The following is a 54,983-nucleotide window of genomic DNA, read 5'->3' on the forward strand; positions in this document are numbered from 1 at the left end:
AGGCCTCGGTGATCGGTGGTGAGGGAGGTCCTCAGGCCTCGGTGAGGGGGATCGCCGCACACACGCGTTTGCCGACCGGCACGCGTTCGACGACGACCGACTCCGCCAGGGCGTGGACGATCTCCAGCCCGTGCCGGCCGACCCGTTCGGGGTCGCGCGGGTAACGCTCGGGCACCGCGCCGCTGCTGTCGTAGACGGTCACCGTCACGGTGGCGTCCGTGCCCTCGAGCTCCAGGACGTACGGCCCCTTGCTGTGGCGGTCCGCGTTGGTGATCAGCTCGCTCACCACCAGCAGGACCGCGCCGTCGGCGCGGGGCCCGATCTCGGCGCACCACTCGGTCCTCAGCTGCTCGAGGAAGTCCGAGGCGAAGGAACGTGCCTGCGCGATGCATCCCGGCTCGCCGGAGTAGTGTGCCGCCCGCCTCAGCGGGTCAACGGGTACGTCGAAACCGATCGGTATCACTGCCCCGTCCAGGTAGTCGGTCATGCGTTTCTCTCTCGGAAGCCGGACTGGCCGGACGCTGCTGCACCCGTCCTCGTACCCCGAGCCCGGCCTGGCAGTCCCCGTGGCATCGCAATGCGGGCATCGTCACAGTGCCGCGGGGAACCCGGAGGTGCGGGAAGGGTGTGCGATGAACGAACTGATGACCGCACGAAGCCTCACCACCCGGCCGGTGGTCACCCTCGGCGGCGACGCCGTCGCCCATGTGAAGGACACCGTATGCGACGCCGCCGCGAGCCGGATCACCGGTTTCACCTTGACCGGGCGCGGCCTGCTGTCCGGCCCTCTCAAAGAGGGTCTGCCCTGGTCCGCCGTGTACGCGCTGGGCCACGACGCGGTGATGGTCCGCGACCGGCGGGCGCTGGTGGGCGCCGCCGCCGTACTGGCGCACCGGCAGACCCTGCGGGCCCGTGTGGTGGGGGCGCCGGTGACGACGGAGACGGGCGCCGAGGTCGGCACCGTGCTCGACGTCGTGGTGGAGGGCGGTACCGGCGGGCGGGTCGTGGGTTTCCGGGTGGCGGCGAGCAGGGGGTTCGCGCCGGGCCCGACACGGCACCGGCGCCGGCTGTACGTGCCGCGCGGGGAGACGCTCGCGGTGACCGGCCGGTCCCTCGTCCTGCCCGAGGACGCGGTCCGGCACGTCGCCGACGATCTGCCGGGCCTCACCGCCGTGGTCGGCGGCGCACCCGGCCGGCGGACGGGCTCGCTGCCGTGATGCTGTTCACCGAGGTGCGGGGGTTGCCTGTGCTGCCGCAGGCCGCGGCCGGACCGCTCGGTACCGTGGCGTCCCTGACCGTGGACGTCGCGACCGGCAGGGTGAGCCATGTCCGGCTCCGCCGCCGCTTCCGCTTCCGCTTCCGCTTCCGCAAGGAGACCGTGCTGTCGTGGGAAGCGGTGCAGGCCGTGGGGCCGGGTGCCGTGCGGCTCCGTTCCGCCGGCGCTTTGGATCAGGTCCCGCCGGGGCACGACATGCTGGGACGCCAGGTCCTGACCGACGCGGGCGCCGGGCACGGGACGGTGCTCGACGTCGCGTTCGTTCCGGAGACGGGCCGGATTCTCGCGGTCTTCACCACCCGGGGCGAGGTGGTGGCCGGCCGCCTGCTGGGGCTGGGCGACCACGCCCTCGTCGTCCGGGCGGACTGAACCGGCCGGGGCCGGGCCGGAGGCGCGGGGCACGACGGGACGGGGCACGGCGGACGGAGCGGGCCAGCGGGCCGGGGCGGCGGGCAACCGGTCGTCCGGTCGTCGTGCGGGCCGGCTCCGCCACGGGCCGGCCGCCCGTACGCCCGCGCCCGCCTGTCCGTCCCGTCCGGGCCGGCCGTACACGCCCCGGCTCCGTTCCGGGCGCCGGTCCGGCGCGCGGACGGCCCCGTCGGCGGGCGGGACCGGCGGTCGCTGCATAGCGTGGCGGGGTGAGTGCGCGAACCCCCTCCGGCCCCTCCGGTACGGCAGTCGCCCGGCACGGCTGGCTCCAGGCTCTGGGAACGGTGCTGGCCGGGCTGTTCGCCATGGGAGCCGTGGCCGCGCTCGGGCTGTGGGCGGCCGGTGCCGCGGACCTGCCCGACAACGCCTTCCCCCGCGTCGTCGCGGCGGCCGTCGTCACCTCCGTGGGCGGGGCGCTGGAGCTGTCCGGCGACGCCGGAGGGTTCGCGGCCACCGACGCCGGACTGACCGTGCTGCCCCTGTCCGTCACGCTGACCGGCGCACTGGTCGTCGCCCAGGGCTTTCTGCGGCCACTGCGCCACCGGGCCGTGGCCGGCGCCGCCGAACTGTCCGGCTGGGCCGGCCGGATCGCCGTCCTGTGGCTGCTCGCCCTGCTCGGGCTGGCCTTCGCCGCGCGGCAGACCTTCGAGGTGTCCTTCGGTGAAGGCCTGCTGGACGACCTCGGCGACCTGTTCGGGGTCACTCCGGGGGTGGGCTTCACGACGGACGTGCCGCTGACCGTCCTCTTCGGGCTGCTGTGGCTGGCGGGTGTGCTCCTGCTGGCCCTGTTGGTCTCGCACGGGGCGCCGCTGCCCGGACGACTGCTGCGCCGGCAGGCGTCGGTGCGGCCGGCGGCGTACGCGATGGCCGTGCTGCTGCTGGCGTGCGTCGGCGTCGGTGCCGTGGTCGGCCTGGTCGTCGCGGCGACGCGGGACCACCCGGCCGACACCTTCGCCGCACTGCTGCTCGGCCTGCCGAACCTGGCGTGGCTCGCGCTCACGGTCGGCATGGGCGCCACCTGGGACGGGCGGGTGGAGGGGCCGTTCGGGCTGCCGATGCCGCACGTGCTCGACGAGGTGCTGCGCACGCCGCAGGCGTCGGCCCTGAACCTGGGCACGCTCACCGAGCGCGACGGGCGGTGGTGGTGGCTCCTGGTCGCCGCGGCGGCCCTGCTCCTGACGGCCGGGGTCGTGCTCGCGTCCCGTTCGCCGGCCCGGATGCCGGCCTGGCTGCACGCCGTGCACATGGCCGTGGCGCTGGCGCTCACGGTCCTCGTGATCGGCCTCCTCGGCCGGATCTCCGCGCACTACGGCCTGTCGGTGCTCGGCATCGGCGACCTGGCCGACGGGCTGTCGGGGGAGCTGTTCCTGCGGCCTCGGCTGTGGAGCGCGGTCGGTCTCGCCCTGCTGTGGGGGCTGGTCACCGGCTTCCTCGGCGCGTTGCTCGTACGGTGGGCGGGCCAGCGGGGCGGCCGGGGCGGGGCGAGGTCCTAGGGTGCCGCCGAAGACGGCTCCGGCCCGGCTCAGGCCACGGGGACGACCAGGGGCGGAGAGGCCCGCTGCATGCGCAGCGCGTCCACGGACTCGGCCATGAGCTCGTACTCGGTGGTGTCGTCGCTGGTGGCGATGCGCACCAGGTGCCCTGCTGCCAACTCGTCGGCGACCAGCTCCTGCTGGTCGTCGTCGGCGCACCATGTGCGCAGTACGCGCGAAACGTCGGGTGCGTCGTCGGCGACCGGAGTCAGGGCGCCGCGCGGTAAGTGGGGGGTGTCGGGCTGCGGATCCAGCCGCTCGGCGATCCAGGAGGCACGGTCCCGCAGCCACCACAGGGCGAGGGCGAGGGTGGGGGCACGGTAGGTCCCCAGGGGGACGCCGATGCGCCGGCCGCCACAGACGCCGTAGGCGGTGACATGGCACAGGAACTCGTCGTGCACTGCTCCCCTCCCCCGTCGCCCGGCCCGCCGGCCGGGCCGGCGGCCGCGTGACTCGTGTGCGGTGTGTGAGGACGCTGTCGCATGGTGTGAGACGCCCTAGAGGTGAGTATGTTCACTGCTGAACCACTGTCACCATGAATTTCCGGCCAGTCTCCTGGCATATTCACGGCCGTTGATGGCCGAAACGCTGCGGCGAGTGTCCCCGGCTCCTCGTGCCCGGCGGCCACGGCCCTCATCGCCCCGGGGGAGCCCGGCGCGACCTGTGGGGTGATCGACGGCGGCGACGGACCGGGGCGGGGTGGTCCCCTCGGGTCGCCGAGACCGGCATCCGGGCCCTGACCAGGGCGCACCGTCCCGAGGGAGGTCGATCGCCCGGTCCGCGTCCACCCGCCGCCACGAAAACGCCGGCCTCCGCTGCTCCGAGGCCCGGGACGCCGGGCCGGCACCCCGGCCAAGGCGGTCGCCGCGGCCTGGACCAACGACAGCGACTGCGCCGGTCCCCTGCCCGACGTGCGCGGGCACGAGCAGATCGCGGCCCGCCGTGATCACGGCGGCGCACGAGCGATTCCCCGGGGTCGCCCTGCGGCTGCCGGGCGCCGTGGACGGGCACCACGACACGGCACGCTTCTCCTGGGAGCCGGCGAGCGGGGCCGACGGCTCGGCGCCCGTGGCCGGGTCCGAGGCGGTCGCACCGGACGGCGACGGGCGCATCCGCACCGTGTGCGGCTCCCCCGACCGGGCGCCCGCGGGGGGCGGGACCGGCCCCGCGAAAGGGAGCGCCACGGTCACGGTCCGGCCGCCGGAGCGGCTCGGAGCGTGAGCGTGGCGGAACGGGCGCTACCGCGTGACGACCCGGTCGATCCGGGCCAGCTCCTCGGCGTCGAAGGCGAGGTTGCCGATGGCCGACACGCTGTCCTCCAGCTGCCGCGGGCTGCTCGCGCCGACCAGGGCCGAGGTCACCCGGCCTTCGCGCAGGACCCAGGCCAGGGCCATCTGGGCGAGCGACTGGCCCCGGGACTTCGCGATCCCGTCCAGCTCGCGCAGCTTGCCGACCAGCTCCTCGGTGAGCGCGTCGGAGTTCAGGAAGGGGCTGTCGCTCGCCGCGCGCGAGTCCTCCGGGATGCCGTCGAGGTAGCGGCCGGTCAGCATGCCCTGCTCCAGCGGGGAGTAGGCGATGGAGCCGACCCGCAGCTCGTCGAGGGCGTCGAGGAGACCGCTCGTCTCGGGGCGCCGGTCGAGCATGGAGTAGCGCGGCTGGTGGATGAGCAGCGGGGTGCCCAGCTCGGCGAGAATGCGGGCGGCCTCGCGGGTCTGCTCCGGCGAGTAGTTGGAGACGCCGACGTACAGGGCCTTGCCCTGCTGCACCGCCGTGTGCAGGGCGCCCATCGTCTCCTCCAGGGGAGTCTCCGGGTCGGGGCGGTGCGAGTAGAAGATGTCGACGTAGTCCACGCCCATCCGGGTCAGGCTCTGGTCGAGGGAGGCCAGCAGGTTCTTGCGCGAGCCCCACTCGCCGTACGGGCCGGGCCACATCAGGTAGCCGGCCTTGGTGGAGAGGACCAGCTCGTCGCGGTACGCGGCGAAGTCGGCCTTCAGTGCCTCACCGAGGGCGGACTCGGCGGAGCCGGGCGGCGGACCGTAGTTGTTGGCGAGGTCGAAGTGGGTGACACCGAGGTCGAAGGCGCGGCGCAGGATGGCGCGCTGGGTCTCGACGGGGCGGTCCGGGCCGAAGTTGTGCCACAGGCCGAGCGAGAGCGCGGGGAGCTTCAGGCCGCTGCGTCCGGTGCGCCGGTAGGGCATCTCCGCGTAGCGGTCGGGGTGTGCGGTGTACAACGCGACTCCAGAGGGGTTGGGCCCCGGGGTGCGGGGCTGGGGGCGGAACCGTGCCCCACTCTGCCGTGACCTGCGGGCAGTGGTCCAACAGAAGAATCCGATGACTTTGTGCGGCTACGCTTCTCAATCATGGAACTGCGTCATCTCCAGCACTTCGTGGCGGTCGCCGAGGACCAGCACTTCACCCGGGCGGCGGAGCGGCTGCTGGTCTCCCAGTCCGGTCTCTCGGCGTCCATCCGGGCCCTGGAGCGCGAGCTGCGGGCGCCGCTGTTCGTGCGCACGACACGCAGGGTGACGCTGACGGAGGCCGGGCGGGCGCTGCTGGGCGAGGCGCGGCGCATCCTCGCCCAGGTCCGCTCGGCGCACGAGGCGGTCGCCGCGGTGCAGGGCGTGCTGCGCGGCACGCTGTCGCTGGGTGCCGAGCAGTGCATCGCCGGGGTGCCGGTGGCGGGCCTGCTGGCGGCGTTCCGCCACCGGCACCCGGACGTGGAGATCCGGCTGCGGCAGGCGGGCTCGGGCGAGCTGGCGGAGGACGTCGCGGCCGGACGGCTCGACCTGGCCTTCGCCTACCGGACGCAGGACGACACCGACCAGCTGCGGTCGGTGTCGCTGGCCGGCGAGCCGATGACCGTCCTGTGCCATCCCGGCCACCGTCTGGCGACGGCCGGAGCGGTGTTGTCCCCGCACGATCTCGCCGACGAGGTCTTCGTCGACTTCCACCCGGACTGGGGCCCGCGCCGGGTCACCGACACCGCCTTCGCCGAGGCGGGCGTACGGCGGACCGTCGCGCTGGAGGTGAACGACGTGCACGGACTGCTCGACCTGCTGGACGAGAACCTCGGCATCGCGGTCGTGCCGCGCCACTTCCGGCACAAGCGGGCCTCGCTGGCCTCGCTGCCCCTGAAGGACAGCGACGACACGGCGTACGAGACCATCGCGCTGCTTCCTCCCGCGCAGGCCACCAGCCCGGCGGCGCGGGCGCTGATGGCGCTGCTGGAAACGGGGAGCGTGTGAGGGCGGACTGCGCGATGGTGGACCCATGCATGCGAAAGACATCCTCATCGAGGCCTACGGCCGCGTCCGGGAAGAAGTCCACGCCGCCGTCGAGGGCCTGGACCCGGACGGCCTGAACGCCCGCCCGGCCGGCGGCGCCAACTCCGTCGCCTGGCTCGTCTGGCACCTCGCCCGTGTGCAGGACGACCACGTCGCGGACGCCTTCGGCCTCGACCAGGTATGGCCGGCCGGGGAGTGGGAGCAGCGCTTCGGCCTCGGTCTGCCGCCCCACGACACCGGGTACGGGCACGGCTCCGCCGAGGTCGCCAAGGTGCGGGTCGACTCGGCGGACCTGCTGACCGGCTACTACGACGCCGTGCACGAGCAGACGCTCGCGGCCCTGCGCTCCCTGGCCGCCCAGGACCTGGAGCGCGTGGTGGACGAGAACTGGGATCCGCCGGTCACGCTGGGCGCGCGACTGGTCAGCGTCCTGTCCGACGACCTCCAGCACGTCGGACAGGCCGCCTACGTGCGCGGGCTGGTGCGGAGCGCCGCTTCGTAGCCCGGCAGGACGACGTCCTCGATCAGGGCCCTGCGCTCGTCGAACGGGATGAAGGCGCTCTTCACCGCGTTCACCGTGACCGTGCGCAGGTCCTCGACGGTCCAGCCCGCCTGCTCGACCAGCAGGGACATCTCGCGGGTCATCGTCGTCCCGGAGACGAGGCGGTTGTCGGTGTTGAGCGTGACGCGGAAGCCGAGGTCCTTGAGCGCCGTGATGGGGTGCTCGGCGATCGACGTGGCGGCGCCGGTCTGCAGGTTGGAGGTCGGGCACATCTCCAGGGCGACCCGGCGGTCGCGCACCCAGCCCGCGAGGCGGCCCAGCTTGCCGGCCGCGAGGTCGGGGATGTCGTCGGTGATGCGCACGCCGTGGCCGATCCGCTGGGCGCCGCACACCTGGAGGGCCTGGTGGATGCTGGGCAGCCCGTGCGCCTCGCCGGCGTGGATGGTGAAGGGCACGCTCTCGCGGCGCAGGTGTTCGAAGGCGTCGAGATGGTCGGCGGGCGGGAAGCCGTCCTCGGCGCCCGCGATGTCGAAGCCGACGACGCCCGCGTCCCGGAAGGCGACCGCGAGGTCGGCCGTCTCGCGGGTGCGGTCGAACATCCGCATCCCGCACAACAGGGTGCCGACGCGGACCGGTGTACCGGCCGCCGCCGCCTTGGCCATGCCGCCGGCCAGGCCCTCCTGGACGGTCTCGACGACCTCGGCGAGGGCCAGACCGCCTCCGGTCATCAGCTCGGGGGCGTAGCGGACCTCGCCGTAGACGACGCCGTCGGCGGCGAGGTCGAGGACGTACTCCTCGGCCGTGCGCAGCAGCCCCTCGCGGTTCTGCATCACGGCGAGGGTGTGCTCGAAGGTGGCGATGTAGCGCACCAGGTCCCCGGAGTTGGCGGCCTCGTAGTACCAGGCGGCCAGCTCGTCGGGATCGGTGGTGGGCAGGGTGTGGCCGACGCCCTCCGCCAGCTCGACGACCGTCGAGGGGCGCAGGCCGCCGTCGAGGTGGTCGTGCAGCACCGCCTTGGGGAGGCGGCGGAGGGTCTCGGGGTCTATGCGCGTAGATGCCATGTGCGGTGGTTCCTCGGCGAGTCGGTGCAGGGGTTCGGGTCGGGTCAGGAGGCGGCCGGCTGGAGCAGGTCCCAGCGGTTGCCGTACAGGTCCCGGAAGACGGCGACCGAGCCGTAGGGCTCGTGCCGGGGCGCCTCCAGGAAGGTGACGCCCGCTGCGCTCATGCGGGCGTGGTCGCGGGCGAAGTCGTCGGTGTACAGGAAGAAGCCGACGCGTCCGCCCGTCTGGTCGCCGACCCTGGCGCGCTGGGTCACGCCCTTGGCCCGGGCCAGCAGCAGTGCGGTGCCGCCGCCCTCCGTCCCGGGCTCGACGACGACCCAGCGGGAGCCGTCGGGCCGGGGCGCGTCCTCGGCGAGACGGAAACCGAGGGCCTCGGTGTAGAAGCGGATCGCCTCGTCGTAGTCGTCGACGACGAGGGTGACCAGGGCGATGCGTCTCATCGGAGCCTTTCGGGACGGACGATTGACGGGAGAGGTTATACGTAAAACGCACTCCGGCGCCAGTCCAGGGCCCTGGCCAGGTCAGGACGCCACTATGATCATGGCCATGGCATCACCGGAACCAACCATCGTCGCCACGTCTGGTGGCCACCGAGTCGGAACGCGTACCAGGGTGATGTTCGATGCTTTGGTGCACCACGCTGTCGACCTTTCCGGAGTTCACGGTCGACGCCCACGCGTCATGTACGTGGGGACCGCGATAGGAGATGCGGAGCACTTCACCGCCCGTATGACAGAGGCTGCGCGGATGGCGGGGTTCGATCTGACACCTCTTCACCTGTTTCCGATGCCCAACGTGGAGGACATCGAGGAGACAGTGCTCGATCAGGATGCCGTCTGGGTCATGGGCGGTTCAGTGGCCAACCTGCTGGCGGTGTGGCGCGTCCATGGGCTGGACCGCGTCATGCGCCGCGCCTGGCAGGCCGGCGTGGTATTGAGCGGGGTGAGCGCGGGATCCATCTGCTGGTTCGAAGGGGGAGCCACCGACTCGTTCGGACCGGAGCTGCGCCCCCTTACGAACGCCCTAGGTTTCCTCCCTTATGGCAACGGCGTGCATTACGACGTGGATGAGGGGCGACGGCCGCTGATTCACCGCCTTGTCGCGGACGGAACCTTGCCGACGGCCCATTGCACCGACGACGGGGTCGGTCTGGTCTACCGCGGAACAAAGCTGGTGGAAGCAGTAACCGCGATCCCGGGCAAGGGGGCCTACCTCGTCAGACGCGAGGGAGGCAAAGCGGTGGAGGAGCGCATCGAGCCTCGTGGGCTGGCTGTCTCCTCAGGCTGACTTGATCTTCAACCTGTGCGGCGGCGGGATCTTGGGGTGGTCGACTTCTTCGTTCGCTGCTTCGACGCCGTGCTTTGCAGGGTGTGTGCACGTCGTGGCGAGGTGTGGGTCGGGTGTTCTTTCTGCCTGGAGGTCTTCCGGGGCCGGGTGGGTGGGTGTCGGCGCTTGAGCCGGGCAGCCGGCCTTGGGGCGAATATGCCGAAAGTCGCGACGGACTCGGGCGGGGCTGAGTCTGTCCGGTGGGGTTGATCTTTCCCAGGGCCGTCGCAGGTCGGCCGCCAGCGGCCGGGCGAGCCGCAGTTGAGAGTAGGAATAGCCGGCGGTGGTGGGGCCGTCCTCGGTTTGGACATGGCCGATCCTCACCGCCTACACCTACACCTACGACGGCGCCGGCAACGAAACCTCCGCCCAGAGCCCGACCAACTCCGCACCGACGAGACTTGGACACCCTTCACCCAGCTCGCCGCCTACACCCAGACCGACCAGGCCTACGCCGGCGTCGACAACGCCCAGCACCTCACCCGGGACTCGGCGAGCCTCACCAACGCCGCGACCGGCGTCACCGGCCAGAACGTCTCCGGCACGGCCACCGGTTTCGTCCGCGAACCCTCGGGCACGCTCGCTGCCATGACCAGCGGCCAGGAGAACAACACCTACCTGTACGCCACGAGTGATCCGGTCGACCGAACCGACCCGACTGGACTCTTCAGCTGGTCCGACGCTCTCGAGATCGGCAGCGATGTACTCGGCGTCGCAACGGGATGCCTGTCCGGTACAGGGGCAGCCTCAACCTCCGGAGCGACTGAAAGCGCGAGCGTTTCCGGTCCCGTGGGCACCGCGACGGCGATTATCGGTAGCTATACAGTCGGCGGATTTGCTGACTACTAGGGGCGGGCATCATCACCTACTGCTAGAACACTGGCCGAATCACTTGGCGGGCCAGGACGACACTGGCCCGCCAAGACGCATTCATACAACCAAGGGAGATGAGCAGAGGAAATGCTGAGACTGAAAATCGCCATTGCGATGATGTATCTTGTCGGAGCCGCTGCGATCTTCCTGAATGTGACGGGCAACGGCGGCCACGGACCGATAATCCCACTTATTCTGGGAATTATAGCGGTGCTATGCGGCGTCGTCCTGACGGTTCTCATAATGCTCGGCCCTCAGCAGCCGCCACAACGGTGAGACCGGACGATACACGGAAGAGACCGACGCCGGCACCCAGTAGCCCCCCTTGCATCAGCGTCTGTCTCGACCCTCAGGGTGGCAAAAACGGACGCCTGCTACTGCGGCCCCGTCCCCGACCACCCAACCCGGCCCCTGCGGTCAGGAGCAGAAGCGTCTACCTCTACGCCGTCGATGACCCGATCAACGACAATGACGCTACTGGCCTGGCGAACAGTCAACCGAGGTATGTGAACTTCGCCCTCAGATCCGTTGGTGCGACTGCCGGCATCGTTGGCGTGGCGGCGCGGCCCGCATGGCCGCCGAGACCGCGGGCTTCGGCCGTACGGCGCGTGTGCGGGCCGCCGGGTGCCCGGGTGTCCGCGGCCTCCGCTGCGACCGTCCTCGACGGTCACCGCGGAGGCCCGCGCACGCCCGGGACGGTTCAGCAGTAGAGGTTGCCGCCCGGCGAGACGCCGAGGATCTGACTGAACTGCTGGTACTTGGTGACGCGGCTCTGGACCTGCGCGGGGTTCCTGCCGTCGCACTCCAGGGAGCCGTTGATGGAACGGATCGTCTGGCCGAAGCCGGCGCCGTTCACCATGGCGTTGTGCGGGGTCATGCTGCCGGGCCCGGACTGCGTGTTCCAGTACCACAGGGCCGTCTTCCAGGCGACGGCCGCGTCGTTCTGCACCAGCCACGGGTTGCCCAGCAGGTCGATGCCGAGCGCGTCACCCGCGGCCTTGTAGTTGAAGTTCCAGCTGAGCTGGATCGGGCCGCGCCCGTAGTAGGCGGCCTGTCCGGCCGGGCAGCCGTAGGGCTGGCTCCAGTCGCAGTAGTGGGGGTAGTTGGCGGTGTTCTGCTCGACGACGTGGACGAGACCGCCGGTCTCGTGACTGACGTTGGCGAGGAAGGCCGCCGCCTCCTGCTTCTTGGTGGTGTCGCTGCCGCTGTTGGCGAAGCCGGGGTAGGCGCTGAGCGCGGCGGTGAGGCCGCTGTAGGTGTAGAAGGAGTTCCGGCCCGGGAACATCTGGTTGAACTGGGCCTCGGTGACCACGAAGTTGCCGACCGGCGTCCCGGAACCGCCGTCGCAGGCGTACGGCTCCCAGTACCAGGTGCTGATGACGGGGTCGTAGCCCGGGTTGGCGTGCTCGGCGATGTAGGCCTTGCCGTCCGTGTAGCGGACGATGTCGCCCGCGTTGTACGACTTGCCGGCCGTCCAGCTCGGATAGCTCGAGCACGCGGCGGCCGACGCCTCGGTGGCGGGCAGGAGCACGGGCACGGCTGCGGCGAGGGTGAGGGCGGTCACCACTGCGGAAATACGGCGCCTCGACAAGGGTCTGCCTCCTTCGGCGGAGCACGGCCGCTCCCGTACCAGGGCAGGGAGAACCGGAGCCTTGCGCGCGCGTGCCGGCCGTACCGGCCACGGCGTGGGGGCCGGCCGTGGTGGGGGGTGTGGAGGCATACTCAACCGCTTTGGTCTGTACCAGTCAAGGGTGTAGACCAGTTCAATCCGGCCGGTGCCCGGCCGGATCGGCGCGGGCCGTCCGCCCGGTCAGCTCAGCGGCTTCTTCAGGACGGCCTTGCGGTGGCTGAACGTCTCGATGGACCAGGGGCCGTGGTAGTTGCCCGTGCCGCTCTCCCCCACTCCGCCGAACGGCAGGTCGGAGACGGTGAGATGGGCGAGCGGCAGCCCGTGGCCGAGGCCGCCGGACGAGGTCTCGGCGGCGAACCGCTCCCGGGTCCCGTCGGACTCGCTGAAGACGTACAGGGCCAGCGGCTTGTCGCGGTCGTTGACGAATTCGATCGCCTCGTCCAGGCCGGACACGGTGACGATCGGCAGGATCGGGCCGAAGATCTCCTCGCGCATCACCGGCGCGTCGGGAGCGACGTCGGCGAGGACGGTCGGCGCGATGTACTTCCGCGTCCGGTCGCTGCCGCCGCCGACGACGACCCGGCCGGAGTCCAGCAGACCGGTCAGCCGGTCGAAGTGGCGCTCGTTGACGATGCGCGCGTAGTCCGCCGACCGCGCCGGGTCGGTCCCGTACAGGGCCTCGACGGCGCGGACCAGGGCCGGCTCCAGCGCGGCGGCGGTTTCCGGGTCGGTCAGGACGTAGTCGGGGGCCACGCAGGTCTGGCCCGCGTTCAGGAACTTGCCGCCGGCCAGCCGGGCGGCGACGACGTCGAGGTCGGCGTCGCGGTCGACGAACGCCGGGGACTTGCCGCCCAGTTCGAGGGTGACCGGCGTCAGGTGCTCGGCGGCGGCGCGCATGACGACGCGGCCGACGGTGCCGTTGCCGGTGTAGAAGACGTGGTCGAAGCGCTCGGCGAGCAGGGCCGTGGTCTCGGGGACGCCGCCTTCGACGACGGCCATGGCCTCCGTGTCCAGGTACTCCGGCAGCAGACGGGCCAGCACGGCGGACGTCGCCGGGGCCAGCTCGCTGGGCTTGGCGACCACCGCGTTGCCCGCGGCCAGGGCGCCGACCACCGGGGCGAGCAGGAGCTGGGCCGGGTAGTTCCAGGGCGCGATGACGAGGACGACGCCCAGCGGGTCGTACTGCGTCCAGGCGGTGGCGTCGGCGCCGAGGTGCGCCGGGACGGGGACCGGTGCGGGGCGCAGCCAGCCGGTGAGGTGGTCGAGGGTGTGGTCGATCTCGCGCACGGTGAAGCCGATCTCCGTCCGCTGGGATTCGGCCGCGCTCTTGCCGAGGTCCGCGTGGAGCGCGGCCTCCAGGCCGGGGCCGTTCTCCGTGAGCAGCGCGCGCAGCCGGCGCAGCTGGGCGGTGCGCCACTCGACGGGCTTGGTGCGGCCGGTACGGAAGGTGGCGCGGAGCCGGGCCACGACGTCGGCGGGCTGCTCGGGGGCGGGGTGGTTCACGGTGTGCCTCGCTGGTGGGGAAGACGGTCGGCCGAATACTGGATGTAATAGCCAACCTTTCAGGCGCCGAAATACATTCCCGCCACGGCGCCCTGCTTCCGCACCCGCGTCACGGCCGGACCGCACTCACCCGCCCGCCCCCACCCGCGTCACGGCCGGAGCCGCACTCACCCGCCCGCCCCGCCGGACCCTTCGGCTCAGTCCTCGTCGCGGGCCGGAACGACCACGAGGAAGGCGTCCGACTTCAGGTCCATCACGACGGTCGCCGCCTCACCCTGCGCACGGCGACGTGCGGCGTACTCCTCCGCCGGCCACGAACCGCGCGGCGACCCCGCCGGGAAACGCTCCAACACCTTCGCACCCATCACCGCGGCCACCTCCGCCGTCCCTGCGTCCCAAGCACCCTGTCATCCCTGCGGATGCCCGCGATGCGCGTGGACATGTCCAACCCGCTCCGCATCGCACATCCGCCCACGACTACACATAAGAGTGAAATAAGAGCAGAATGGACATATGCGGCGCCGCCGTGCACCGCACCCCACACGATCGGCCCGGCAAGTCGAAGGAGACGACTCATGGCCAACGTCTCGCACACCCGAGGTGACATCACCAGCCATCCCGACGCCCCGGAGATGCAGGCGCGCTACGCGCGCATGCTCGGCGGCCGCGACGTGGCACTCGTGGACGGGCCGGTGTTCCTGCTCGGCCTGTACTGTGCCGTGTCCCCGTGGATCGTCCACTTCACCACGAGTCAGCCCGCACTCGTGGCCCACAACCTGATCATAGGTATCGCCATCGCTCTGCTGGCCCTGGGGTTCACGCGTGCTCCGGACCGCATGTACGGCCTCAGCGGGGCGATGTGCGCGATGGGCCTCTGGATGATCGTCTCGCCATGGATCGTCGGCACGAACCCGGACGCCGGCGTGATCTGGAACAACATCATCATCGGCGCCCTGACCCTGGCCCTGGGCACGGTGTGCGCCGCCACCGCGGCGAAGAGTCTGCGCAAGCCCTAGAGGTACGGGAAGGGAACACCACGGGCCGGTCCGCGCACCCGCGGGCCGGCCCGCGCACCCACGGGCCCGCCGGCGGACTGCGGCCGTCCCCAGGACAGGGCTCGGTTGCGGGGCCCCCACCTCGGGGGCCGCCCACGACATGGCGTCAACCGTGCGCGTCCGGCGCCCCGGGACGGCCCTCCCCCGTCGGTCAGGCGCCGGCCCCCTGCCGGAAGCGCCGGTGGAGGACGGCTCCGCCGAGCACGAGTGCGGCGCCGCCCGCGAGGGCCGGCAGGGTCTGGTCCGCACCGGTCCGGGCGAGGGACACCGACGTCCGCGGGGCGTCCGAATGCGGGGACGGCGCCGGCCGGACGCGCTCCTCCTCGGGCGCGGACGGCTCCGGCTCGGGCTCCGCGGCGGGCCGCTCGGGCTCGGGGCGCTCGGGCCGGGGCCGGTCCCCGGAGGTGTTCGTCGACTCGTTGCCGACGGCCGCATTGCCGATGCCGACCACGTTGACGCTGTTGCCGCTCACGTTCACCGGGAGGTGGACCGGGAGCTGCACGCCGTTGCCCGAGAGCACGCCCGGGGAGCCCTCCGCGCCACCCTCGGCTTCCGCGCCGCCGCCGGACGTACCGGTCCCGGACGTACTGGTCCCGGACGTACCGCCGCCGGCGGGGGCGCCCTTGCGCGCCGTACCGGGCCCTGCGACGTTGGCGCAGCTGTTGCCCGCGGCCGGGTTGAGGAGCCCGGCCACGTTCACGGTGTTCCCGCACACGTTGACCGGCACGTCCACCGGGAGCTGGACGGTGTTGCCCGAGATCAGCCCGGGTGAGCCGGCCGCGGAACCGTCCGCGGCGGCACCGTCGGAGGCGAACGCGGCGTACGCCGGCATCGTCACCGCCAGCGCGCCGGAGGCGGCGAGGGCCAGTACACCGTTTCGGGTAACCCTTCTCATGAGGTTCCCTGCCTTCCAGACATCATCGCGAGCACTCGCCCGCACCGGTTAAACGCGGACGCACCATCCGAGTTATGGCTTATAGGCCTTTCACCCCATCGAGTGGCCCTTTTGTCGAACGAGCGGTAAGGAGTCCGCGCGGGCGTCCCGGCCGCCCCCGCCCGCCGCGTCGGCGGCATCGCCCGGAGGCGAGGTGTCCGAGGCCCGCTTATGGTGATCGAGGGCGCCGGCCACCGGTCCGCCACGGGGCGCCCGGGAGGCATCGATGCTGGTCAAGCTGTCGACTCGGCCCTCGGCCCGGCGCTGTGCGGTCACCGGAGCGCTCGGGCTGGCCCTGCTGGGTGCGGGACTGCCCGCCGCCACCGGGGGCGACACGGAACCCGGGCTGGCCCGGTTCCACGATCAGAAGATCACATGGTCGGCGTGCGAGGGCATGGACGTACCGGAGGACCTGCAGTGCGGGAAGGTCACCGTTCCCCTCGACTACGACCGTCCCAAGGCGGGAACGCTCGACCTGGCCCTCGCCCGCTACCGGGCGACGACCGGTGACCCGCGCGGCTCGGTGTTGCTGAACTTCGGCGGGCCGGGCGGCTCCGGAGTCACCGAACTCTCGTCCGGCGGCGAGGAGTTCATGCACCTGACGAACGCGTACGACGTGGTGTCCTTCGATCCCCGCGGTGTCGGCCGGTCGTCACCGGTCACCTGCGGTCCGGCCACGGTGGACATCATGGAGGCGACGGACGGGGACGAAAGGTTCACCGACCCCGAGGACGTGCTCCGGCGCCTGCGCGACGCGGCCGCCGAGTGCGCGCGGCACTCCGGCCCCGTACTGCCCCACATAGGCACGGTCGACGCCGCACGCGACATGGAGGTGATCCGCCGGGCCCTCGGCGACGACCGGCTCAACTACCTCGGCTTCTCCTACGGCACCCGGCTGGGCGCCGTGTACGCCGCGCAGTTCCCGGACAAGGTCGGCCGGATGGTGCTGGACGGCGTGGACACGCTGACGGAGCCGTTGACCGAGCAGGGGCTGGCCGGTGCGCGGGGACAGCAGACCGCGCTGGAGAACTTCCTCGACTGGTGCGTGGAGGACATCGCCTGCCCGTTCGGGCAGGACGCCCGCCAAGCCCGGCGCCAGATCGAACAGGTCATCGCCTCGCTCGACGAGGACCCGGTCCCGACGGGCTTCGGCGAGCCGTTCACCGGTCAGGACATGGTCGGCGCCATCGGGCAGGCGTTGTACAGCGAGGAGCTGTGGCCCCTGCTGCAGCGGGCGCTCGCCCAGCTCATGGAGGACGGCGACACCCGCGGTCTGGAGAGGTTCGTGGCCGGCGGTGTGACCTTCCCGGTCCGGGCGCCCGGGCGCGCCGGTGGCGGTCTCACCGACGAGGAGGACGTCCCCATGGACAACCTGCCGGCCGCCCTGATGGCGATCAACTGCGCGGACGACCCCGACCGCCCCACCACCGGCCAGGTCGCCGGCTCGCTGGACCGGCTGCGCGCTCGGTACGAGGAGGCTTCGCCCGTCTTCGGCCGCTACCGCCTCACCCAGGTGCTGATGTGCCACGGCCGCCCCAAGGGCACCGACTACATCCGTGAGGACGTGAAGGACCTCGACACGGCCAGAATGCTGCTCGTGGGCACGCGGGGCGACCCGGCAACGCCGTACCGCTGGACCGTGGAGACGGCCGAGCGGCTCGGCGCCCCGGCCGTGGTCCTTGACAACAAGGGCGAGGGGCACACCGGCTACGCCTCCTCCGAGTGCGTGCACCGCAAGGTCGACGACTTCCTGCTGTACGGCTCCCTGCCGGCCGACGGCAGCTCCTGCGGCTCCGCGGCCCCCCGGAGCGAGGACGACTGAGCCGCGGACGGCCGGGCGGCGGCACAAGGCGCACGGCCCGGAGAAGACCGGGCGGCGGCGCGGAGCGTGCGGCCCGGAGACGGCGGCGCGGCGCCACAGGGCGCCGAGGCCGGACACGGCGGGGCGGCGACCGGGCGCACGGCTCGAAGACCGCGGGGCGGATCGCCCCCGAATGCCCGATACGTCCATCGGCCCTATCGTGCTGACATGGAGCACGATCTGAGTCCCGCCGCCCTCGCCGAGCTACGGCGCCCCCGCCCGTACCCGGCCGTGTCCGTACTGACGCCGACGCACCGCCGCGAGCCGGACAACGCCCAGGACGCCGTCCGGCTGCGCAACGTGATCGCCGAGGCCAAGAAGCAGCTGGAGGAGGATGCGGCGGTCACCCGCGAACGGCGCATGGAGGTGGCCCGGGAACTCGACCAGGCCCTCGCCGAGGTCGATCTGACGCACGCCGAGGACGGCCTGGCGATCTTCGCCGCCCCGGGCGAGCACCAGGTCTGGACGCTGGCCCGTTCCGTCCCGGAGCGCGTGGTCCTCTCGGACACCTTCCTGACCCGCAACCTCGTCGCCGCACAGGCGGCCGAACGGCCGTTCTGGGTGCTGTCGGTCGCCGCCGACCGCGTCACCCTGTGGAGCGGCGGCGCGGGCCGGGTCGTGGAGGACCGCGTCGGCGGCTTCCCCATGGACCGGCCCTCACTGGACTTCGATCCCGAACGCCAGGAGCGGATCGGTGACGCGCCGAGCACCTTCCGGGACGAGACCACCCGCCGGTTCCTGCGCGAGGCCGACGCCGCGATGGGCAGGCTCCTGCGCGCGCACCCCCGGCCGCTGTACGTCACCGGCCCGCAGCCCGCACTGTCCCTGCTGGCGGAGACCGGCAGCGCCGTGCGCGACGCGGTGCTCGTCCCGCACGGGGGCCTGGCGCACGGCACGGCCGAGGCGGTGTGGCAGGCGGTGCGGCCGGTGCTGGACGACGAGGCACGCGGCTCGGTCGAAGCCCTGGCCGGGGAACTGGACGCGGCCCGCGGGCGCAAGGACTTCGCGGCCGGTGTGGACGAGCTGTGGGAGAGCGCGCACACCGGCCGGGTCCGGCTGCTGGCCGTCGAGGAGAACTTCAAGGTGACGATGTGCGAGGACGGCGAGCACCTGCTCCCGGCGGAGAGCGGCGACCTCGACGCCCGTGAGGACATCGTGGACGAGATCGTCGAGCGGTGCCTGGAGACCGGCGCCGACGTCCGCTTCGTACCGGACGGGACGCTCGGGGAGGTGGAGGGCATCGCGGGGGTGTTGCGGTACTGACCCCCGTCGCCGCGCCCGGGCGACCGGTCCCTCTTGACGACCGTGAAAACCTGTCGGCCGGACGACTGCCCGCGCGGGGGGCGCGGCGGACGGGAAGGAGCCGGTGGAGCGTGAGCGGACTTCTGGGCGTGGCGGTCCTGGGCGCGGGACACATGGGCGCCGATCACGTACGGCGTCTCGACCGGGTGGCGAGCGGCGCCCGGGTCGCCGCGGTGGCGGACCCCGACGCCGACCGGGCGCGGGAGGCCGCGGCCGGGATCGACGGCGCGGCCGTGCACACGGACGCCGAGGCCGCGCTCGACGCGCCGGGGGTCGACGCCGTCCTGGTGGCCTCGCCCGGTGAGGCGCACGAGGGGGCGCTGCTGGCCGCCTTCGCGCGCGGACTGCCGGTGCTGTGCGAGAAGCCGATGGTGCCGGACCCCGCGGGCGCGCTGCGCGTGATGGAGGCGGAGGCGCGGCTGGGCCGGAGGCTGGCGCAGATCGGCTTCATGCGGCGCTACGACGCCGAGTACCGGAAGCTGAAGTCGCTGCTGGACGGTGGACGGCTGGGCCGGCCGCTGATGCTGCACTGCGTCCACCGCAACGTGTCCTCGCCATCGCACTTCACCTCCGCGATGCTGGTCACCAGCTCCGTCTCGCACGAGATCGACGCGGCCCGCTGGCTGCTCGGGCAGGAGCTGACCGCGGTGACCGTGCTCCGGCCGCGCCCGTCCGCGGGCGCGCCCGAAGGGCTCCTCGACCCGCAGTTCGTGCTCTTCGAGTCCGAGCGGGGCGCCCTGGTCGACGTGGAGGTCTTCGTCAACTGCGGCTTCGGTTACGAGGTACGCTGCGAGGCCGTCTGCGAGGCGGGCAGCGCCCGGATCGGAGACCCGCACACGATGGTGGTGACGGCCGCGGGCGGCGCGCGGGAGGAGGTGCCGCAGGACTACCTCGTACGGTTCGCGGACGCCTACGACCGTCAGGTGCAGGCCTGGGTCGACGCCACCCGGCAGGGCCGGGTCGTCGGTCCGGGTGCCTGGGACGGGTACGCCGCCTCCGTGGTCGCCGAGGCCGGCGTGCGGTCCCTGGAGACGGGCGCGCGCGTCCCCGTCACCCTGGCGCCCCGTCCGGCGCTGTACGAACCGTCATAGAACAGTCGTCCGTCGAAGGCGGGAACGATGACTCCAGCTCCCCGAAAACCCGTCAAGTGCCGTAGCACTCCTACGACTTGACCCGCCGCGCACGTACCCCGTTCACGTGCGGAAGTCACGCCGGGGAGACTGTGGCATATGCCTGAAGCACCACCGTATCGTGTGTCGCCGAATCCCTCACGGGGTGTCCCGGGCTGTGCGACAGTCGTAGCGGTTCTTCCGCCAGCCTCGGTTCCGCCCAGGTCGTACCGTCTGCACATCGGAGTGCGTCATGTCGTCCCCTCTCTTCGCGGACCGTCCAGCCGCCCGGCCACCGGGACGCGGCTCGGTCGAGGCCCTGATAGCGCAGACGCGGCGGCTCAGGGGCGACATGGACGCGGTACGGCGGGACAGCCGGGACGACGGGACGGACCCTCGCGGACGCTGGCAGCGCGCTCTGTACGACCTGGCGCTGCACGAGCTCAGCGATTTGGACGCGCACTTGGCGCAGTTGCGGGACGGTCCGGTGCCCTCCCCCCGGCCCGGGTCCCTGCTCAGCCGGGTCGGCAGTGCCGAGTGGAACCTGCTGACGGACGAGGTCGAGTGGTCCGCGGAGCTGTTCCGTATCTTCGGCCGTGACCCGGCGGCAGCCGTCCCGCTCAGCCTCGACGAACTCCCGTCCCTGGTGGTCGCCGAGGACCGGCCGAAACTGACCTCGATGGTCACCGGCTGTCTGGTCGACGGCAGACCCATCGACGGTGAATTCCGCATCGTGCGTCCCGAGGGCACCGTACGCACCGTGCACATGAGGGGCGAGCCCGTGCTCGACGCCGACGGCAGCACCGCGTCCATGTGGGCGGTACTGCGGGACGTCAGCGAACTGCGCCGCAGCCAGCGGGCGGTGAGCGAGACCCGTGACTCGCTCCGGTACCGCCCGCTGCCCGCGGACGGTGGGCGGCCCCCCGCGGTCGAACCGCGGGCGGCCGCCCTGCCGCCGTGGCACGGCCTCCTGCGGTTCCCGCGCCGGGGGAGGCCCGGTCTGGAGCTGGCCGCCGGGTACCTGCCCTCGACCGCGCACGCGCCCCGGTGCGGCTGCTGGTACGACGCGTGCCCGCTCGCCGACGACGACACCCTGCTCAGCGTCGGCGAGCTGGCCGGCCCGGACGCCGGCGTGACGCAGGCACCGGCGATGGTGATCAGTGCCCTGCGCGGTCTGTCGATGGCGGACACGCACCCCGCGCACCTGCCCGACCGACTCGACCGGTTACTCGAGTCCGGCGCCCTGCCACCCGTGCGCGACGCCCTGTTCTGCGGGTACCGTCCCGCCACCCGCACCCTGGCATGGGCGCACTCCGGGTGCCCCGTCCCCCTGCTGTTCCGCGAGGGGACGGGACGAACGCCCGCCGGACGGCACGAGGTGCCCCTCCAGGCCGGTGACCTGCTGGTCCTGCACAGCGGCGGTCTCCCACCGGCGACCGAGCAGCGGCTCCTCGCCCTGGCTCCCAGGCTCACCGAGGCGCGTTCGGCACAGGACGGCGCACGGATCGTGACGCGGGTACTCGACGAAGCCGACGCCTCCGGCCGCCGGGGCGACGCCTGCGTGCTGGTCGCCCGCGTGACGGCGTAGGAACACCGGACGGCGCGCGGACGCGTCACAGGCTACGCCGGTACGGTGTGGCCGCCCCTCCCCCCGCTCCTGGACGGCTTGCCCCGGGGCAGCGCCAGTTCGATCTCCTCCCGCAGCTCTTGGATCTTCGGATAGCCGGCGTACTGCGCGGTCAGCCGGTACATCTGGCGCAGTCGGTCCCAGGTGCGCTGGGAGGAGTTGCTTCCCATCGACACCAGGGCCAGCCGCGCGTACCGGTCCGCCTGTTCGGGGTCGTCGGCGATGAAACAGGCGGAGGCCATCGACAGGTAGTCGAAGATCTTCGACCGCTGCCGGCCGTCGACCCTGAGGGCCAGGGCCTTCTCGGCGTAGTGCTGCGCGTGCGCGGCGGCCCTCGGCTCGAACTCGGCGAGCGTCCGGTACGCCAGGGCCTGCATGCCGTACAGGTCCTCCTCCTTGAACGTCTGCATCCAGTCCGGCGGCGGCACGTCCGCCTTGTCGGAGACGAAGAGGTCCTCGGCCCGCCCCAGGGTGCGGCGCATCGCCTGGCCCTTGCCCATCGAGGCCTGGGCCCACGCCTCGATGGTGCAGAGCATGGCCCGGGTACGCGGCAGCACCTCGTCGCCGGAACCGGACTCGGCGAGCTTCATCAGGTCGAGCGCGTCGTCGGGCCGGCCCAGGTGGACCATCTGACGGGCCGCCCGGGAGAGCGCCTCGCCGGCCCGGGGCCGGTCGCCGCCCTCGCGCGCGGCATGGGCGGCCATGACGAAGTACTTCTGGGCCGTCGGTTCCAGGCCGACGTCGTGCGACATCCAGCCCGCGAGGACCGCGAGGTTGGCGGCGACGCCCCACAGGCGGCGCTGGAGGTGGGGTGGGTGGTGGTAGGCGAGCATGCCGCCCACCTCGTTGAGCTGGCCCACCACGGCCTTGCGCTGGAGCCCGCCGCCCCGGGCGGCGTCCCAGGCGCGGAACACCTCGACCGAGCGCTCCAGTTCCTCCACTTCCTCCGACCCGATGGGGGCGGCCTCGTACCGGTCGAACCCGGCGGGGTCGGCGTACAGGGGTTGACGGGGATCGGGAGCGTCGGCAGCCAGGGCCGGGTCGGTGTGCAGCCAGTCGTGCATGGCGCTGCTGAGTGCGGAGCCCGCGGCGAGCGCGGCGCCCGCGCCCACCAAGCCGCGTCGGTTGAGCATGAGGTCCATTCCCGTGAATTCGGTGAGGACCGCCGCAGTCCGCTCGGGCGCCCACGGCACTCCGTCGGGATGCTCATCGCTCCCGCCGCCCTGCCGTTTCCCCGCACGCCCGTGCCGGACCAGACCGAGGTCCTCGATGGTCACGACACGGCCGAGACGCTCGGTGAACAGAACCGCCAGCACCCGCGGCACCGGATCGCGCGGGATCTCTCCCATGTCGATCCACCGCCGCACCCGCGAGGTGTCGGTCGCCAGGTGGGGGTGGCCCATGGCCGCCGCCTGCCGGTTGACCAGCCTCGCCAGTTCGCCCTTGGACCAGCCGGCCAGGCCGAACAGGTCCGACAGGCGGGTGTTGGGTTCCTTGCTCACGTCAAGCCCCCAGGTTCTCGGCTGAGTTGACAGTAGCCCCGTGCCGGTTGCCGGGCGACTATTCGCCACCGTTCGCCAGGCTGCGCCAGATGGTGTGCCAGGGGCGGGCGGGTGTCAGGTAGGAATGCGCCACCCCGACCAGGTTGCCGTGGGACCACTCCCCAGGGTGGTCCTCCGCGGCCGGCCGGGCGGCGCGAAGGCTTTCAGGAGGCGGCCCGTCCGGACGGATCGGTCGGGCACCGCTCTCCAGACAGGCACAGCAGGCACACGAAGGGATCTGTCTCGCCCATGTACGCAGCATCGTCCTCCGTGTCCGCCCCGCAGCGTTCTCTGCACCCCCGACCGGTGGCGGGCGGCGGTCCCTACCTCGCCCCCGCTCGTCCGGCGGCCCCGGTGCTCGGGGCGGGCAGGGCGCGGCGCGGCGCGGGCTCCGGCACGCAGCCGCTCAGCGGGAGAATCGACCTGTCCGGTCCCCAAGGGGCCCAACTGCGCACGGCCCTCGCCTCCGTGCACCGCATCTGTCCCGAGTTCGCCCCGGTGCAGGTGCTGCGCCGCAGCGGGCGCTCCGTGCTGCTGATCGGCACGACCGGGCGCAGCACGGCGGTCGCCAAGTGCCTGCTGGACCACTCCCCCGCGTGGGCGGAGCGCATCCGGCACGAGATAGGGGCATACCGTTCGTTCGTCCGGCACCGCCCCCCGGTGCGGGTGCCGAGGCTGATCGCAGCGGACCCGGACAACTGCACGCTGGTCATCGAACGCATGCCGGGACGGGTGGCGGCGCTGCACCGGCATCCGCTCGAGACCCCGCCGCGGACGGACATCAGGGCGACGCTCGGCGCGATCTGCCGGCTCAACGCCTGGCGGCCGCCGGCCGGTACCTTCGACGCCCCGCTGGACTACGCGGCCCGGATCTCCCGCTACCACGAGCTGGGGCTGCTCACCGACCGGGACCTGGGCGACCTGCAGAAGCTGCTGCACGGCATCGCGCACGCGGGCGGACGCCAGGGCACGGGCCAGTTCTGCCACGGCGACGCCCTGCTGTCCAACGTCCTGATGTCACCGACCGGTCCGGTGCTGGTGGACTGGGAGCACGCGGGCTGGTACCTGCCCGGTTACGACCTGGCGACCCTGTGGGCCGTCCTCGGTGACGCCCCGGCGGTCCGCCGCCAGATCAGCCAGATCGCCCAGTCGGGGGGGACGGCGACGCGCGACGCGTTTCTGGTGAACCTGATGCTCGTGCTGACCCGGGAGATCCGTACGTACGAGACGGCGGTGCAGCGCTCCCTGCAGGACACGGTCCCGGCACCGGCGACACCGGCCCACCCCGGCGCCGCGCCGTCCGGCGAGGAGCAGCGCCTGCTGCTGCGCCGGCTGCACGACGACTGCCAGATGGCCCGGCGGGCCGTGCGGGCGGCGGTCGGCACGCGCTGACGGGTGGAGAACGATCCGCGGTGAGCCCTTGGAGGGGCGCACCGCGGATTCCGTGTGCCGCGGTACGTGCGGTGGCCGTGGGTGTACGCCCACTGACGCCTCCCGGGCCTGTGACCCGCCGCCGCGCAATCCGCTCGCCCCCCCGACGACGTGAACGCGCCCTTGAGCAGGGGGCTTCGGCCTGGGCACCGCCCCGACGGCGGGGGCGGCGAACGGCCTGTCCTCCCGGGTCTCCCCGGGCCGGCGGTACGCGGTGGCCGACCGGTGGGCCGACGTCACGCTCGCGGCCGTGCGGCAACCGCCCGGCTCAGCCCTGCTGGAAGAGCTCCGCCGGGAGCGGCTTCAGCAGGGTGTACAGGTCGTCGGTGATGGGGCGGTCCCAGGCGGCGATGGTCACCAGGACACCGTCGCTGCGGTCGAACTGGACACAGGAGATCCGGCTCTCGGAGAGCTTGAGGCGGCGCACGATGAGCAGGTTGTCGCCCTGCATCACCGGTACGTCCTCGGCCCCGACGACCGTCACCTCCTCGTCGTTCTCCAGGGCCAGCAGCAGCTGGGCGACCTCGAACGGGATCTCGCCCTCGGGGACCTCACGGGCCGGGGAGCCCGTCGGCAGGTTGCCGATGATCATCGCCGGGCCGCGTCCGCCGAACAGGTCGTAGCGCAGGAAGACCCCCTGGCAGCTGCCGTCCGGCGCGGGCAGCAGGCCGGCGCCCAGGTTCCCGGGCCAGTCGCCCGGGTCCATGGCCAGTACGTCGAAGTCGGGCCCGGCGGGCGTGGCGCTGCGGCGGCGGAGGAACGACATGCCGCCATGGTACGTGGCCGCGCCCCCCGTACGGCGTGCGGGCGGAGCCCGGACGGGCCACGCGCTCCGGCCGTGCCGCGCGCCCGCCCCGCCTCACTCCCGCGGCGGAGCCGGTGGTACCACCGCGACCGGGGCGGCCGCGTGCAGCAGGACGGCGTGGGCGACGGAGCCCATCATGCGCGCGGGGGCCAGCAGGCGCCGGCGGTGGCGGCCGACGACGACCAGGCCGGCGTCCCGGGAGGCGGCGACGAGGTGCCCGGCGGCGTCGCCGGGCACGGCACAGGTCTCGGCCCGGACGCCGGGGTGACGCTCCCGGTGGGGGGCGAGGAGGCCGTCGGCCAGGACCCGGGTCTCGCTCTCGAGGGACACCTCGTCGATCACCGGGGGCATGATCTGGCCCGCCGCGGCCCAGGTCTGCACGGGCCACGGGTAGGCGGCGACCACCTGGAGGCCGGCGCCGCGCAGCCCGGCCTCGGCGAAGGCGAGGGAGAGCGTGGCGTCGTCGGGGCTGTCCACGTGCAGGCCCACGACCACCCGGGGGCCTGCTCCGGCGGGCGGCTCGCCGTGGACCTCGCGCCCGGGAGGGGGCACCACGGCGACGGGGCACTGGGCGTCGCGGGCGCAGGCCACGCCGTTGGAGCCGAGCAGCAGACCGGCGAAGCCGCCCCGGCCCCGGGAACCGAGCACCAGCAGCTGCGCGTCCGCGCCCAGCTCCGGCAGCACGGCACCCGGCACGCCCTCCATGCCGACGTACTCCGTCGCCACCGCGTAGGCCCGGCCCCGGAGGTGCGCGCGGGCCTGGTCGAGCACCGGGTCCTCGCCGGTGTCCGGTGGACCGGCGATCAGGACGTCGGTCTGTGCCCAGGCGGCGTACTGGCGCACGTGCACCACCCGCAGGGGTGCCTCACGCCGGTGGGCGGCGTCGAAGGCCCAGTCCAGGGCGCGCAGGCTGTCGTCCGAACCGTCGACCGCCGCGATGACCGGCAGGGTGGTGCTCATGGGTTCCTCACCTCCGGATACGACCGTCCCCCTCGTGGCGTCAGCCTCGCTCAGGCGTCGGCCGCTGTAGGGCGCTCAGGGTCGCGTGTCCGGAAAAAGGGGCGGAACACCCCCGGATCGGCCGGACGCCCCGGACCGGCTCCCCGGGAGGTGTCTCACGTGAGGTCGAACTCCCCTTCCCGCGCTCCCGACACGAACGCGCCCCATTCCGCGGGAGTGAAGATCAGGGAGGGGCTCTCCGGGCTGCCGCTGTTCCGCATGGCGATGAACCCCTCGACGAAGGCGATCTGGACATCCCCCAGGCCTCGGCTGCTGGACTGCCACTGTGCGTTGCTGAGATCCAGCTCCGGCTTGTCCCAGCCCATGAGCGGGCGCTGTTGGGTGGTGCTCTCGGCCACGTCCGTGCTCCTCCCGGTTTCGTCGTCCGCGGTCAGCCTAGCGATCGGGTCCGACCGCCGACAGGCCACGTGAGGAGGACCTTCCGGAAGCTCGACGCCGGGCCGTGCGCATGTCCCGCACGTCCCGCACGGCAGCGCCGCCCCGGCGACCCTCTGCCCCCGGTCCCTGTCCCGGCCCCTGTCCGGAGCGCAGGGTGACGGGACTCGGTGCCCGTCCGCCGCCGGGCCGCGGCGCTGTGGCCGGATCACGCGCCGGCGAACCGGTCCCGCAGCTCCCGCTTGAGGATCTTCCCGCTGGCGTTGCGCGGCAGCGCGTCCACGAACCTCACCCGTTTGGGTGCCTTGAACGCGGTGAGCCGCTCGCGTGCGTGGGCGATCAGCTCGTCCTCCGTGACCTCGCCGCGCGGGACGACGACCGCCGTCACGGCCTCGATCCACCGTTCGTCGGGCAGGCCGATCACGGCGGCCTCGGCGACGGCCTCGTGGGTGTAGAGGACGTCCTCGACCTGGCGGGAGGCGACCAGCACGCCACCGGAGTTGATGACGTCCTTCACCCGGTCGACGATCGTGAGGTAGCCGTCCGCGTCGCGGACGGCGAGGTCGCCGGAGTGGAACCAGCCGTCACGGAAGGCCGCCTCGGTCTCCTCGGGCTTGTCCCAGTAGCCCTGGCACAACTGCGGTGAGCGGTAGACGACTTCGCCGGGTGTGCCGTCGGGCACGTCCTCGCCGTCCTCGTCGACCACCCGCGCGTCGACGAACAGGACGGGCCGGCCGCACGAGTCCATCCGGCCCTCGTGCTCGTCCGGGCCCAGGACGGTGGCGAGGGGACCGATCTCGCTCTGGCCGAAGCAGTTGTAGAAGGCCAGTTCGGGGAGGTGCCGGCGCAGGCGCTCCAGGACGGGCACGGGCATGATCGACGCCCCGTAGTAGGCCTTGCGCAGGCCGCCGAGGTCGCGGGTGGCGAAGTCGGCACGGTTCGCGAGGCCGATCCACACCGTGGGCGGCGCGAACAGGCTGTCCGCGCGGCCGGCTTCGATCAGGTCGAGGAGCCGGTCGCCGTCGGGCGCGTCGAGGACGATGTTCGTCGCGCCGACCGCGAGGTAGGGCAGCAGGAAGACGTGGAGCTGCGCCGAGTGGTAGAGGGGCAGCGCGTGCACCGGGCGGTCACCCGCACCGAGGTCCAGGGCGGTGATGGCGCTCAGGTACTCGTGCACCAGTGCCCGGTGGGTCATCATCGCGCCCTTGGGCAGTGCGGTGGTGCCCGAGGTGTAGAGCAGCTGCACCAGATCCTCGCCGCCCGGTTCGGGGCCGTCGTACACGGGCGCCGCGGCCAGCCGGGTGAGCAGCGAGTCGTCGGCGTCACGCAGCGGCAGGGTGCGTACGCCGGCGGGGAGGCGGCCGGCGAGAGAGGGGTCGGCGAGGACCAGGGTGCTGCCGGACTGGCCGACGACGTAGGCGAGGTCGTCACCCGTCAGGTTCTGGTTGACCGGGACGTGCACCAGGCCCGCGCGGGCGCAGGCGAGGAAGGCGACCAGGTAGGCGTCGGAGTTGTGCCCGTAGGCGCCGACCCGGTCCCCCGGGGCCAGTCCCCGTTCCAGCAGGACGCTCGCCGCGCGGGAGACGGCGGTGTCGAGTTCCTCGTACGTCCAGGAGCGGTCGCGGTACTCCACCGCGACGCGGGCCGGGGTGCGCCGGGCGCTGCGCCGCAGTACCCCGTCGACCGTGCTGCCGTGTCCGGGCGTCAGCGTCATGCCATGATCCTGGGGCGGTCCGCGGAGCGGGTCAAGACGCGTGCGCACGGGGCCGGCAGCCCGTGGGGCCGTACCACTGACACGCCACGGGCCCAGCGGTGCCGGCCGACCGGTGGCGGAAGGCGTCCTTCTCGCCGCCGGACCCGGTCGGCGCCCCGCGCCCACTGGGCACGGCCCCACCCGCCACCGTCCTCGCCCTCGCCCTCGCCCTCGCCCTCGCCCTCGCCCTCGCCAGCGCGGTATCGGGTCATCGTCCGGTCTCCGCGTCGTCCGGGTGCGCGAACGCCGGGTCCGTGCCGTCCCGCGGCCCGTCCGGCAGGCTTGCCGGGCGGGTCCGGCGGTTCACCGCGGCCCCGCACGCCCCATTGACATGTCCCGTCGCTGACAGGAAAGTTTCACTCCGCACGGCGCTCCGGGAAAGATACTTTCAGCTTCGGCGGCGGGAGGCTCTGCGATGGCCGGACAGGTGACGAACGGATGCACACGGCGTCAACTGGGCGCCGGTGCCCTGGCGCTGGGCGGCGCCCTGGCCATCGCCCCGTTCGCGGCCGGACCCGCCGAGGCCGCCGAGGACGACGGCCGCCGTCCCACCCTGCGGCGCGGCTCCGCCGAGCGCGCCGGACTCCTCCCCGGTCACCTGCGCCGGCTCGTCACCGAAGCCGAGGCGTACCTCGGTCCCTCCCCCCGGCACCCGTGGTACGCGGGCGCCGTCCTGCTCGCCGGGCGGGGCGGCACGGTGGCACTGCACGAGCCGATCGGCATGGCGGTGCGCTACCGGGCCTACGACGAAGCGACCGACACCGGCGTCGAGTTCCCCGCGGCGCAGCAGATCCCCATGGCCGAGGACACGGTGTTCGACCTCGCGTCGATCTCCAAGCTGTTCACCTCGATCCTCGCCGTGCAGCAGCTGGAGCGGGGGGTGCTGGAGCTGGAGGAGCCGGTGGCCGCGTATCTGCCGGACTTCGGGCGCGCCGGCAAGCAGCAGGTGACGGTCCGGCAGCTGCTGACGCACACCTCGGGCTTCCGGGCGTGGATTCCGCTGTACAGCGTGCCGGCCCACGAGGACAGGATCCGGCTCGTGTACGACGAGGCGCCGGTCAGCCCGCCCGGCACCGCGTACCTCTACTCGGACCTGAACATGATCTCCCTGCAGCTGCTGCTGGAGGAGATCACCGGCCGGGCCCTGGACGTCCTGCTGCGCGAGGAGATCACCGCCCCGCTCGGCCTCCACCACACCCGCTACAACCCGCCCGCCTCCTGGAGACCGCGCATCGCCGCCACGGAGGACGCCCGCCTGCCCTGGTCCGGCCTGGAGCGCGGTCTGGTGTGGGGCGAGGTGCACGACGAGAACGCCTTCAGCCTCGGCGGCGTCGCCGGCCACGCGGGGGTGTTCTCCTGCGCCTGGGACCTGGCGGTCCTCGGCCGTACGCTGCTCAACGGCGGCTCCTACGGCCGAGCGCGCGTCCTGCGGCCGGAGTCGGTGGAGCTGATGTTCACCGACTTCAACACCGACTTCCCGGGGGACGAGCACGGCCTCGGCCTCGAGCTGTACCAGCACTGGTACATGGGCGCGATGGCCACTCCGCGTACGGCCGGGCACACCGGCTTCACCGGCACCTCGCTGGTACTCGACCCGACGACCGACTCGTTCCTCGTGGTACTGGGCAACTCGGTCCACCCCGTGCGCAGCTGGCGTTCCGGCTCGGCTCCACGGGTCGCGGCCGGCACGAACCTGGCACGGGCGGTGCCGGTCCGTCCCGCGCACGGGCGTACGGCCTGGTTCTCCGGGACGGCGAACTCCGCGACGGCGACGCTCACGCTGCCCGCGCTGGACACGTCCGCCGGCGCGGCGCGGCTGCGCTGCGCGCTGTGGTGGGACACCGAGCCCGGCTCGGACACCCTCGTCCTGGAGGCGACGACCGACGGTGGCACCACCTGGGAGCCCGTCCCGTTCACCACCACGCGCCGGGGGCAGGCACCGCGGGACCACCCGGCGGGCGCGGCCGCCGGCTGGTCGGGGCGCTCCTGGCACCGGCTGACGGCTGCCCTCCCGCCGGCCCGCGGGCTGACGCTGCGCTGGCGGTACTCGACCGACCAGCTGTACGTGGGCCGCGGGGCGTACGTCGACGGGCTGCGCGCCGAAGCGGCCGACGGCGTCCTGTTCCACGACGCGCGCCCCGCGGACTCGGCGCGGATCGCGGCGGTGGGGTGGACGGCGTCGGCCGACTAGGAGGTCGTGCGCGCCCGGTGCTCCGCTAGCCGTTGAAGACGGCCTTCTGCACGTCGTTGGGTCCGTCGAAGCTGTTCTCCTTCAGACCGTCGAGGCGGCTCACGACCTTGTCGTCGGCCTTGTTCCTGCGGGCGCAGTCGACGAGCGACTCCTTGTCCGCCGGGTAGTCCGCGCCGCTGAGGGCCTTCTGCAGGTCGATGGGGCTGAGGTCCGCCATGGCAGGCTCCTTGTCGAGCTGGTTCACGAGCGCGGAATGTCCGCTATGTCGCAGTACCCGGTCCCCGTCCGCGCATGCGCCCGTCAGCGCGCCTTCCGCTCCAGCACCGCCATCGCCGCGTTGTGCCCCGGCACCCCGCTGACCCCTCCCCCGCGTACGGCGCCCGCCCCGCACAGCAGTACGTTCGCCTGTTCCGTCTCCACGCCCCAGGGGCCGGTGCCCTCCTGCGCGTGGGGCCAGGCCAGCTCGCGGTGGAAGATGTGGCCGCCGGGCAGGCGCAAGTCGCGTTCCAGGTCGAGCGGCGACCGGGCTTCGATGCAGGGCCGCCCGTCGGCGTCGGTCGCCAGGCAGTCCGCGAGAGGCTCGGCCAGGTGGGTGTCGAGCTGGGCCAGGGTCGACCGCAGCAGTTCCCCGCGTACGGCCTCGTTGTCCCGGGCAAAGAGGCGGGCGGGCGTGTGCAGACCGAACAGGGTGAGCGTGTGCATGCCCTTCGCGGCCAGGTCCGGTCCGAGGATCGTGGGGTCGGTCAGCGAGTGGCAGTAGATCTCGGAGGGCGGGGCGGTGGGCGGCTCGCCCGCCTCGGCCCGGGCGTACGCGGTGGCCAGCTGCGCGTAGCCCTCCGCGATGTGGAACGTTCCGGCGAAGGCCTCGCGCGGGTCGGCCTCGGGGTCGCGCAGTGCGGGCAGTCGGGTGAGCAGCATGTTGACCTTGAGCTGGGCTCCCTCGGCGGGCGGCGGGGGTGCCTGGCCCGTGAGCGCCGCCAGTTCGCGTGGGGAGGCGTTCACCAGGACGTGGCGTGCGGCGACGACACCCTCGCCGTCGGCGCAGCGGTAGGTGACCTCGGCCGTGCGCCCGTCCGTGTCGATCCGCACCGCCTCGTGCCCGGTGGCCGTCACGGCCCCCGCCGCGCGCGCCGCGCCGGCCAGGGCGTCGGTGAGAGCGCCCATGCCGCCGACCGGCACGTCCCAGGCACCGGTGCCGCCGCCGATCACGTGGTACAGGAAGCAGCGGTTCTGGCTGAGGGAGGGGGCGTGGGCGTCGGCGAACGTGCCGATCAGTGCGTCGGTGAGGACCACGCCCCGCACCAGGTCGTCCGCGAAGTGCTCCTCGATCGCCACACCGATCGGCTCCTCGAACAGGGCCCGCCAGGCCGCCTCGTCGTCGATCCGGCGCCTCAGCCCGGCCCGGGTGGGCAGCCGCTCGGTGAGAGTCGGGAAGACCCGCCGGGCGACGTGCTCCGTCATGGCGTAGAACCGCCGCCAGGCGGCGTACTCGCGGTCGGAGCCCGTCAGCCGGGCGAACGAGGCCCGGGTCCGCCGCTCGTCCCCGCCGACCAGGAGCCCGGTGGGCCGCCCGTCCCGTTCGACGGGCGTGTACGAGGAGACGGTGCGTGCGCGTACCCGGAAGTCGAGGTCCAGGTCCCGCGCGATCTTCCTGGGCAGCAGGCTGACCAGGTAGGAGTAGCGCGACAGCCGTGCGTCGACCCCGGCGAAGGGCCGCGTGGACACGGCCGCGCCCCCGGTGTGGTCCAGGCGTTCCAGCACGAGCACGGAGCGACCGGCGCGGGCCAGGTAGGCGGCGGCGACCAGGCCGTTGTGACCTCCGCCGACGATGACGGCGTCGTAGGCGCGGGACGCGTGGGCCGGGGTGGGCGAGGTCATGGCGCGCGGGGTGGGCGTCATGGCGCGCGGGGTGGGCGGGGTCATGGCTCTTGGTAGCACGCGGCCTCGACGGGCTGCCAGAGGCGCGGTGGGCCGGGGGCGCGCGGGCCCTGGGGCGCGGTGGGCCGGGGGCGCCCGGACCCGGGGGCGCGCGGGTCCGCGGCCCGGCGCGCGCAGGCCCGCGGTCGGCCGGAACGGCGCCCCCCGGCCGGTCCGGTAGGGCGGCTCACGGTCGGAGTTTGTAGGGTGCCGGGCGCGCGGCCGGCCCGAGCCGGTCCATGGCGCCCAGGATGTGTCCGGGCGGCAGCTGCCAGCGCAGACGTGCGGGAATCCCGCGCAGCAAGGCGCCCGCCAGGCGCAGTCGCCGGGTGACGGTGGCGGGCTCGGGGGCCGGTCTGCCGTAGAGCTCGTGCGCGTACGGCGGCAGGGAGTCGTACGCCAGACGGGCCACCCGGCGCCACAACAGTCCGCGCGCGGGGACCAGGAGGGGGTGCGTGGGCGGGCGGAGCAGGAAGGCGTCCACCTCGTGCGCCTCGGCCCCCGCGGCCAGTTCGGGGCGTATGCGCGTGAAGTAGGCGGCCAGCTCGGCCCGGTCTGCGGGTGCGGCGTCGGGGTCGAGGCCCACCAGTCGGGCGCTGTGCCGGTGTTCGGCGAGGTAGCGGTCGGCGTGGGCGTCCGTGAGCGGGTAGCCGGAGCGGCGCAGGACGTGCAGATAGGAGTCGATCTCGGCGCAGTGCACCCACAGCAGCAGCGCGGGTTCGTCGACGCCGTAGCGTTCGCCGGTGTCGGGGTCGGTCGCCCCGAGCATGCGGTGGATCCCGCGCACCCGGGCGCCGGCCCGCTCGGCGGCCTCGGTGGTGCCGTACGTCGTCGTGCCAACGAAGCCCGCGGTGCGCATCAGCCGGCCCCAGGCGTCCCGCCGGAAGTCGCTGTTCTGCGTCACACCGCGCACGGCGCGCGGATGCAGTGCCTGGAGGTACAGGGCGCGGATGCCGGCGATCCACATCATCGGGTCGCCGTGCGCCTGCCAGGTCACCGAGTCCGGTCCGAACAGTCCCGGATCACCGGTCGTCCGCGTCGCCGTCATACCGGAAGGCTAACGCCCCGCATCCCGCGGCCCCAGGGCCTGAACGCCTCGAGTCCTCGGGCCCCGCGGCCTCAGCGCAGGGTGGCGAGGAAGTCCCCGCAGGCCCGGGCGCAGGCCCGGCACGCCTCCGCGGTGTCCTCCGCCCCGGGATGCTCGTCGAAGACGTGCGCGCTCTCCAGGCACACCTGCCGGCACCACTCGAGCTGGACGCGGATCACGGCCTCGTCGACCTGGTTCTGCTCGGACAGCACCCGGCAGGTCGCGTCGCAGACCTCCGCGCACATGATGCCCTTGCGCCGTACGAGTTCCTGGTTCTCGGTCCCGTCCGGGTCCACGAGGCTCGCCCGCAGCGCGCACGCCCTCGCGCACTCCGTGCACGCCTGTGCACAAGCGAAGCGGTCCTCCAGGAAACGGAACAGTTCCTGCTGGGAAGTCGTCGTCGATGTCACATCGCGCGGGTTGCCGCTGCGGTCGCCGCCAAACCGTCGGGGCCGGTGTTCCCGGGTCTCGCGGGCGTTTTCCGGTCGGCGGACCGGGCACCCGCGGACTCTCCCGATGCCGGTGCCGACTCTCCCGGTTCCGGTGACGGCGGAGAACGTCCGAGACCTACGGAGGTACGCGACATGCCGGGACGACAGGAACTGCCGTCGACCCTGGAGCGCTCCCCCCGGGACGCCCAGCGCACGTGGATCAAGGCCCATGACTCGGCCGTGGAGGAGTACGGGGAGGGCGAGCGGGCCCACCGCGTGGCCTACGGGGCGCTCAAGCACACGCACGAGAAGGTCGGCGACCACTGGGAACGCAAGGAGGGCGGCCGCAGGGGTCCCTCCGACCCGCAGTCCGGGCGGCCCCGGCAGCAGGGCGGGCGCAGCGGCGAGGGCGTCGACGAGAAGGCCTCGAAGGAGCACCTGTACGGCGTCGCGAAACGGCTGGGCGTGGCGGGCAGGTCGCGGATGTCGAAGGCGGATCTGCTCGCGGCGATCCGGAAGGCCAACCGTTCGCAGACGCGAGCGTCCCGGTCGAGGTGAGCGGGTTGCCGACGCGGTCCGGGGGTACCCGCGTTCCATGACCAACGCATGGATGGACCTGGCCGCGGGATCGGGCGGGATCGGTATCGGCATCGGTGTCGCGGCCGTCGTGGTCGTGGCCCTGTTGATCGGCGCGTTCGCGTTCGGCAGCCGCCAGAAGCGCAAGGAATCGCCGCCGCCGCGCCCCGACGAGCAGCCCCGTATGCCCGAGGGCGGTCCCGTCCGGGAGACCCAGGAGCACCGGGAGCCCGAGGAGATGCCCCACAGCGACGAGCGGACGCTGCCGCACGACCTCGGACACCAGGGCAGCCGCACCTCCTCCGGGCAGGAGCGGCCCCGCTGGGACGAGGGCAGCAGCGGCTCGTTCGGCAGCGGCGGACCCGGCGGCCGCTGACACACGGCCGGACGGGGTGCGACGCGTCGGAACGCCCCGGCCCGCAGAACCAACCGGCTGTGCACCGGACCAGCGCATCAGCGCATCAGCGGCAGGTTACGAGTGTCAGCCTCGCTCCACGCCTGTGCCGTCCTCGCCCGAGGACGGCGGCGGCCGGCCCGTCACCGGGCCGGCCGCCGGTCGGTCGAGCGGCTGCGCGCCCGTGGTCACCGACGCCGGTCCGGTTCGGCCGCGGCGCAGTCCGGGTTCCGGCAGGGGCCCGGGCGCCAGACCGGGACGTAGATGCCGAGCGTCTTGTGCCGTTTGACCTCTGTGGGGAGGGTGTGGCCGCAGGAGGGGCAGAGGGCCTCGCGTTCCGATGCGGCCTGGCGCGGTGCGGTCTTCGCTGTCTTGGTCCGTTGCGTGTGACTGCTCATGGTTCTCACGTCCACGGCGTTGAGGAGCTTTGGCGAGTCCTTTGCTCCCACTTTACGTTCCTGGGCGGAAGGGGGACAGTCCGGTGCCGTGCCGGCCGTTCAGCGCGGCTCGCTCTGTTGTCCTCGCGACGAGGGGAGCGCATCCTCCTCGGGGCCGCCGCCCGCGTCCCCGTCGACCGTGTCGGCGGGACGCCTCATACTCAGGACCACCGACGCCGCGAGGATCACCACGATCACGGCGAGGCTCACCGGGGACGGGATCTCCGGCACGGACGGGCTGACCATCTTGTGCAGCGCCTGGAGAATGAGCTTGACGCCGATGAACCCGAGGATGATCGCCAGGCCCTTGCTCAGGTAGTGGAAGCGGTCCAGCAGCCCGGAGAGCATGAAGTACAGGGCCCGCAGACCGAGGATGGCGAACGCGTTGCTGGTGTAGACGATGAAGGCGTCGTCGCTGACGGCGAGCACGGCCGGCACGCTGTCCACCGCGAAGATCAGGTCGGCGGCCTCGATGGCGGCGACGACGGCGAGCAGCGGCGTCGCCACGTGCTTGCCCGCCTCCTTCACGAAGAACTTCGCACCGACGTAGGTGTCACGGACGGGGATCACCTTGCGCAGCAGCCGGACGGCGAAGCTCCGGCCCGGATCGAAGCTCTCCTCCTCGCCCCTGAGGATCTTGTAGACGCTGTAGAAGAGGATGGCCGCGAAGACGAACAGCACGGCGGTGAACCGGCTGACCACGGCCACGCCGGCGGCGAGGAAGATGCCGCGGAACACCAGGGCGCCGATGACGCCGAAGAAGAGAACCCGGTGCTGGTAGGCGCGGGGCACTTTGAAGTAGGCGAAGATCAGGGCGAAGACGAAGAGGTTGTCGACGGAGAGGCTCTTCTCCAGCAGCCACGCGGTGGTGTACTCGGTGCCCGCCGTGGTGCCGAGGACGAGGAAGACGACCACGCCGAAGACCAGGGCGAGTCCGACCCACAGGCCGCTCCAGGCCGCCGCTTCCCTGAAGCCGATGACGTGCGCGCTGCGGTGGGCCAGCAGGTCGACGGCGAGGGATACGACCACGGTCGCGGCGAAGGCTGTCCAGAGCCAGAACGGCACATCGAGCATGCGGGCCTCGCAGTGGCTTGCAGGGAAGTCCCCCTACGTCCGAGTGTGCACCACGTGAGTCCTCAGCGTTCCTCGGGCCGAGGGTCGCGGCGCAGCCCTGCGGACGTCGCCCCGTCGGCCTTGGCCGCGTCTGCCAGGGCCTGGGCGGCGGCTTCCGCGGCCTGGGCCGTGTCGTTGGCGGCCTGGGCGCCGCCGTCGTCGGAGTGGTTCTCGCGGGTGGCGGGCGACTGCGGCAGCGATTCGGTGAAGGCGCGGGACACGCCCTGCAGGGCGGAGGTGACCTCGCTGGGGATGACCCAGAAGGTGCTGCCCGGTCCCTGGGCGAGCTGCGGCAGTACCTGGAGGTACTGGTAGGCGAGGAGCTTGGGGTCGGGGTCGTTGCGGTGCACGGCCTGGAAGACCTCGTCGATGGCCCGGGACTGGCCCTCGGCCTTGAGGATCTCGGCCGTGCGGTTGCCCTCCGCGCGCAGGACCGCGGCCTGCTTGTCGCCCTCGGCGGTGAGGATCTGCGACTGGCGCTGCCCCTCCGCACCGAGGATCGCGGCCCGCTTGTCCCGCTCGGCGCGCATCTGCTTCTGCATGGCGTCCTTGATGGACTGCGGAGGGTCGATGGCCTTGATCTCCACCCGGTTCACGCGCAGCCCCCACTTGCCGGTGGCCTCGTCGAGCACGCCGCGCAGTTGGCTGTTGATGGTGTCCCGCGAGGTGAGCGTCTTCTCCAGGTCCATGGACCCGACGACATTGCGCAGGGTGGTGACGGTGAGCTGCTCGACCGCCTGGAGGAAGTTCATGATCTCGTAGAAGGCCGCGCGCGGATCGGTGACCTGGAAATACAGCACGGTGTCGATCTCGACGACCAGGTTGTCCTCGGTGATGACGGGCTGCGGTTTGAAGGAGACGACCTGCTCCCGCAGATCGATCACCGGATAGACGCGGTCGATGTACGGGATGACGAGGCTCAGGCCGGGTTTCAGGGTGCGGTGGTAGCGGCCGAGCCGTTCGACATTGCGGGCGCGGGCCTGGGGCACGATGCGTACCGCCCGCACCACGGTGAATACCGCGAGAAGCGCGACGATCACGCCCGCGACGAGGAACGCCGAGACTTCCATGGTCACTCCCGGGGATAGACGAGTGCGGTGCTGCCGCTGATCTCCATGACGTCGACGGTCGCCCCCTGGGGAATCACCAGCGTCTCGTCATAGGAGCGGGCTGTCCACTCCTCGCCGCCGATGCGCACCCTGCCGTCCCTGCCCGACACCTCCGACACCACGTAGGCGGCACTGCCCACCAGGGCGTCCACACCGAACCGCGCCGACTGGGGACGCAGCACGTGCCGCAGGGCGACGGGACGCACGAACAGGACGGTGACCGTGGCGACGACCGTGAAAACCACGAACTGGAAGGGCGCCGAAAGCCCGGCCGCGGCGGCTCCGGCCGTGATCAGCGCGGCCGCTCCCAGCATTCCGAGAGCGGCGGTGAGAGTGAATATCTCCGCCACGAACAGAACCGCCGCGATGATCAGCCAGATGAGCCATGGATCCATTACGACCCCCTCCAGAAAGGTGCGGGTACGCGAATGGCAGGACGACTACGTTAAATTGTGATTTTACCTGCTCACCGAAGAAAATGACCCCTTCGGTTCCTTGATGTGTCAGTCCACCACCAGGACGACCTCCAGGGTCCGGGGACCGTGGACGCCCTCGACCCGGTCGAGTTCGATGTCGCTCGTGGCGGACGGGCCGGAGATCCAGGTGGTCGGGCGGGTGGGGTCCAGGCGCGGCAGGGCCTGCGGGAGGGAGGGGACCACTTGAGCGGACACGTCCACGACGCACAGGTGCAGGTCCGGGATGAGGGTGAGGGCGCGCCGGCCCTGCCCCGGTCCGGCGTCGAGAATGACGGTGCCGGTCTCCGCGACGGCGAGGGCGCAGCCGGTGACCACGGCGTCGACGGAGTCGAGCTCGGCCGGGGTCAGGGGGACGTCGTCGGAGCGCCGGCCGGCTTCCGACTCGGCCAGCCAGGCGTCGGGCAGGCCCGGCGGCACGACGACGGAACGGACGCCGTGGCCGGCGAGGATGCGGCCGATGAGTGACGCCAGCCCCTGCCGGGTGCTGCGGTGCACGACAGCCCGGTAGTCGGCGAGGTTCTCGTGGAGGAGGTCGAGCACCGCGGCGGGGTCGTCGGGGGTGTGGCTCGCGCGGTAGTCCCGCACGACCTCGGGGGCCTCGGGCGCGTCGGCCAGCGCCCTGCGCACACGGCCCAGGACGCGGTCGCGGGAGGAGGGCTCGGGTGTCATGCGCGGTTCTTCTTCCACCAGTCACGGAACGGTTCGGCCGGCAGGTCCGGCAGGTCACGGCTGTTGGTCCACTGACGCGCCCCGGGGCCGGGGAGCCGGTCGGGGTGCAGCTTGCGGGTCCTGGAGGCGAGTCGTTCGCCGGCGGTCAGGGCGGCGGGGTGGTCGAGGAGCCAGGTCGCCGCCTTCATCGCGGCCCGTTCCAGACGGTGCCCCTTGCCGCCCTGGTCTGCGACCTTCTCCCGGAGGTGGACCAGGACTTCCGGGATGTCGATGGCGACCGGGCAGACGTCGTAGCAGGCGCCGCACAGGGAGGACGCGTAGGGCAGGGAGGCGTCGATCTCGCTTGCGGTGCCCCGCAGCTGGGGGCTGAGGATGGCGCCGATCGGGCCCGGATACACCGAGCCGTAGGCGTGGCCGCCGGCCCGCTCGTAGACCGGGCAGACGTTCAGGCACGCCGAGCAGCGGATGCAGCGCAGTGCCTGGCGGCCGACCTCGTCGGCGAGGGTGTCGGTGCGGCCGTTGTCCAGCAGGACCAGGTGGAAGGCCCGGGGGCCGTCGCCGTCGGTGGTGCCCGTCCACATCGTGGTGTAGGGGTTCATGCGCTCGGCCGTCGAGGACCGGGGCAGGAGCTGGAGGAAGATCTCCAGGTCGCGCCAGGTGGGCACGACCTTCTCGATGCCGACGACGGAGATCAGGGTCTCGGGCAGGGTCAGGCACATCCGGCCGTTGCCCTCGGACTCCACGACGACCAGGGTGCCGGTCTCGGCGACCATGAAGTTGGCCCCCGAGATGCCGACCTTGGCCCGCAGGAACTTCTCCCGCAGGTGCAGCCGCGCCGCCTCCGCGAGTTCTACGGGGGCGTCGGTCAGGCCCTCGGGCGCCGGACGGCCCCACGCGCCCATCTCGGCGCGGAAGACGTCCCGGATCTCACCGCGGTTGCGGTGGATGGCCGGCACCAGGATGTGCGAGGGCCGGTCCCGGCCCAACTGCACGATCAGCTCGGCCAGATCGGTCTCGTAGGCGTGGATGCCCTCGGCCTCCAGCGCCTCGTTGAGACCGATCTCCTGCGTCGCCATCGACTTGACCTTGACGACCTCGCTCTCACCGGTCGCCTTGACCAGGTCCGCGACGATCCGGTTGGCCTCGTCCGCGTCGGCGGCCCAGTGCACCGTTCCGCCGGCCGCCGTGACCGCCGCCTCCACCTGCAGCAGGTACCGGTCGAGGTGGCGCAGGGTGTGGTCCTTGACCCGCTTCCCCGCCTCGCGCAGCGCCGCCCAGTCGTCCAGTTCGGCGACCGCCCGTGCCCGCTTGTCCCGGATGGTGTGCGTGGCGTGCCGCAGGTTGCCCCGCAGCGTCGCATCCCGCACGGCCCCCCGCGCCGCCTCGGGAAAGGACGGCATTCCCAGATAGGTCCCACTCATCGCAGCGGCTCCTCTTCCGTGCTCGCGAGAATCTCGGCGAGGTGCAGGGCCCGCTGCGGGGCGTCCTGTCGGCGCAGCATGCCGCCGATGTGCATGAGGCACGAGTTGTCGGCGCCGCACAGCACGTCCGCGTCCGTGGACAGGGCGTTGCGGATCTTGTCGTCGCCCATCGCCTCGGAGACGTCGGCGTTCTTCACGGCGAAGGTGCCGCCGAAGCCGCAGCACTCCTCGGCTCCCGGCAGTTCGACCAGTTCCAGTCCCCTGACCGCCCGCAGCAGCCGGCGCGGCCGGTCGCCCAGGCCGAGCATGCGCAGTCCGTGGCAGGAGGGGTGGTAGGTGACCGTGTGGGGGAAGTAGGCCCCCACGTCCGTCACCCCGAGCACGTCGACGAGGAACTCGGTCAGCTCGTGGACGTGCGGCACGAGGGAGGCGGCCGCGTCCGCCAGATCCCGGCCACGGCCCTCGGCCACCGCCTTGGCGCCGATCCTGGGGTAGTTGTCGCGGACCATGGCCACGCAGGAGCCGGAGGGGGTGACGACGTGGTCGTAGCCCTCGAAGGCCCGGGCCGTGCGGCGCACCAGGGGTTCGGTGGCGCGCCGGTAGCCGGTGTTGTACTGCGGCTGGCCGCAGCAGGTCTGCGCGGCGGGGAAGTCCACCTCGACGCCGAGGCGCTCCAGCACCTTGACCGTGGCGATGGCCGTGGACGGGTAGAGGGCGTCGTTGACGCAGGTGGCGAAGAGGGCTACGCGCATCAGGGTTCCGTTCGGGCGGGGGTGAGCCTGGCGGCGGCCGCGTCCCAGGCGACGCCGTCGCCGCGTGGACTGTAGCGCCTGAGGTGCTGGGTGGCGGCGACGAGCCGGCGCATCGCGGCCAGGTCGGCCACCCGTCCGGCGGCTCGGGCCTGGACGAGGATGTTGCCCAGGGCGGTGGCTTCGGTGGGCCCGGCGACGACGGGCAGGCCGGTGGCGTCGGCGGTGAGCCGGCAGAGCAGGTCGTTGCGCGAGCCGCCGCCGACGAGGTGGACGTGGGTGATGTCGCGGCCGGCGAGTTCGGCCGCCTGCCGCAGCGTGCGACGGTGGGCCAGTGCCAGGCTCTCCAGGATGCAGCGGACGACCGCGCCCTGGCCGGCGGGGGCCGGCTGGTCCGTACGGCGGCAGTAGGCGCGGATCCGTTCCGGCATGTCGCCCGGGGCGAGGAAGACCGGGTCGTCCGGGTCGATGATCGCGTCGAACGCCTGGGAGCGGGCGGCCTCGTCGAGGAGTACGGGGAGGTGGGTGGGCAGGCCCTGCGCGTCCCAGGTGCGGCGGCACTCCTCCAGCAGCCACAGGCCCATGATGTTGCGGAGGTAGCGGACGGTGCCGTCCACGCCCAGTTCGTTGGTGAAGTTCGCGGCCCGGGACGCCTCGGTCAGCACCGGGGAGTCCAGTTCGAGTCCGGCCAGGGACCAGGTGCCGCACGAGATGTAGGCGAAGTGCGGTTCGGTGGCCGGGACCGCGGCCACGGCGGAGGCGGTGTCGTGCGAGGCGACGGTGACGACCGGGGTGCCCTCGTCGAGGCCGGTGTGGGCCGCGACGTGGGGCAGGAGGGTGCCGGCCGGGTCGCCGGGACGGCGCAGGGGCGGCAGCAGGGCGGGGTCGACGGGGAGCCGGTCGAGGAGCTCGGCGGACCAGGTGCCCGTGCGGGCGTCGAAGAGGCCCGTGGTGGAGGCGTTGGTCGCCTCCGCCCCGATGGTCCCGGTCAGCCAGTGGACCAGCAGGTCCGGTACCAGCAGCAGGGTGCGGGCGGCGTCCGACTGGCTGCTGCCGGCCGCCGCGGCGAGCTGGAAGACGGTGTTGAACGGCAGGTGCTGCAGCCCGGTGATCCGGTACAGCTCCTCGGGCCCGACACGGGACCAGACCAACTGCGCGGCGTCGTCGGTGCGGCTGTCCCGGTAGTGGTACGGGGTCCCGAGGAGTGCGCCGTCGGCGTCGAGGAGCCCGTAGTCCACGGCCCACGTGTCCACTCCGATCGAGGCGACCGAGCCCGCCCGGGCGGCCTCCCGCAGGCCGTCCAGGGTCCCCTGGAAGAGGGCGAGCAGGTTCCAGTGCAGTCCGTCGGGCAGGCGTACGGGAGTGTTGGGGAAGCGGTGGACCTCGGTCAGGTCGAGGTGGTCCGGCCCGACGCGGCCGAGGATCACCCGTCCGCTGGTGGCCCCGAGGTCGACCGCGGCGAACGCCGAGGGGAAGGCCGAGGAGGCCGGGGTGGTGGTCACGTGGTGGTACCTCCGCTGCGCGCGGCGCAAGTGGGGAGACGCTGGATGACTCGCTGAGGGGACGCTCTGGGGGCCCCGCTGAGGAGATGCTCTGAAGAGGCCCCCAGGGACCGCCCTCTGACGGGGCACTCTGAGAGAAGGCCTCGCAGAGACGCCCGCTGAGGGACGCCCTCCGAGAGGACGGGCGGAGTGCGGCACGATCACGCGGCCGGCGGGCCGGCGCGGGTGGCACGTCGGGGAGTGCGCCCCGGCGGTCGCGGGCGGTCGGCCCGCGATGCGCCCCGACGCCGCCGCGTGGGTCGCACCGGCGTCGGGGCGCGCTCCCGGGTCAGCGCAGGAAGGCCGCGGCGACGCCCGCGTCCACCGGGATGTGCAGCCCGGTGGTGTGGGTGAGGTCGCCCCCGGTGAGGGCGAAGACCGCGTTCGCCACGTGCTCGGGCAGCACCTCGCGCTTGAGCAGGGTGCGCTGGGCGTAGAACTCGCCGAGCTTCTCCTCCGCCACGCCGTACACGGCGGCGCGCTTGGCGCCCCAGCCTCCGGCGAAGATGCCCGACCCGCGGACGACTCCGTCGGGATTGACGCCGTTGACGCGGATGCCGTGCTCGCCGAGTTCGGCCGCCAGCAGCCGCACCTGGTGGGCCTGGTCGGCCTTGGTCGCCCCGTAGGCGATGTTGTTGGGTCCCGCGAAGACACCGTTCTTGGAGGCGATGTACACGATGTCGCCCCCGAGCTTCTGGGCGGTCATCACCCGGGCGGCCTCCCGGGAGACGAGGAAGGAGCCCCGGGCCATGATGGCGTGCTGGAGGTCCCAGTCCTTGGCCGTGGTCTCCAGCAGCGGCTTGGAGATGGAGATGCCGGCGTTGTTGACGACCAGGTCGACGCCGCCGAAGGCGAGGACGGCCTCGGCGAACGCGGCGGCGATCTGCTCCTCGCTGGTGACGTCCACCGTCACGGCGACGGCCCGGTCCGGCCCGCCGAGTTCCTCGGCCACGGCGGTCGCGCCCCGGGCGTCGAGGTCGGCGACCACGACGCAGGCGCCCTCCGCGACGAGCCGGTGGGCGATGGCCCTGCCGATGCCCGAGCCCGCGCCCGTGACCAGGGCGACCCGGGTGGCCAGCGGCTTGGGCGCCGGCATCCGGCGCAGCTTGGCCTCCTCCAGCTCCCAGTACTCGATGCGGAACTTCTCCGACTCCTCGATGGGGCTGTAGGAGGAGACGGCCTCGGCACCGCGCATCACGTTGATCGCGTTGACGTAGAACTCGCCGGCGACCCGGGCGGTCTGCTTGTCCTTGCCGAAGGAGAACATGCCCACGCCCGGCACCAGGACGATCGCGGGGTCGGCGCCGCGCATGGCCGGCGAGCCGGGGACGGCGTGCCGCTCGTAGTACGCCCGGTACTCCGCGCGGTACTCGGCGTGCAGCTCCGCCAGCCGGGCGATCGCCTGCTCCAGCGGCGCGCCGGCCGGCAGGTCGAGGACCAGCGGGCGGACCTTGGTGCGCAGGAAGTGGTCGGGGCAGGACGTGCCCAGGGCCGCGAGGCGCGGGTGCTCGGTGCGCGAGAGGAAGTCCAGCACCGCCTCGGAGTCCGTGAAGTGGCCGACCTGGGGCAGGTCGGCGGAGGCGATCGCGCGGACGTGCGGGGCGAGCGCGGCGGCACGGGCGCGCCGCTCCTCGTCGGGCAGCGGCTCGTAGCCCCCTCGTACCGGTCCGAAGGGTTCGGGGCGGCCCTTGTCGGCGAGGAAGGCCTCGGCGGTGCGGATGATGTGCAGCGAGTGGGACGCGCACTCCTCGGAGGTGGCGCCCCAGGCGGTGACACCGTGACCGCCGAGGATGCAGCCGATGGCCTGCGGGTTGGCCTCCTTGATCGCGGCGATGTCCAGGCCGAGCTGGAAGCCGGGCCGCCGCCACGGCACCCACACGACCCGGTCGCCGAAGCACTCCGCGGTCAGCTTCTCGCCGTCGGCCGCACAGGCCAGCGCGATGCCCGAGTCGGGGTGCAGGTGGTCCACGTGGGCCGCGTCGACCAGGCCGTGCATGGCGGTGTCGATGGACGGCGCGGCACCGCCCTTGCCGTGCAGGCAGTAGTCGAACGCGGCGACCATCTCGTCCTCGCGCTCGACGCCCGGGTAGACGCCTTTCAGGGCGTGCAGGCGGTCGAGTCGCAGGGCGGCCAGTCCCTCGGCCTTCAGGGTGCCCAGGTCGCCGCCGGAGCCCTTCACCCACAGCAGTTCCAGCTCGCCGCCGGTGACGGGGTCGGTGGCGGTGCCCTTGGCGGAGGTGTTGCCGCCCGCGTAGTTGGTGTTGCGCGGGTCCGCACCCAGCCGGTGCGAGCGCGCCAGGAGCTCGGCGACTTCGGGATGAACGGCGGAGGCCATGATGCCCTTTCCTTCGGGGTGAGGTGACGAGGGAGGGTGTCCGGGTCGCGCGCGGCGCGCCGGAGCGGCGGTCACGCGCCCCAGCCGGCCTGTTCGCCGCCCACGCGTTCGGCGGCGATCCGCTCCTGCCAGCCGCTGGCGCGGTAGGCGGCGACCGGGTCGGGACGCAGGCCCTTCTCCTCGCGGATCTCCGCCAGCAGCGGCCTGACGTCGGTGTTGTACGCGTCCATGAGGACGGCGTTGGACGCCAGGACGTCGCCCTCCGCCTGGGCCGCGGCCAGTGCCTCGTCGTCGATCAGCAGCGCCTTGGCGGTCGCTTCCTGGACGTTCATCACGGAACGGATGATCGCCGGGATCTTCGCCTCGATGTTGTGGCACTGGTCGAGCATGAAGGCCACGCCGGCGGCGGGGTCCAGGCCGCCGTTCTTGATGACCTCGTGGAGGATGCGGAAGAGCTGGAAGGGGTCGGCGGCACCGACCATCAGGTCGTCGTCGGCGTAGAAGCGGGAGTTGAAGTCGAAGCCGCCGAGCTTGCCCTCGCGGAGCAGGACCGCCACGATGAACTCGATGTTGGTGCCGGGCGCGTGGTGGCCGGTGTCCACGACGACCTGCGCCTTCTCCCCGAGCTTCAGGCAGTGCGCGTAGGCCGTGCCCCAGTCGGGCACGTCGGTCGTGTAGAACGCGGGCTCGAAGAACTTGTACTCCAGGAGCATCCGCCGGCCGTCCCCGAGCCGGTCGTAGACGGCCTGAAGCGCCTCGGCGAGCCGGTCCTGGCGGGCCGTGATGTCGTCCTGGCCGGGGTAGTTGGTGCCGTCGGCGAACCACAGTTTCAGGTCGCGGGAACCGGTGGCATCCATGATGTCGACGCACTCCATGAGGTGCGCGAGCGCCTTGCGCCGCACCGCGGCGTCCGGGTGGCAGACACTGCCGAGCCTGTAGGAGTCGTCCTGGAAGACGTTGGCGTTGATGGCGCCCAGTTCCAGGCCCCGCTCCTTCGCGTACGCGGCCAGCGCGGCGTAGTCGTCCACCTTGTCCCAGGGGATGTGCAGCGACACCCGGGGGGTGACACCGGTGAACTCGTGCACCTTGGCCGCGTCGTCCAGCTTCTCACGCGGTGTCCGCGGCACGCCGGGCTGCGCGAACACCTTGAAACGCGTCCCGGAGTTGCCGTAGCCCCAGGAAGGCGTCTCGACCCGCTGGTCTGCGAGTGCGGTTCTCACGGCAGTGATGTCAGGCATGTCCACCTCTAGATGCGCAAGCGGCCCCGTCGCGGGGGACGTGAATGACCTGGTTGTGTGAATCGATTCAGGCTGCCGCCGAAACTAGCCCGCGGCACATCCCCCGTCAAGGGCCGCCCCGGGGTTCGACCCCGCCATCGCCTGCCACTGAGCCGCATCTTGAGGGTGACCGGGTGAGTTCCGGACCCTTGACGCCCGGACGGCCGGGGGCTAGCTTCCCGGCAACCCTGTTGAAACATTTCACAGCGGGGTTCCCGCTCGGCACATGGAGGGAGAGAACGCATGGCTCATCCCGGACCGGAGGCCCCTGCGGTGCTCGCGCTGGAGGGGGTGAGCAAGTCCTTCGGCGCCGTCCGGGCCCTGCGGGACGTGACGCTGCGGCTGTACGCGGGCGAGGCCCATGCCCTGGCGGGCGAGAACGGCGCCGGGAAGTCCACCCTGATCAAGACACTCGCGGGCGTGCACCGTCCGGACACCGGAACGGTCCTCCTCGACGGCGAGCCGGTGGACTTCCACGGTCCGGCGGACGCCCGTGACGCGGGGATCGCGGTGATCTACCAGGAGCCGACCCTCTTCCCCGACCTGTCCGTGGCGGAGAACATCTTCATCGGACGGCAGCCCCGGCGCTCCCTGGGCAGGGTCGACCACCGCACGGTCAGGTCGGCCGCGGCCGGACTCTTCGCCCGCCTCGGCGTCGCCCTCGACCCGGACCAGCCGGCCCGCGGCCTGTCCATCGCCGACCAGCAGCTGGTGGAGATCGCCAAGGCCCTGTCCTTCGACGCCCGCGTCCTGATCATGGACGAACCGACGGCGGCGCTCACGGGCAGCGAGGTGGCCCGGCTGTTCGGCGTGGTCGAGACGCTGCGCGAGCAGGGGGCGGCGGTGCTGTTCATCTCGCACCGTCTGGAGGAGATCTTCGAGCTGTGCCAGCGGGTCACCACCCTGCGGGACGGTGCCCGGATCGCCAGTGAGCCCCTCTCCGGCCTCGACGAGGACGGCCTGGTGCGCCGCATGGTCGGCCGCGACCTGGAGGAGCTCTACCCCAAGCAGCGGACCCGGATCGGGGAAGTCGCCCTCCGTGTGCGCCGGCTGACCCGCGAGGGCGTGTTCACCGACGTCTCCTTCGACGTCCGGCGCGGCGAGATCCTCGGCCTGGCCGGTCTGGTCGGCGCGGGCCGCAGTGAGGTGGCCCGGGCCGTCTTCGGCGTCGACCGGTTCGACGGCGGTGAGGTCGAGGTGCTCGGCCAGAAACTTCCTCCCGGAGCTCCGAGCCTGGCCATGGCCGCCGGACTCGCCCTGGTGCCCGAGGACCGCCGCGCCCAGGGGCTGGTGATGGACATGTCCATCGAGCGGAACATCGGCCTCACCGGCTTCGCGGCCACCTCGCGGGCCGGGCTGATGAGCCGGCGGGCCGAGCGCAGCCGCGCCGTGGACTGGGCGACGAGGCTCCAGGTGAAGTACACCCGCCTGGGCGACGTGGTGGGAACGCTCTCGGGCGGCAACCAGCAGAAGGTCGTCCTGGCCAAATGGCTCGCCACGGCCCCTCAGGTGCTGATCGTGGACGAGCCGACCCGCGGCATCGACGTGGGGACCAAGGCGGAGGTGCACCGCCTGCTGTCCTCGCTCGCCGCCGACGGCGTGGCCGTGCTGATGATCTCGTCCGACCTGCCGGAGATCCTCGGCATGGCCGACCGGGTCCTGGTGATGCACGAGGGCCGGCTGACCGCGGAGATCCCCCGGGCGGAAGCGACCGAGGAGACCGTGATGGCAGCCGCGACCGGCCGCACCGACCGAGGGGGGAAGGCGGCATGACCACGACCGTGGAACCGGTGCGGCAGGAGGCCGCGCCCGAGTCCGTGGCCGCACGGCGGCTCATGGACCGGATCTTCAGGGCCCGCGAACTGGCCGTGATCGCCGTACTGGTGGTGATGCTCGGCGCGACCCAGCTGTCCAACCCCGAGTTCCTCTCGGAGCAGGGCACCCGGGACCTGTTGCTGAACGCGACCATCCTCGTGCTGGTCGCGATCGGCCAGGCGATGGTGGTGATCACCCGCAACGTCGACCTGTCGGTCGGCTCCGTGCTGGGCGTCTCCGCGTTCGCCGCGGGGCTCCACCTGGAGGACGGCGGCCACCCGCTCGTCGCCGTCCTGCTGGCCGTCTCGGTCGGCGCGCTGTTCGGTGTGGTCAACGGTGCGCTGGTGAGCCTCGGCAAGGTGCCGGCACTGGTGGTGACCCTGGGCACCCTCTACGTCATCCGCGGCATCGACTCCCTCTGGGTCGGGTCCCGCCAGATCACCGCGAGCGCCCTGCCCGACGGCTTCGTGGACTTCGGCAGCGGCGGCCTCTGGGTGGCGCCCCACCTCGCGCTGCTCACCGCGGCCGTCCTGGTCGTCGTGGCCTACTACCTCCGCAGCTACCGCAGCGGACGGGACATGTACGCCCTGGGGTCCAACCCGGAGGCCGCCCGGCTCGCCGGTGTCCCGATCCGGGCCCGTGTCATGACGGCCTACGTGGTCTGCGGGGCGCTCGCCGGACTCGCCGGCGCCCTGTACCTCGCCAGGTTCGGCAACGTCGACTCCAACACCGGCAGCGGCTACGAACTCGTCGTGGTGAGCGCCGTGGTGGTCGGCGGCGTCGCCTTCACCGGCGGGTCGGGCACCGTGTACGGCGCCGCGCTCGGCGCCGTACTGCTGACCTCCGTCAACGGGGTGCTCCCCGCCCTCGGCGTGAGCTCGGTCTGGGTCACCGCCATCAACGGCTGCCTGCTGCTGCTCGCCATCGCCGTCGACCGGATCCTGGCCCGCAGGGTCTCCGGAGCCCTGCGCAAGAAGGCCGCACAGTCGAGGAGTGCCCGTCATGCCTGACACCACCGTCACGTCGCCCGCGCTCTCCCGTCTCGGTGGCGCGGTGCGCTGGGACACCTCGGTCGGCGTCCTGCTGGTCGTCCTGCTGATCTGTTCGTTCTCCTTCGTCGACAACTTCGGCAACGCCCTGAACCTGTCGTTCCTCATCGGCAACACGCTGCCCATCGCCCTGATCGCCCTGCCGATGGCGATGCTCGTCGTCTCCGGCGAGGTGGACCTGTCGGTGGCCTCCACCGCCGGTCTCTCCAGTGCCGTGATGGGCGCGCTGTGGAACGCAGGCATGGCGATCGAGACGATCATCCCGCTCTGCATCCTGCTCGGCGTGGTGTGCGGCCTGGTCAACGGCCTGCTCGTCACCCGGCTCGGGCTGCCCTCGCTGGCCGTCACCATCGGCACGCTCGGCGCCTACCGGGGCATCGCGCAGATCGTGCTCGGCTCCGACTCCGTGACCGACTTCCCGGTGCAGTACCTTGACTTCGGCGCCGGTCGGTTCGGGGACACGTTCCTGCCGTACGCCGCGGTCCCCTTCGTCGTCCTGCTGGCGATCGCCGTCGTCGTCCTGCACGCCACGCGCATGGGCCGTTCGCTGTTCGCCATCGGCTCCTCCGAGGAGGCCGCCCGCTTCGCCGGTGTCCGGGTCAGACGACTCAAGCTGGCCATGTTCGTGACCACGGGCGTGATCTCGGCCCTCACCGGTGTCTTCTGGACCCTGCACTACGCCAGCGCCCGCTACGACAACGCCACCGGACTGGAGCTGTCGGTGATCGCCGCGGTGCTGCTCGGCGGCATCGACTTCGACGGCGGCAGGGGCACGCTCGGCGGCGCCGTCGCCGGTGTGTTCCTGCTCGGCACGATGCAGAACGTCATGAGCCTGTTGAGCGTCACCGCCCAGTCCCAGACCGTGGCGACCGGCGTCCTCCTGGTGATCTCCGTTCTCGCTCCGCGGATCGGCCGCCGCATCTCCCGGGCCCGGGCCAGGGCCGGGTCCCGGGGACGAACGGCTGCTCCCCCACCGGTGACGGCACCGTCCTCGTAGTCCCCCTCTCCCCCGCCCGTTTCGGCTCCGGCCCCGCCTCACCTCGCCCCCGCCCCCGCCCCCGCCCCCGCCCCAGCAAAGGAACAGCCCATGTTCGGTACTCCCGCCGGATCGCGCCGCCTGACCCTCGCGCTCGCCGCCGCCACCGCCCTCGCCCTCGGTGCCACCGCCTGCGGCGGCACCACCAAGGACGACACCTCCAAGGACGGCGGCAGCGCGGCCGTCGGCACGGCCGACCCCGAGGCCGAGACCAAGAAGGGCCTCACCGTCGCCTTCCTGCCCAAGCAGGTCAACAACCCTTACTTCACCACCGCCGACAAGGGCGGCGAGAAGGCGCTGCGGGAACTGGGCTCCACCTACAAGGAGGTCGGCACCAGCAGCGGCACCGACACCGCCGGCCAGGTCGGCTACGTCAACACCCTCACCCAGCAGCAGGTCGACGCCATGGCCGTCTCCGCGCAGGACCCCGGCGCCCTGTGCACCGCCCTCAAGCAGGCCATGCGGGGCGGTGTCAGTGTCGTCACCTACGACTCCGACACCGACAAGGACTGCCGCCAGGTGTTCGTCTCCCCGGCCTCCGCCGAGGACCTCGGGCGGACCCAGGTCGAGCTGCTGTCCCGGCAGATCGGCGGCAAGGGAGAGATAGCGATCCTGTCCGCGGCGCAGACCGCGACGAACCAGAACAGCTGGATCGACGTCATGAAGGAGGAGCTGAAGAAGCCCGCCCACAAGGACATCGAGCTCGTCAAGGTCGCCTACGGGGACGACGACGCCCAGAAGTCCTTCCAGCAGACCCAGGGCCTGTTGCAGGAGCACCCGAACCTGAAGGGCATCATCTCCCCCACCACCGTCGGCATCAAGGCGGCCGCCCAGTACCTGTCCGGGTCCAAGTACAAGGGCAAGGTCAAGCTCACGGGGCTCGGCACCCCGAACGACATGCGCGCCTACGTCAAGAACGGCACCGTCGAGGAGTTCGAGCTGTGGGACCCGGCCAAGCTCGGCGCGCTCGCCGCCCGCGCCGCCGTCGCCCTGGAATCCGGCCAGATCACCGGGAAGGAGGGCGAGACCTTCGCCGCCGGCGACCTCGGCACGATGACCATCGGCGCGGACGGAGTGGTCTCCCCGGGCGAGCCGACCGTCTTCGACGAGGCCAACATCGACCAGTACGACTTCTGATCCGCACCACAGCCGTGGGGCCCCGGCACCGCCGGGGCCCCACGCTCGAAGCGAGGGTGATCCGATGCAACGCGTCTGTTTTCTTCTGCAGGTCCGCTCCGAGAGGGTGGCCGAATACCGCGAGCGCCATCAGGACGTGTGGGCCGAGATGCGCACCGCGCTCTGTGCAGCCGGCTGGCACAACTACTCCCTCTTCCTGCGGGAGGACGGCCTGCTCGTCGGCTATCTGGAGACCGAGGACTTCGAGGCGGCCCGGGCGGCCATGGAGGCGACGGAGGTGAACGCACGCTGGCAGGCCGAGATGGCGGGGTTCTTCGAGGAACTGGACGGGCAGGCGCCCGACGCCGCCATGCGCCCGCTCACCGAGGTCTTCCACCTCGCGTGACCCGCGGTGCCGCCTCCGCAGGACGGACGTTTCCCCGGGCCGGTCGAAGGACGGGGACGGAACAGCAGGAGACACACGTGACGCACTCCGCGCGCAGCGTCGGCATCAAGGACGTGGCACGGGAGGCCGGTGTCTCCGTGGGCACGGTGTCCAACGTGCTCAACCGGCCCGGGCGCGTCTCGCAGCGGACGCGGCGTCATGTGGAGCGGGTGATCGCCCGACTGGGCTACGTGCGCAGCGAGTCCGCCCGGCACCTGCGGGCGGGCCGGAGCCGTGTGCTGGCCGTGCTCGTCCTCGACATGGGCAACCCCTTCTTCGTCGACCTGGCCCGGGGGGCCGAGCGCACGGCCCGAGCGGCGGGACTTGCCGTCGCCCTGTGCAACAGCGCGCAGAGCGCACAGAAGGAGGCGGAGTACCTCGGACACTTCGCCGAACAGCGGGTGCGCGGAGTGCTGGTCACGCCCGCCGACCCCAGTGGGCAGAGCCTGGCCGACTTCCGCCGGCACGGGATTCCCTACGTCCTCGTGGACCGGGTGGCCGGCGACACGGAGGGCTGCTCCGTGTCGGTCGACGACGTCACCGGCGGTGCCCTGGCGATCCGCCACCTCACCGGTGCCGGGCACGACTCCCTCGCCTTCGTCAGCGGACCGCCCCACCTGACCCAGGTGCGGGACCGCCGGGCCGGGGCACGGGAAGCGGTCGCCCGGGCCGGCCTGCCCCCCACGGCGTTGCGGGAGATCCCCACCGAGCACCTCGACGTGGCCGCCGGACGCGATGCGGGGGCCAGACTGCTGGGTCTGGCCCAGCGGCCCACCGCCGTCTTCTGCGCCAACGACCTGCTGGCCCTCGGGGTGCTCCAGTTCATGTACACGGCCGGGGTCACGGTCCCCGACGACCTGGCCATCGTCGGGTACGACGACATCGAGTTCGCCGCCGCGGCGACCGTCCCCCTGACCTCCGTACGCCAGCCCGCACGAGCCATGGGCACCATGGCCGCCGACCTGCTTCTCCAGGAGACCGGCGACCGGGCTGACGAGCACCGCCACGAGCACGTGGTCCTCCAGCCCGAGCTGGTCGTGCGCGGCTCGAGCCTCCCCGGGCGCTGAGGACGGCGCCCACGGCCGGTCACCGGTCGGCAGGTCTCCCGCGACGGAGGACCGGTCCCCGGCCTCGCCCGGCACGCCGTCCGACGCGCAGGCCGCTCACGTAGCGGCGGACTGCCCGGCCGCCCCTCCGCGTGGAGCAGCGCCATGCAGCCGTCCGGACGCGGCACGTCGTACGCTCGCCGCCAGCCGGTCGGCGGATCGGCCCAGTGCCACGAAGCTGCGACGGGGGCGTCGAGCCGCTGTGCGTCAGCGGGCCGTCGGCGTGGTCCGGCGGGTGAGAAGGACGCCCAGGGCGATCATGCCGACGCCCAGGACGAAGTGCAGCCAGTTGTCGGCCGTGTTGACCGGCACGAAGTTCGCCGCACTGTCGTGGTCGATGATCAGACCGTAGATCCACAGGATCAGGTAGATCACCCCGCCGCCGACGAGGAAGGCGCGGGCGGTGGAAGCCGCGCGGGCCATGGCGATTCCGGCGAGGCCGAACAACAGGTGGACGATGTTGTGCAGGATCGACACCTGGAAAATCCCCAGGAGCTTGGCCTCGGAGTGGTGCTCGGCGAACTCCATGGTGTCGTAGTCGGTCGTGACACCCGGAATGAAGCCGAGTACGCCCACCAGGAGGAACACTGCTCCGACGGCGAGCGCGGCCGTCTGGACCCTGGTCCGGCCGGACGCGGGGGTGGCGTGGGGAGTGGACATGATGGTGATGCTCCTTCCGATGGTGCGGACGGCCGGAGCCGCCCCGCATGATCACTGGTTGCCCTTCACCGCTCGCTTGCCCCACCTTCCACCCTTCGAAGCGTCGCCGCTCCCCAGATTCCCGTGCCGCATCCGCCGCCCGAAGCGGGGAAGCCGGTCTCCCGGCCGCAAAGGAGCGCCCGCCGCCGTCGATCCCCGCCCCCGGACCGGCGCAGAACGACTGCACCCGCCTGGGCCGGTCGGGTGGCGGGCGGCCAGGCCGTTGGGCGACCTTCGGGCTGCTCGGGCTGCTCGGGCTGCTCGGGCTGCTCGGGCTGCTCGGGCTGCTCGGGAGCGTCCCATTCCTGCCGGAGACGGCAGCGGTGGAGCAGTATCCCGCCGGAGTCCCGTGGTGGCCGTGCCCGACGGCGGAACGTCGGCAAACTGTGGCACGGGCGTCAGGCCGAGGTGACGGCGGCACGAGCGAGAGCCGCCGTCTCCCGCGGCGTACCGTCGATCGGGATGGCCGCGCCCTCTTCGTCGTCGCCCAGTGGTTCGATGTCGGCGAACTGCGTACGGAGCAGCTCGGGCGGCATGAAATGGCCCTGTCGCGCGGTGATCCGTGCGGCGATCAGCTCGGGCGAGCCATCGAGGTGGACGAAGAAGGCACTCGGTGCGGCGGAAGCCAGCCGGGCACGGTAGCTCCGCTTGAGCGCCGAGCACGTCACCACGCCGCCGCCGTCCGCATGGCCGGCCAGCCATCCTGCGATCTCGTCCAGCCAGGGCCGACGGTCCTCGTCGTCGAGCGGGTGGCCCGCTCGCATCTTCGCCACGTTGGGTGCGGGATGGAAGTCGTCTCCCTCGGCGTAAGGGACGCCGAGGTGCCGGGCCAGCAGTTGGCCCACCGTGGTCTTCCCCGAACCCGACACGCCCATGACGACGACCAGGGGAGCAGGGTGATGAGACATCCGGAGTCCTCCTTCGTACCGTGTCGCCTACAGCTCGATGACCACCTTGACGTCGTCAGGTCGCGGCGTGAACGCCTCCTTCGCGCGCTCCAGTGGCACCCGCCGGGTGATCAGGCGCTCAAGCCACGACGCGTCGGCCCGTGTCAGCGCCTCGGCGGCCTGGTGGTAGTGCCGCAGGTTGGCATTGACCGAGCCCACCACCGCGTCGTTCTGCAGCACGATCTCCCGGTTGAGGGCGCCCGCGTCCACGGTCATCCTGCGGCCGGCGGGTGACACGCCGGTCAGGCACACCACCCCGTAGGGTGCGGTGCCCGTCAGCGCGGCGAGGACAGGTTCGTTCGCTCCCGTGGCTTCGATGACGACGTCCGGGCACACGGCGGAGACGACCCGTTCGGCGTCCTCCGCGTGGTAGACGGCGCCCAGCTCCCGTACCAGAACAGGCTTGAGCCCTTCGGTCACCCGGTCGAGGACGTGCACCTCCAGTCCGCGCTGTGTCCCCAGCAGGGCGGCGAGCAGCCCGATGGGCCCCGCTCCCGTCACCAGGACGCGACGCGGCTCGAACCACGAACGGTCCCCGACACGCTCGACCTGCTCCCACGCCTTCGCCACCACGGTGGCCGGTTCCATGAGCACACCGACGCGCTCCAGACCCGGCTCCAGCTTCACCGCGTAGTCGGCTTCCACGCACCACGTCTGCGCGCCGTAACCGTCGATCTCCTTGATGCCGCGTTCGGTGTAGCGGCCGTTGCGGCACATGTCGAACTCCCCGCGGGCACAGGCCCCGCACGGTTCCGGGTCCGGCCGGCGCACCACCCCGGCGACGAGGTCACCGGCCGAGAAGCCGCTGCCGGGCGGCG

At 72.5% G+C, this 54,983-nt stretch carries 52 protein-coding genes and 2 pseudogenes (1 of these 54 running past the window's edge); 23 read left to right on the forward strand and 31 right to left on the reverse strand.

Features of this window, described 5'->3' with window-relative positions; translation table 11 throughout:
• Positions 1–31: 31 nt before the first annotated feature.
• A complete protein-coding gene (locus ACVV2G_RS18390) occupies positions 32–487 on the reverse strand; it encodes an ATP-binding protein (RefSeq protein WP_453843801.1) in 456 nt (151 codons plus the stop codon).
• Positions 488–632: 145 nt separating this feature from the next.
• Between ACVV2G_RS18390 and ACVV2G_RS18395 the strand changes: the two genes are divergently transcribed.
• The 3 genes from ACVV2G_RS18395 to ACVV2G_RS18405 all read left to right on the forward strand — a co-directional run bounded on the left by ACVV2G_RS18395 (position 633) and on the right by ACVV2G_RS18405 (position 3,198).
• Positions 633–1,217, forward strand: a complete 585-nt coding sequence (locus ACVV2G_RS18395; RefSeq protein WP_453843802.1) for a PRC-barrel domain-containing protein — start codon at positions 633–635, stop codon at positions 1,215–1,217.
• The gene (locus ACVV2G_RS18400; protein WP_453843803.1) at positions 1,214–1,645 is read left to right on the forward strand and encodes a hypothetical protein; all 432 of its coding nucleotides are present in this window, start codon (positions 1,214–1,216) and stop codon (positions 1,643–1,645) included. The genes ACVV2G_RS18395 and ACVV2G_RS18400 overlap by 4 nt, the downstream gene beginning before the upstream one ends.
• Before the next feature lie 269 nt (positions 1,646–1,914).
• The gene (locus tag ACVV2G_RS18405; RefSeq protein WP_453843804.1) at positions 1,915–3,198 is read left to right on the forward strand and encodes a streptophobe family protein; all 1,284 of its coding nucleotides are present in this window, start codon (positions 1,915–1,917) and stop codon (positions 3,196–3,198) included.
• 29 nt (positions 3,199–3,227) lie between these two features.
• On the opposite strand, the gene ACVV2G_RS18410 is transcribed toward ACVV2G_RS18405, so the two are convergent.
• Positions 3,228–3,638 (reverse strand): hypothetical protein, encoded by a 411-nt coding sequence (locus tag ACVV2G_RS18410; RefSeq protein WP_453843805.1) that lies wholly within the window; start codon positions 3,636–3,638, stop codon positions 3,228–3,230.
• 367 nt (positions 3,639–4,005) lie between these two features.
• Between ACVV2G_RS18410 and ACVV2G_RS18415 the strand changes: the two are divergent.
• A pseudogene (locus ACVV2G_RS18415) lies at positions 4,006–4,389 on the forward strand (hypothetical protein); the annotation flags it as partial.
• An 86-nt stretch (positions 4,390–4,475) separates the two neighbouring features.
• On the opposite strand, the gene mgrA reads toward ACVV2G_RS18415, so the two are convergent.
• Positions 4,476–5,468 carry an L-glyceraldehyde 3-phosphate reductase gene (gene mgrA / locus ACVV2G_RS18420; protein ID WP_453843806.1) on the reverse strand — a complete coding sequence of 331 codons (993 nt, stop codon included), beginning with the start codon at positions 5,466–5,468 and terminating at the stop codon, positions 4,476–4,478.
• A 129-nt stretch (positions 5,469–5,597) separates the two neighbouring features.
• On the opposite strand from mgrA, the gene ACVV2G_RS18425 reads away from it, so the two are divergent.
• Together ACVV2G_RS18425 and ACVV2G_RS18430 are read left to right on the forward strand one after the other, a co-directional pair.
• The gene (locus ACVV2G_RS18425) at positions 5,598–6,482 is read left to right on the forward strand and encodes a LysR family transcriptional regulator (RefSeq protein ID WP_453843807.1); all 885 of its coding nucleotides are present in this window, start codon (positions 5,598–5,600) and stop codon (positions 6,480–6,482) included.
• A 25-nt stretch (positions 6,483–6,507) separates the two neighbouring features.
• Positions 6,508–7,023 carry a mycothiol transferase gene (locus ACVV2G_RS18430; protein ID WP_453843808.1) on the forward strand — a complete coding sequence of 172 codons (516 nt, stop codon included), beginning with the start codon at positions 6,508–6,510 and terminating at the stop codon, positions 7,021–7,023.
• Here the strand turns inward: ACVV2G_RS18430 and ACVV2G_RS18435 are convergent.
• The gene (locus ACVV2G_RS18435) at positions 6,987–8,084 is read right to left on the reverse strand and encodes an adenosine deaminase (protein ID WP_453843809.1); all 1,098 of its coding nucleotides are present in this window, start codon (positions 8,082–8,084) and stop codon (positions 6,987–6,989) included. The genes ACVV2G_RS18430 and ACVV2G_RS18435 overlap by 37 nt on opposite strands.
• 44 nt (positions 8,085–8,128) lie before the next feature.
• Positions 8,129–8,524 (reverse strand): VOC family protein, encoded by a 396-nt coding sequence (locus ACVV2G_RS18440; protein ID WP_453843810.1) that lies wholly within the window; start codon positions 8,522–8,524, stop codon positions 8,129–8,131.
• Positions 8,525–8,630: 106 nt separating this feature from the next.
• Between ACVV2G_RS18440 and ACVV2G_RS18445 the strand changes: the two genes are divergently transcribed.
• The gene (locus ACVV2G_RS18445; RefSeq protein WP_453843959.1) at positions 8,631–9,371 is read left to right on the forward strand and encodes a Type 1 glutamine amidotransferase-like domain-containing protein; all 741 of its coding nucleotides are present in this window, start codon (positions 8,631–8,633) and stop codon (positions 9,369–9,371) included.
• An 8-nt stretch (positions 9,372–9,379) separates the two neighbouring features.
• Here the strand turns inward: ACVV2G_RS18445 and ACVV2G_RS18450 are convergent.
• A pseudogene (locus ACVV2G_RS18450) lies at positions 9,380–9,683 on the reverse strand (NF041680 family putative transposase); the annotation flags it as partial.
• Positions 9,684–9,719: 36 nt separating this feature from the next.
• Between ACVV2G_RS18450 and ACVV2G_RS18455 the strand changes: the two are divergent.
• Complete coding sequence (locus tag ACVV2G_RS18455) at positions 9,720–10,259, forward strand: hypothetical protein (protein ID WP_453843811.1); 540 nt, start codon at positions 9,720–9,722, stop codon at positions 10,257–10,259.
• Positions 10,260–10,983: 724 nt separating this feature from the next.
• On the opposite strand, the gene ACVV2G_RS18460 is transcribed toward ACVV2G_RS18455, so the two are convergent.
• The 3 genes from ACVV2G_RS18460 to ACVV2G_RS18470 all read right to left on the reverse strand — a co-directional run bounded on the left by ACVV2G_RS18460 (position 10,984) and on the right by ACVV2G_RS18470 (position 13,781).
• Positions 10,984–11,874, reverse strand: a complete 891-nt coding sequence (locus tag ACVV2G_RS18460; RefSeq protein ID WP_453843812.1) for a glycoside hydrolase family 19 protein — start codon at positions 11,872–11,874, stop codon at positions 10,984–10,986.
• A 219-nt stretch (positions 11,875–12,093) separates the two neighbouring features.
• Positions 12,094–13,416: an aldehyde dehydrogenase family protein gene (locus ACVV2G_RS18465; protein WP_453843813.1), complete on the reverse strand. Its 1,323-nt coding sequence runs from the start codon at positions 13,414–13,416 to the stop codon at positions 12,094–12,096.
• 197 nt (positions 13,417–13,613) lie between these two features.
• Positions 13,614–13,781 (reverse strand): hypothetical protein, encoded by a 168-nt coding sequence (locus tag ACVV2G_RS18470; protein WP_453843814.1) that lies wholly within the window; start codon positions 13,779–13,781, stop codon positions 13,614–13,616.
• Positions 13,782–13,991: 210 nt separating this feature from the next.
• Between ACVV2G_RS18470 and ACVV2G_RS18475 the strand changes: the two genes are divergently transcribed.
• A complete protein-coding gene (locus tag ACVV2G_RS18475) occupies positions 13,992–14,432 on the forward strand; it encodes an SPW repeat protein (RefSeq protein ID WP_453843815.1) in 441 nt (146 codons plus the stop codon).
• 190 nt (positions 14,433–14,622) lie between these two features.
• Here ACVV2G_RS18475 and ACVV2G_RS18480 read toward each other — a convergent pair whose 3' ends face one another.
• Positions 14,623–15,366: a chaplin gene (locus tag ACVV2G_RS18480; RefSeq protein WP_453843816.1), complete on the reverse strand. Its 744-nt coding sequence runs from the start codon at positions 15,364–15,366 to the stop codon at positions 14,623–14,625.
• A 265-nt stretch (positions 15,367–15,631) separates the two neighbouring features.
• Between ACVV2G_RS18480 and ACVV2G_RS18485 the strand changes: the two genes are divergently transcribed.
• The 4 genes from ACVV2G_RS18485 (at position 15,632) to ACVV2G_RS18500 (ending at position 21,265) form a co-directional block, all read left to right on the forward strand.
• Positions 15,632–17,227, forward strand: a complete 1,596-nt coding sequence (locus ACVV2G_RS18485; RefSeq protein WP_453843817.1) for an alpha/beta hydrolase — start codon at positions 15,632–15,634, stop codon at positions 17,225–17,227.
• 207 nt (positions 17,228–17,434) lie between these two features.
• On the forward strand, positions 17,435–18,529 hold the full coding sequence (locus ACVV2G_RS18490; protein ID WP_453843818.1) for a baeRF3 domain-containing protein: 1,095 nt from the start codon (positions 17,435–17,437) through the stop codon (positions 18,527–18,529).
• 110 nt (positions 18,530–18,639) lie between these two features.
• A complete protein-coding gene (locus ACVV2G_RS18495) occupies positions 18,640–19,659 on the forward strand; it encodes a Gfo/Idh/MocA family protein (protein WP_453843819.1) in 1,020 nt (339 codons plus the stop codon).
• 271 nt (positions 19,660–19,930) lie between these two features.
• Positions 19,931–21,265, forward strand: a complete 1,335-nt coding sequence (locus tag ACVV2G_RS18500; protein ID WP_453843820.1) for a PP2C family protein-serine/threonine phosphatase — start codon at positions 19,931–19,933, stop codon at positions 21,263–21,265.
• 32 nt (positions 21,266–21,297) lie between these two features.
• On the opposite strand, the gene ACVV2G_RS18505 is transcribed toward ACVV2G_RS18500, so the two are convergent.
• Complete coding sequence (locus tag ACVV2G_RS18505) at positions 21,298–22,806, reverse strand: DNA-binding protein NsdB (protein WP_453843821.1); 1,509 nt, start codon at positions 22,804–22,806, stop codon at positions 21,298–21,300.
• A gap of 288 nt (positions 22,807–23,094) precedes the next feature.
• Here ACVV2G_RS18505 and ACVV2G_RS18510 point away from each other — a divergent pair, with 288 nt between their 5' ends.
• Positions 23,095–24,237 carry an aminoglycoside phosphotransferase family protein gene (locus ACVV2G_RS18510; RefSeq protein WP_453843822.1) on the forward strand — a complete coding sequence of 381 codons (1,143 nt, stop codon included), beginning with the start codon at positions 23,095–23,097 and terminating at the stop codon, positions 24,235–24,237.
• A gap of 307 nt (positions 24,238–24,544) precedes the next feature.
• Here ACVV2G_RS18510 and ACVV2G_RS18515 read toward each other — a convergent pair whose 3' ends face one another.
• The 4 genes from ACVV2G_RS18515 to ACVV2G_RS18530 all read right to left on the reverse strand — a co-directional run bounded on the left by ACVV2G_RS18515 (position 24,545) and on the right by ACVV2G_RS18530 (position 28,190).
• Positions 24,545–25,042: a hypothetical protein gene (locus ACVV2G_RS18515; protein ID WP_453843823.1), complete on the reverse strand. Its 498-nt coding sequence runs from the start codon at positions 25,040–25,042 to the stop codon at positions 24,545–24,547.
• 93 nt (positions 25,043–25,135) lie between these two features.
• Entirely contained in the window at positions 25,136–26,041 is a 906-nt protein-coding gene (locus ACVV2G_RS18520) for a universal stress protein (protein WP_453843824.1), read from the reverse strand.
• Positions 26,042–26,196: 155 nt separating this feature from the next.
• Entirely contained in the window at positions 26,197–26,439 is a 243-nt protein-coding gene (locus ACVV2G_RS18525) for a DUF397 domain-containing protein (protein ID WP_121751142.1), read from the reverse strand.
• A gap of 245 nt (positions 26,440–26,684) precedes the next feature.
• Complete coding sequence (locus ACVV2G_RS18530) at positions 26,685–28,190, reverse strand: acyl-CoA synthetase (protein ID WP_453843825.1); 1,506 nt, start codon at positions 28,188–28,190, stop codon at positions 26,685–26,687.
• 454 nt (positions 28,191–28,644) lie between these two features.
• On the opposite strand from ACVV2G_RS18530, the gene ACVV2G_RS18535 reads away from it, so the two are divergent.
• Positions 28,645–30,420 carry a serine hydrolase domain-containing protein gene (locus ACVV2G_RS18535; RefSeq protein ID WP_453843826.1) on the forward strand — a complete coding sequence of 592 codons (1,776 nt, stop codon included), beginning with the start codon at positions 28,645–28,647 and terminating at the stop codon, positions 30,418–30,420.
• A 25-nt stretch (positions 30,421–30,445) separates the two neighbouring features.
• On the opposite strand, the gene ACVV2G_RS18540 is transcribed toward ACVV2G_RS18535, so the two are convergent.
• From ACVV2G_RS18540 to ACVV2G_RS18555, 4 genes are all read right to left on the reverse strand, one after another.
• On the reverse strand, positions 30,446–30,637 hold the full coding sequence (locus ACVV2G_RS18540; RefSeq protein ID WP_453843827.1) for a DUF2795 domain-containing protein: 192 nt from the start codon (positions 30,635–30,637) through the stop codon (positions 30,446–30,448).
• A gap of 83 nt (positions 30,638–30,720) precedes the next feature.
• Entirely contained in the window at positions 30,721–32,298 is a 1,578-nt protein-coding gene (locus tag ACVV2G_RS18545; protein ID WP_453843960.1) for a phytoene desaturase family protein, read from the reverse strand.
• Positions 32,299–32,524: 226 nt separating this feature from the next.
• Entirely contained in the window at positions 32,525–33,385 is an 861-nt protein-coding gene (locus tag ACVV2G_RS18550) for an oxygenase MpaB family protein (protein ID WP_453843828.1), read from the reverse strand.
• Positions 33,386–33,456: 71 nt separating this feature from the next.
• Positions 33,457–33,834: a four-helix bundle copper-binding protein gene (locus tag ACVV2G_RS18555; protein WP_453843829.1), complete on the reverse strand. Its 378-nt coding sequence runs from the start codon at positions 33,832–33,834 to the stop codon at positions 33,457–33,459.
• A 174-nt stretch (positions 33,835–34,008) separates the two neighbouring features.
• Here ACVV2G_RS18555 and ACVV2G_RS18560 point away from each other — a divergent pair, with 174 nt between their 5' ends.
• Positions 34,009–34,413, forward strand: a complete 405-nt coding sequence (locus ACVV2G_RS18560; protein WP_453843830.1) for a ChaB family protein — start codon at positions 34,009–34,011, stop codon at positions 34,411–34,413.
• Between the two features lie 37 nt (positions 34,414–34,450).
• Positions 34,451–34,807 (forward strand): DUF6479 family protein, encoded by a 357-nt coding sequence (locus tag ACVV2G_RS18565; RefSeq protein ID WP_453843831.1) that lies wholly within the window; start codon positions 34,451–34,453, stop codon positions 34,805–34,807.
• Positions 34,808–35,322: 515 nt separating this feature from the next.
• On the opposite strand, the gene ACVV2G_RS18570 is transcribed toward ACVV2G_RS18565, so the two are convergent.
• The 9 genes from ACVV2G_RS18570 to rhaI all read right to left on the reverse strand — a co-directional run bounded on the left by ACVV2G_RS18570 (position 35,323) and on the right by rhaI (position 45,913).
• Positions 35,323–36,336 (reverse strand): TerC family protein, encoded by a 1,014-nt coding sequence (locus tag ACVV2G_RS18570; RefSeq protein ID WP_453843832.1) that lies wholly within the window; start codon positions 36,334–36,336, stop codon positions 35,323–35,325.
• Between the two features lie 62 nt (positions 36,337–36,398).
• Positions 36,399–37,445 carry an SPFH domain-containing protein gene (locus ACVV2G_RS18575; RefSeq protein WP_453843833.1) on the reverse strand — a complete coding sequence of 349 codons (1,047 nt, stop codon included), beginning with the start codon at positions 37,443–37,445 and terminating at the stop codon, positions 36,399–36,401.
• 2 nt (positions 37,446–37,447) lie between these two features.
• Positions 37,448–37,879 carry an NfeD family protein gene (locus tag ACVV2G_RS18580; protein ID WP_453843834.1) on the reverse strand — a complete coding sequence of 144 codons (432 nt, stop codon included), beginning with the start codon at positions 37,877–37,879 and terminating at the stop codon, positions 37,448–37,450.
• Between the two features lie 108 nt (positions 37,880–37,987).
• On the reverse strand, positions 37,988–38,629 hold the full coding sequence (locus tag ACVV2G_RS18585; RefSeq protein WP_453843835.1) for a LutC/YkgG family protein: 642 nt from the start codon (positions 38,627–38,629) through the stop codon (positions 37,988–37,990).
• The gene (locus ACVV2G_RS18590) at positions 38,626–40,050 is read right to left on the reverse strand and encodes a LutB/LldF family L-lactate oxidation iron-sulfur protein (protein WP_453843836.1); all 1,425 of its coding nucleotides are present in this window, start codon (positions 40,048–40,050) and stop codon (positions 38,626–38,628) included. The genes ACVV2G_RS18585 and ACVV2G_RS18590 overlap by 4 nt, the downstream gene beginning before the upstream one ends.
• Positions 40,047–40,802 (reverse strand): (Fe-S)-binding protein, encoded by a 756-nt coding sequence (locus ACVV2G_RS18595; protein ID WP_453843837.1) that lies wholly within the window; start codon positions 40,800–40,802, stop codon positions 40,047–40,049. The genes ACVV2G_RS18590 and ACVV2G_RS18595 overlap by 4 nt, the downstream gene beginning before the upstream one ends.
• Positions 40,802–42,301: a rhamnulokinase gene (locus ACVV2G_RS18600; protein ID WP_453843838.1), complete on the reverse strand. Its 1,500-nt coding sequence runs from the start codon at positions 42,299–42,301 to the stop codon at positions 40,802–40,804. The genes ACVV2G_RS18595 and ACVV2G_RS18600 overlap by 1 nt, the downstream gene beginning before the upstream one ends.
• A gap of 328 nt (positions 42,302–42,629) precedes the next feature.
• A complete protein-coding gene (locus ACVV2G_RS18605) occupies positions 42,630–44,675 on the reverse strand; it encodes a bifunctional aldolase/short-chain dehydrogenase (protein ID WP_453843839.1) in 2,046 nt (681 codons plus the stop codon).
• Positions 44,676–44,746: 71 nt separating this feature from the next.
• Positions 44,747–45,913, reverse strand: a complete 1,167-nt coding sequence (rhaI, locus tag ACVV2G_RS18610) for an L-rhamnose isomerase (protein ID WP_453843840.1) — start codon at positions 45,911–45,913, stop codon at positions 44,747–44,749.
• A 282-nt stretch (positions 45,914–46,195) separates the two neighbouring features.
• Between rhaI and ACVV2G_RS18615 the strand changes: the two genes are divergently transcribed.
• The 6 genes from ACVV2G_RS18615 (at position 46,196) to ACVV2G_RS18640 (ending at position 52,480) form a co-directional block, all read left to right on the forward strand.
• Positions 46,196–47,725, forward strand: a complete 1,530-nt coding sequence (locus ACVV2G_RS18615) for a sugar ABC transporter ATP-binding protein (protein WP_453843841.1) — start codon at positions 46,196–46,198, stop codon at positions 47,723–47,725.
• On the forward strand, positions 47,722–48,777 hold the full coding sequence (locus tag ACVV2G_RS18620; RefSeq protein WP_453843842.1) for an ABC transporter permease: 1,056 nt from the start codon (positions 47,722–47,724) through the stop codon (positions 48,775–48,777). The genes ACVV2G_RS18615 and ACVV2G_RS18620 overlap by 4 nt, the downstream gene beginning before the upstream one ends.
• Positions 48,770–49,813: an ABC transporter permease gene (locus tag ACVV2G_RS18625; RefSeq protein ID WP_453843843.1), complete on the forward strand. Its 1,044-nt coding sequence runs from the start codon at positions 48,770–48,772 to the stop codon at positions 49,811–49,813. The genes ACVV2G_RS18620 and ACVV2G_RS18625 overlap by 8 nt, the downstream gene beginning before the upstream one ends.
• Positions 49,814–49,903: 90 nt before the next feature.
• Complete coding sequence (gene rhaS, locus ACVV2G_RS18630; protein ID WP_453843844.1) at positions 49,904–50,989, forward strand: rhamnose ABC transporter substrate-binding protein; 1,086 nt, start codon at positions 49,904–49,906, stop codon at positions 50,987–50,989.
• 64 nt (positions 50,990–51,053) lie between these two features.
• Positions 51,054–51,374 carry an L-rhamnose mutarotase gene (locus ACVV2G_RS18635; protein ID WP_453843845.1) on the forward strand — a complete coding sequence of 107 codons (321 nt, stop codon included), beginning with the start codon at positions 51,054–51,056 and terminating at the stop codon, positions 51,372–51,374.
• Between the two features lie 77 nt (positions 51,375–51,451).
• Entirely contained in the window at positions 51,452–52,480 is a 1,029-nt protein-coding gene (locus tag ACVV2G_RS18640) for a LacI family DNA-binding transcriptional regulator (RefSeq protein WP_453843846.1), read from the forward strand.
• Positions 52,481–52,726: 246 nt separating this feature from the next.
• Here the strand turns inward: ACVV2G_RS18640 and ACVV2G_RS18645 are convergent, their stop codons facing one another.
• From ACVV2G_RS18645 to ACVV2G_RS18655, 3 genes are all read right to left on the reverse strand, one after another.
• Positions 52,727–53,179, reverse strand: a complete 453-nt coding sequence (locus tag ACVV2G_RS18645; protein WP_453843847.1) for a DUF4383 domain-containing protein — start codon at positions 53,177–53,179, stop codon at positions 52,727–52,729.
• Positions 53,180–53,616: 437 nt separating this feature from the next.
• Positions 53,617–54,126 (reverse strand): gluconokinase, encoded by a 510-nt coding sequence (locus tag ACVV2G_RS18650; RefSeq protein ID WP_453843848.1) that lies wholly within the window; start codon positions 54,124–54,126, stop codon positions 53,617–53,619.
• A gap of 27 nt (positions 54,127–54,153) precedes the next feature.
• On the reverse strand, positions 54,154–54,983 hold the 3' portion of the coding sequence (locus ACVV2G_RS18655) for a glucose 1-dehydrogenase (RefSeq protein ID WP_453843849.1). Its footprint extends 217 nt past the window's final position; only the last 830 of its 1,047 coding nucleotides appear in the window; its start codon lies off the right edge, out of view; the stop codon is at positions 54,154–54,156.

The organism is Streptomyces sp. JK94 (assembly GCF_053613315.1).

What these genes read in the sequence shown, in the direction of transcription:
- ACVV2G_RS18485 (WP_453843817.1), top strand. Translation starts at nt 15,632, where the DNA reads ATGCTGGTCAAGCTGTCGACTCGGCCCTCGGCCCGGCGCTGTGCGGTC.
- ACVV2G_RS18470 (WP_453843814.1), bottom strand. Translation starts at nt 13,781, where the DNA reads ATGGGTGCGAAGGTGTTGGAGCGTTTCCCGGCGGGGTCGCCGCGCGGT.
- ACVV2G_RS18440 (WP_453843810.1), bottom strand. Translation starts at nt 8,524, where the DNA reads ATGAGACGCATCGCCCTGGTCACCCTCGTCGTCGACGACTACGACGAG.
- ACVV2G_RS18615 (WP_453843841.1), top strand. Translation starts at nt 46,196, where the DNA reads ATGGCTCATCCCGGACCGGAGGCCCCTGCGGTGCTCGCGCTGGAGGGG.
- ACVV2G_RS18500 (WP_453843820.1), top strand. Translation starts at nt 19,931, where the DNA reads ATGTCGTCCCCTCTCTTCGCGGACCGTCCAGCCGCCCGGCCACCGGGA.
- ACVV2G_RS18390 (WP_453843801.1), bottom strand. Translation starts at nt 487, where the DNA reads ATGACCGACTACCTGGACGGGGCAGTGATACCGATCGGTTTCGACGTA.
- ACVV2G_RS18635 (WP_453843845.1), top strand. Translation starts at nt 51,054, where the DNA reads ATGCAACGCGTCTGTTTTCTTCTGCAGGTCCGCTCCGAGAGGGTGGCC.
- ACVV2G_RS18445 (WP_453843959.1), top strand. Translation starts at nt 8,631, where the DNA reads ATGGCATCACCGGAACCAACCATCGTCGCCACGTCTGGTGGCCACCGA.
- ACVV2G_RS18570 (WP_453843832.1), bottom strand. Translation starts at nt 36,336, where the DNA reads ATGCTCGATGTGCCGTTCTGGCTCTGGACAGCCTTCGCCGCGACCGTG.
- ACVV2G_RS18560 (WP_453843830.1), top strand. Translation starts at nt 34,009, where the DNA reads ATGCCGGGACGACAGGAACTGCCGTCGACCCTGGAGCGCTCCCCCCGG.
- ACVV2G_RS18605 (WP_453843839.1), bottom strand. Translation starts at nt 44,675, where the DNA reads ATGGCCTCCGCCGTTCATCCCGAAGTCGCCGAGCTCCTGGCGCGCTCG.
- ACVV2G_RS18650 (WP_453843848.1), bottom strand. Translation starts at nt 54,126, where the DNA reads ATGTCTCATCACCCTGCTCCCCTGGTCGTCGTCATGGGCGTGTCGGGT.
- rhaS (WP_453843844.1), top strand. Translation starts at nt 49,904, where the DNA reads ATGTTCGGTACTCCCGCCGGATCGCGCCGCCTGACCCTCGCGCTCGCC.
- ACVV2G_RS18435 (WP_453843809.1), bottom strand. Translation starts at nt 8,084, where the DNA reads ATGGCATCTACGCGCATAGACCCCGAGACCCTCCGCCGCCTCCCCAAG.
- ACVV2G_RS18395 (WP_453843802.1), top strand. Translation starts at nt 633, where the DNA reads ATGAACGAACTGATGACCGCACGAAGCCTCACCACCCGGCCGGTGGTC.
- ACVV2G_RS18535 (WP_453843826.1), top strand. Translation starts at nt 28,645, where the DNA reads ATGGCCGGACAGGTGACGAACGGATGCACACGGCGTCAACTGGGCGCC.
- ACVV2G_RS18645 (WP_453843847.1), bottom strand. Translation starts at nt 53,179, where the DNA reads ATGTCCACTCCCCACGCCACCCCCGCGTCCGGCCGGACCAGGGTCCAG.
- ACVV2G_RS18585 (WP_453843835.1), bottom strand. Translation starts at nt 38,629, where the DNA reads ATGACACCCGAGCCCTCCTCCCGCGACCGCGTCCTGGGCCGTGTGCGC.
- ACVV2G_RS18520 (WP_453843824.1), bottom strand. Translation starts at nt 26,041, where the DNA reads ATGAGCACCACCCTGCCGGTCATCGCGGCGGTCGACGGTTCGGACGAC.
- ACVV2G_RS18545 (WP_453843960.1), bottom strand. Translation starts at nt 32,298, where the DNA reads ATGACCTCGCCCACCCCGGCCCACGCGTCCCGCGCCTACGACGCCGTC.
- ACVV2G_RS18480 (WP_453843816.1), bottom strand. Translation starts at nt 15,366, where the DNA reads ATGAGAAGGGTTACCCGAAACGGTGTACTGGCCCTCGCCGCCTCCGGC.
- ACVV2G_RS18595 (WP_453843837.1), bottom strand. Translation starts at nt 40,802, where the DNA reads ATGCGCGTAGCCCTCTTCGCCACCTGCGTCAACGACGCCCTCTACCCG.
- ACVV2G_RS18565 (WP_453843831.1), top strand. Translation starts at nt 34,451, where the DNA reads ATGACCAACGCATGGATGGACCTGGCCGCGGGATCGGGCGGGATCGGT.
- rhaI (WP_453843840.1), bottom strand. Translation starts at nt 45,913, where the DNA reads ATGCCTGACATCACTGCCGTGAGAACCGCACTCGCAGACCAGCGGGTC.
- ACVV2G_RS18540 (WP_453843827.1), bottom strand. Translation starts at nt 30,637, where the DNA reads ATGGCGGACCTCAGCCCCATCGACCTGCAGAAGGCCCTCAGCGGCGCG.
- ACVV2G_RS18530 (WP_453843825.1), bottom strand. Translation starts at nt 28,190, where the DNA reads ATGACGCTGACGCCCGGACACGGCAGCACGGTCGACGGGGTACTGCGG.
- ACVV2G_RS18515 (WP_453843823.1), bottom strand. Translation starts at nt 25,042, where the DNA reads ATGTCGTTCCTCCGCCGCCGCAGCGCCACGCCCGCCGGGCCCGACTTC.
- ACVV2G_RS18625 (WP_453843843.1), top strand. Translation starts at nt 48,770, where the DNA reads ATGCCTGACACCACCGTCACGTCGCCCGCGCTCTCCCGTCTCGGTGGC.
- ACVV2G_RS18475 (WP_453843815.1), top strand. Translation starts at nt 13,992, where the DNA reads ATGGCCAACGTCTCGCACACCCGAGGTGACATCACCAGCCATCCCGAC.
- ACVV2G_RS18510 (WP_453843822.1), top strand. Translation starts at nt 23,095, where the DNA reads ATGTACGCAGCATCGTCCTCCGTGTCCGCCCCGCAGCGTTCTCTGCAC.
- ACVV2G_RS18430 (WP_453843808.1), top strand. Translation starts at nt 6,508, where the DNA reads ATGCATGCGAAAGACATCCTCATCGAGGCCTACGGCCGCGTCCGGGAA.
- ACVV2G_RS18425 (WP_453843807.1), top strand. Translation starts at nt 5,598, where the DNA reads ATGGAACTGCGTCATCTCCAGCACTTCGTGGCGGTCGCCGAGGACCAG.
- ACVV2G_RS18580 (WP_453843834.1), bottom strand. Translation starts at nt 37,879, where the DNA reads ATGGATCCATGGCTCATCTGGCTGATCATCGCGGCGGTTCTGTTCGTG.
- ACVV2G_RS18575 (WP_453843833.1), bottom strand. Translation starts at nt 37,445, where the DNA reads ATGGAAGTCTCGGCGTTCCTCGTCGCGGGCGTGATCGTCGCGCTTCTC.
- ACVV2G_RS18550 (WP_453843828.1), bottom strand. Translation starts at nt 33,385, where the DNA reads ATGACGGCGACGCGGACGACCGGTGATCCGGGACTGTTCGGACCGGAC.
- ACVV2G_RS18590 (WP_453843836.1), bottom strand. Translation starts at nt 40,050, where the DNA reads ATGAGTGGGACCTATCTGGGAATGCCGTCCTTTCCCGAGGCGGCGCGG.
- ACVV2G_RS18455 (WP_453843811.1), top strand. Translation starts at nt 9,720, where the DNA reads ATGGCCGATCCTCACCGCCTACACCTACACCTACGACGGCGCCGGCAA.
- ACVV2G_RS18620 (WP_453843842.1), top strand. Translation starts at nt 47,722, where the DNA reads ATGACCACGACCGTGGAACCGGTGCGGCAGGAGGCCGCGCCCGAGTCC.
- ACVV2G_RS18490 (WP_453843818.1), top strand. Translation starts at nt 17,435, where the DNA reads ATGGAGCACGATCTGAGTCCCGCCGCCCTCGCCGAGCTACGGCGCCCC.